Consider the following 57,671-nt stretch of genomic DNA (forward strand, 5'->3'; position numbering starts at 1 on the left):
TCTTGGCAGTGTGACGTCACTAACTTCGCTACTAAACTTCGCTCCCCATTACAGCTCAATGTTATAGATATAAGCATTTGACTCATATCACACCTCACTGCTTAGACAGACACTTCCATTCGTCTGCTTTAGTTAGCCTACTGCGTCCCTCCATCACTACATACTCTAGTACAGGAATATCAACCTGTTGTCCATCGGATACACCTTTCGGTCTCTCCTTAGGTCCCGACTAACCCAGGGCGGACGAGCCTTCCCCTGGAAACCTTAGTCTTACGGTGGACAGGATTCTCACCTGTCTTTCGCTACTCATACCGGCATTCTCACTTCTATGCGTTCCAGCGCTCCTCACGGTACACCTTCTCCACACATAGAACGCTCTCCTACCATACCTATAAAGGTATCCACAGCTTCGGTAAATTGTTTTAGCCCCGGTACATTTTCGGCGCAGGGTCACTCGACTAGTGAGCTATTACGCACTCTTTGAATGAATAGCTGCTTCTAAGCTAACATCCTAGTTGTCTGTGCAACCCCACATCCTTTTCCACTTAACAATTATTTTGGGACCTTAGCTGGTGGTCTGGGCTGTTTCCCTTTCGACTACGGATCTTAGCACTCGCAGTCTGACTGCCGACCATAATTCTTTGGCATTCGGAGTTTATCTGAGATTGGTAATCCGGGATGGACCCCTCACCCAAACAGTGCTCTACCTCCAAGAATCTCTAATGTCGACGCTAGCCCTAAAGCTATTTCGGAGAGAACCAGCTATCTCCAAGTTCGTTTGGAATTTCTCCGCTACCCACAAGTCATCCAAGCACTTTTCAACGTGCCCTGGTTCGGTCCTCCAGTGCGTCTTACCGCACCTTCAACCTGCTCATGGGTAGGTCACATGGTTTCGGGTCTACGACATGATACTAATGCGCCCTATTCAGACTCGGTTTCCCTACGGCTCCGTCTCTTCAACTTAACCTCGCATCATATCGTAACTCGCCGGTTCATTCTACAAAAGGCACGCTCTCACCCATTAACGGGCTCGAACTTGTTGTAGGCACACGGTTTCAGGTTCTATTTCACTCCCCTCCCGGGGTGCTTTTCACCTTTCCCTCACGGTACTGGTTCACTATCGGTCACTAGGGAGTATTTAGGGTTGGGAGATGGTCCTCCCAGATTCCGACGGGATTTCTCGTGTCCCGCCGTACTCAGGATACTGCTAGGTACAAAGACTATTTTAAATACGAGGCTCTTACTCTCTTTGGCTGATCTTCCCAAATCATTCTTCTATAATCTTTGAGTCCACTTTGCAGTCCTACAACCCCGAAGAGTAAACTCTTCGGTTTGCCCTCCTGCCGTTTCGCTCGCCGCTACTAAGGCAATCGCTTTTGCTTTCTCTTCCTGCAGCTACTTAGATGTTTCAGTTCACTGCGTCTTCCTCCTCACATCCTTAACAGATGTGGGTAACAGGTAGTACCTGTTGGTTTCCCCCATTCGGAAATCCCTGGATCATCGCTTACTTACAGCTACCCAAGGCATATCGTCGTTTGTCACGTCCTTCTTCGGCTCCTAGTGCCAAGGCATCCACCGTGCGCCCTTATTAACTTAACCTTATTTTCTGACCTTTCAGTCATAAACTCTTTTAATACTACAGCGTTTCGGTTTATTTTCTTGTTACTATTTGATATAGATATTCAATTTTCAATGTGCATTACTTGGTGATCTCTCACCAATGGAGCCTAGCGGGATCGAACCGCTGACCTCCTGCGTGCAAAGCAGGCGCTCTCCCAGCTGAGCTAAGGCCCCACAAGACCTCTCAAGACTAAACAAGACCAATGTGCAGTTCCTTATCCTTAGAAAGGAGGTGATCCAGCCGCACCTTCCGATACGGCTACCTTGTTACGACTTCACCCCAATCATCTATCCCACCTTAGGCGGCTGGCTCCTAAAAGGTTACCTCACCGACTTCGGGTGTTACAAACTCTCGTGGTGTGACGGGCGGTGTGTACAAGGCCCGGGAACGTATTCACCGCGGCGTGCTGATCCGCGATTACTAGCGATTCCGACTTCATGTAGGCGAGTTGCAGCCTACAATCCGAACTGAGACTGGCTTTAAGAGATTAGCTTGCCGTCACCGGCTTGCGACTCGTTGTACCAGCCATTGTAGCACGTGTGTAGCCCAGGTCATAAGGGGCATGATGATTTGACGTCATCCCCACCTTCCTCCGGTTTATTACCGGCAGTCTCGCTAGAGTGCCCAACTGAATGATGGCAACTAACAATAGGGGTTGCGCTCGTTGCGGGACTTAACCCAACATCTCACGACACGAGCTGACGACAACCATGCACCACCTGTCACCTCTGTCCCGAAGGAAAACTCTATCTCTAGAGCGGTCAGAGGGATGTCAAGACCTGGTAAGGTTCTTCGCGTTGCTTCGAATTAAACCACATGCTCCACCGCTTGTGCGGGCCCCCGTCAATTCCTTTGAGTTTCAACCTTGCGGTCGTACTCCCCAGGCGGAGTGCTTAATGCGTTAGCTGCGGCACTAAACCCCGGAAAGGGTCTAACACCTAGCACTCATCGTTTACGGCGTGGACTACCAGGGTATCTAATCCTGTTTGCTCCCCACGCTTTCGAGCCTCAGCGTCAGTTACAAGCCAGAGAGCCGCTTTCGCCACCGGTGTTCCTCCATATATCTACGCATTTCACCGCTACACATGGAATTCCACTCTCCCCTCTTGCACTCAAGTTAAACAGTTTCCAAAGCGTACTATGGTTAAGCCACAGCCTTTAACTTCAGACTTATCTAACCGCCTGCGCTCGCTTTACGCCCAATAAATCCGGACAACGCTCGGGACCTACGTATTACCGCGGCTGCTGGCACGTAGTTAGCCGTCCCTTTCTGGTAAGATACCGTCACAGTGTGAACTTTCCACTCTCACACTCGTTCTTCTCTTACAACAGAGCTTTACGATCCGAAAACCTTCTTCACTCACGCGGCGTTGCTCGGTCAGACTTCCGTCCATTGCCGAAGATTCCCTACTGCTGCCTCCCGTAGGAGTCTGGGCCGTGTCTCAGTCCCAGTGTGGCCGATCACCCTCTCAGGTCGGCTATGTATCGTCGCCTTGGTGAGCCGTTACCCCACCAACTAGCTAATACAACGCAGGTCCATCTGGTAGTGATGCATTTGCACCTTTCAATCGATTATCATGCGATAATCCATTTTATGCGGTATTAGCTATCGTTTCCAATAGTTATCCCCCGCTACCAGGCAGGTTACCTACGCGTTACTCACCCGTTCGCAACTCATCCGCTCGGTGCAAGCACCAAGCTTCAGCGTTCTACTTGCATGTATTAGGCACGCCGCCAGCGTTCGTCCTGAGCCAGGATCAAACTCTCATTAAAAGTTTGAGTTCTCACTCATTTCTGTCACTGACAGATTTATTGTTTTTTTCATTGTTCAGTACTACAACATTAGTTGTAGTGCCCTGCACATTGGTTCGTCTTGTTCAGTTTTCAAAGGTCTTTGTCACTCAATCTCTCTCAAGCGACAACTATATTAGTATATCACAGCTAACTCTCTCTGTCAACAGTTTTTTGAAACTTTTTTGAACTTTTTTCATCAAGTGTTCCATCCGCAATATACCATAGTCCGTACGGGATTCGAACCCGTGTTACCGCCGTGAAAAGGCGGTGTCTTAACCCCTTGACCAACGGACCTGAGCTTTTCAACTCTTTCTATTATACCTACTTTTTCCCCTTTGTCAAGAACTTTTTTCCTCTTTATCGAAATTCTGAAAAAATAAGGGGAAAAGAGCCAGTAAAACTGACTCCTTCTATTTATCTTGCCAATTAGTCGCACGTTCCTCTCCCCACCAGTATGGGATTAACTCGGCAACTTTGATTGTTTTTCTTGTTTTGTAGTCCATCATGAACTCTGCTTCTTTATTTTCAGCATTCAATTCTAAGAGAAATTCTCTGCATGCGCCACAGGGCATACCTGATCCTTCGCCGTAGGGAGGTTTATCTCGAAAGGCGAGGATTTTCTTAACTTTAGTTTGTCCTGAAAATTGATACATATTGAAGAGAGCCGCTCGTTCTGCACAAAGATGAAAAACGCCACAAGTGCCCTCCATACAGAATCCTGTGAAGATTTGACCATCTTCTGCTTCTACCGCAGCAACAACATGATTAGCATAAACAAAGTCAGAAACTTCATGGGGATTGAATAGGATTCGTGCTTCTTCATACATCTTTTCCCATGTATCCATTGGAAGTCCTTTTTATTTGGAAATCTCTTTCAGCATATTATCGATATGCTGAATTGACTTTTCACGTCCGAGTAAGAAAATGGTGTCTGGTAATTCTGGTCCATGCATTTCACCTGATACAGCAATACGAATCGGCATGAAGAGATTTTTTCCTTTGATACCTGTTTCTTTTTGAACTGCTTTGATTTGTGGGAAGATGTTTTCTGTCACAAATTCATCGTCTGTCATTGCTTCTAGTTTCGCTTTGAAGGCTTCTAGAACAACCGGAACGGTTTCTCCTGCCATGACCTCACGCTCAGCGTCTGTCAACTCTGGGAAATCTGAGAAGAAAAGATCTGTCAATGGAACGATTTCATCCACTGACTTCATTTGTGGTTTGTATAGTTCCACCATTTTTTCAGACTTGTCAGTCAAACGCCCTGCTTCTTCTAAGTAAGGTTTAGCCATTTCAAAGATAGTAGCAAGTTCTGCTTTCTTGATGTAGTCGTTGCTCATCCAGTCTAGTTTCTTCTGATCAAATGCAGCTGGTGACTTGCTGAGACGATTTTCATCAAAGAGTTTAATCAATTCCTCACGAGAGAAAATTTCATCTTCGCCACCTGGATTCCAACCAAGAAGGGCGATAAAGTTAAAGACTGCTTCTGGCAAATAGCCTTTTTTACGGTAGTCTTCTATAAACTGAAGGGTATTGGTGTCACGTTTAGACAATTTTTTACCTGTTTCAGAGTTGATGATCAAAGTCATGTGACCAAACTCTGGTGCTTCCCAACCAAGAGCCTCATAGACCATGAGTTGTTTTGGAGTATTAGCAATATGGTCATCACCGCGGATAACGTGAGAGATTTGCATATCGTGGTCATCGATCACAACGGCAAAATTGTATGTTGGGTAACCATCTTTCTTTTGGATAACCCAGTCACCACCGATGTTGCCACCTTCAAACTCGATATCACCTTTGACCATATCATGCCATTTGTAGATACCAGACTCGTTAACAGCCAAACGAACAGTTGGGATGATACCAGCTGCTTCACGTTCTGCGACGTAAGCTGCTTTTTCTTCTTCGCTCATGCCAAGATATTCATTGATGTAACGTGGTGTTTCGCCAGCTGCTTCTTGGCGTTCGCGCTCAGCTGCCAACTCTTCTTCTGTAACGTAAGATTTGTAGGCTTTTCCTTCGGCTAGCAATTGGTCGATGTATTTTTGATAGAGTTCCAAACGCTCTGATTGGCGATAGTTTTCATGAGTTTCTGGACTTTCATCCCAGTCAATCCCCAACCAGCGAAGATTTTCAAGCTGTGAACGTTCCCCATCTTCGACATGGCGTTTACGGTCAGTATCTTCGATACGAATGATAAAAGTTCCACCATGATGGCGTGCGTAAAGGTAGTTAAACAATGCTGTACGGGCATTTCCGATGTGTAGTAGTCCTGTTGGACTTGGTGCGTAGCGTACGCGGATATCTTTTGACATAGTTTCTCCTATAAAGTCTCTAGGCGTCTGCCTTTTTGCTTTCTATATTATATCACAAGTCTCGCCTGAGTCCAATGTCTACGAATAAAGAGAGTAAAAAAGAGTGGACAAGCCACTCTTTTCTTTTATTATAGACGTGCGTTAAGCTCTTTGCTCAATTCTTCAAATCCTGGTTTTCCAAGAAGGGCAAACATGTTGCGTTTGTAAGCTTCAACACCTGGTTGGTCAAATGGGTTGATGGCATTCAAGTAACCTGAAAGGGCGATAGCCAATTCGAAGAAGTAGATAGTGTATCCAAGAGTGAAGGCATCTTGCTCAGGAAGAGTTACGTACATGTTTGGTACGTCACCGTCAGTGTGGGCAAGAAGAACACCGTCAGTTGCTTTTTTGTTAACGAAGTCAACGTCTTTTCCCTGAAGGTAACCAAGTCCATCAAGATCTTCTTCCAAAGTAGGGATAATCACGTTCTTACGTGGTTTGTCAACACGGACAACTGTTTCAAACATGATACGAGTTCCTTCTTGGATAAATTGACCCAATGAGTGTAGGTCTGTTGAGAAATTAGCTGAAGTTGGGTAAATCCCTTTTTGGTCTTTTCCTTCTGTTCAGGCACCCCTTGTGGATGCATCTGCTGGAAATTCCCTTGCACTGACTGGCTAGTTTGATTGACTTGCCAATCAACCACTGCGTCATCTATTTTTTCTAATTTAGACCCAGAAGCCTGGACTTTTGGTCCAGGCTCTGAATCAATTTTTTAGACTTTTATTTTTCTAAATTGCTTGATTTGAAATTTTATTATGGTTAAGCAGTTTCAAAAATCTGAATGGTAGAATCTTTATCAATTACTACCGCTTGATCTGCTACAACATGGAGTGTACCAGGAAGGCTCCCCTCTTTTGAACCATCAAAAGAAATCGTGATATGTCCCAGTCCAGTTAAATTTTTTTCTACTACATTTCCTACGGAACTAATCGAATATTCCTGATTATCTACCACCAGCTTGCCACCTTCTAGTATTGAACCTAGCAGATTTTTGTTATCAATCTTAAAACAATACTCTGATAAATCTTCTGGTGCTTCTTCTCCAAATAAAATGAGCATATTGGCATCTTGAATCATATTCTGAGCTTCAGACCCTACTTGAATTACTTTAGTTTCAAAAATTTTCTTCATCTGATTTCTATTCATACTTTCTCTAATTTGTCATAAACTTAGGCTTATAGATAAGTTTAACATAATAGTTCTCTGTTTTCAGGCATCTATCAAAGGTCTACTGATAAAGACCAATACTAGCTATCCAAGCAACTAGCACCCGCGGAACACCATTGAGAAAGCGTGAATAAAGTACCGAAGGGACACCAACCTCAACTGTTTCAGCCTTGGCTTCAGATAGGCCGAGTGCTACAGGAATGAAATCACAACCGTTTTGAGTGTTGATAGCAAATAAAGCTGGCAGAGCCATTTGGGGCGGAATAGTCCCTTTTCCGATTTCGACTCCAATTAAAGTTCCAATAATCTGACTAATAACAGCTCCGGGACCTAACAAAGGAGATAGGAATGGTAAGGAACAGATAAAGCCAATTAAAACGAGTCCCCAGATGTTCCCCGCTAGGGGAACCATTAATTTTGCCAGCCAATTTCCAACACCAGATCCTTGAATAACCCCAATCAGCAAGGAAACAAAGGCCATGAAAGGAATTATTGTATTGAGCATTGTTTGGATGGCTTCACGAGCAGCCTGGTTGAAAGTTGCAACGACCTTACCAGCCCCCATCCCAATTCGTGCTACAATACTTGTTTCAGCTTTTTGCTCTGTAATTTTTTTACTAGTATCGTAAGTTGGCTTTTCAGTTACCACAGTTGTCGCTTTTTCGTCTTCATTAGCAGCAGAAATTTGATTAAGGCCAACTGCTGACACATAGATTTCCTCGGTTATATATTGAGCTAGAGGCCCACTTTTCCCTGTAGCAACAATATTTATTGTAGGGATTCCCTTTTTAGGATAAATACCACAGCGAAGAGTACCGCCACAATCCACGATTGCTAAAGCAATTTCCTCATCTGGGATAGAAGTTTTAAACCCATTAACAGCTTCCATACCGGTCAAATCAGCAATTTTATCTACAATATCTGGCTTTTCTCCGCCGCCAGTAATATAGATGAATTTATGCTTAGCTTCACTAGGTGTAATGACCAAAGGTCCTCCGAAACCGCCATTTCCTTTAACAACTTTTATACTCTTATATGACATAATTTCACTCTTTCTATAAATCAAATGTTTTACTCAAGGTAACACCTTGCTGTTTTGCTACATAAGCAGTTGTAAAATCGGTTACCCAACCACCTACAAAGTTCATGACAAGCCCAACAAGCATGTAACGAATGGCTAAGTCCATTTGACTTAAACCTAAAGTTTGAATTCCTGTCGCAATTCCCATCCATACAAATAATTCCCCAGGATTGATATGTGGAAATACACCATTTGAAGTATGGCAAAACTGCATCTGAGCTGCTACAAAACTAGGTTTATAATATTCTGGTAAGAAACGTCCCATACTGATTGCCATCGGATTTCCCAGCATAAAAGCTGAAATGAAAGGTAAAATCATATACCGGCTAACAGGATTTTTGGCAGAAATCTTAGCCAAGGAATTGACCTTCTCTTCTCCCAAGAAAGCGATAAGGGTATTCATTGCAATCAATAGCATCAAGACAAGAGGTACAATATTTGTCATCCAGCTAATAAAGGTTTCTCCACCTAATTGGAAGAGTTTCATAAAACTCTCTGCAAATTTTGTAATGTGATTCATAAGGAACTCCTTTTCTTATTTTTTTTAAATAACTGTTTAATAGATAATTGTAAGTAATTCGCATAAAAGCCGAATCCCAGAAAAGAATCAGATGAACTTGTCTCTTTCTCAATACCTGCCTCATGCCAAAGATAGACTTTTCTAGCATCTTCTATGGCTGATTGCATCAACTTATTTTCTTTTCTCACAAGAGGATTATACTTGTCAAAATAATGGATGTCTTCTCCAACATAATCGTCCATATTTTGAAAACGCGCTAAGATTGTGACTCCTTGCATTTTGCTAGCTTTAAGAACCCGACCGTTTTCATCAACCGCGAACATGACAATCGTACCGGATTTTATTCTTCCGGACTTTCTGCCAATCGCTACGCGCCCCAGTTTTCGGAGCATCGTATAGGTCTTATTGAAGTCTTTGAGTTGCTGCCAGCCGAGGAACATTTGAAATATATAAGCTGCCATGACAAATACAGCGAAAATTATTAGCGAATTCATTAAAATACTCCTTTGCTCTTAGAAAATGATAGAAACTCTGTCTCTGTTTCTACAGCCCTCAATGCTTCTTTTAGAGAAGGCTCTCCTGCAATTCGAAAAATGTCGTCATACAATTCCAGCAATTCACTTTCCATTTTTCTTTCAATTTCTGAGGGTATGGCGACTAGAAAGATAAATTCAATCCATTCATCTCCTTTTTGATAAGGCTCTTCTAGTTTTCCAAACATTAAAATAGTCTTTGCATAACCCTGGTTAATTGTATGGGGGAAGGCAATTCCTCCACCAAAAATGGTTGATTGCTTTTTCTCCCTATCAATTATCCGATTTCTAAAACCTTCATCAATCATCTGAAGTTTCTCTAACTCTGAAATCATATTTAGCAAGTATTGCTGATAGGTTTTTTGGGGGCTCAACCGAAGAAAACGTAAGCTGACTGTTTCTAGATTTTTTTGATGAAAAGCATTGGCCCTCTGCCATTCTTCCTGCAGCCATTGATCATCAAAAAGATGATTAACTTGAATGACTGGAGATTTAGAATCTTTATATTTTAGAGGAACTGTCGTAAAAATCGCGAAATAGTCCTGATTTAAATCCACATTAAAATCCTCTTCAGAATACTGAGTAATGTCTACATCATTTCCAAGGACTCGTCTGAGTTGCTGAATAATCATCGCAGCAGTTCCTCTTCCTGTTGTGCAAACTACAGCTATCTGCTTGCGATAACCCTTAACAGCAGAATTTTGCTTTCTTAAAATCATTTCAAAATACAAAGCCAGATATCCGATTTCAGATAATTCCATTTCAGAACCAAAAATTGCAGATAGTTCTTCTCCAGCTATTTTTGCCATTTCAAAAGCAAAAGGATATTGAGTTTGAACCTCGCCATGAAATATATCATTAGCTTGCACATGGAAAATCAGTCGATTGATTAAGGGGCCTAGATGAGATTTGATTTCTTCAAATAATTCTTCATCATCAAAGTGAACCAACATTGTTTCTTTGACTTTCTTGACAATCCCTTGAAAAATATTTGCAAGCTGTTCAGATTGATAAGATGTCTTGCTTAAAGTGTCAATAAAACGGACATTAAACGGAAAACACAAAAAGTCTATCTCAAACTGACTGAGAGAAATCTTATAAGTCATCTCAATATGATAGATTAATTTCTCAGCTAAAGGTGTCTCTGTTAAATCATTCCTATAGTAAGGAATAGGACAATTCAACACTCTAGATGTATGAATACGCTCCACCATAATTGAAATGGTCTTTCGAAGGAGTTCCTGTGTTTCTTTAGGGATTTTATAGTCCTGGACTAGCGTCTCCAGAAAAGAAGATGTTGCCTCAGTGAGTGTCCTTCCTTCAAAGTAAGGAGCCACTTGGTGAATATAGAGCAAGCGCAAATTCAGCTCGCTCCCCAAGACCTCCAGCCCACGGTTGGGCTTTCCTGAAATAGTGATAGAGTAACTCTCTGCCAAAGATTTTACTTGTTTTAAATCCTTATTAAGGGTACTTCTACTAACACCTACTTCCTCAGCCAAGTCGTCAATAAGAAGAGGGGAGGTTGACTCAATTAAACGTTTTAGCAAATAGGCAATTCTTTTACTGGAAGAATTGAAGTCACTCTCCTGTTTTAAACTACCAGATAAAATCCTTTCCAACTCTGTATAGTCATACACTTCTAACATTAACTGATCATCTTGTGCGATAATCTGGATATTAGGAGCCAAAACATCATTTAATTGTTGGATACTCTTTTGCAAGGTTTGCAAGCTAATATCCAGTTCTGAGCGCATATCTACCAAGGAATAAGTTGGCTGTGAGACCATTTTTTCTAAAATGTTATACCATCGATTTACTAAGGTCAACTCTCTTCCTCACCTTCATTTTTTTAACCGCGAGTTTTCCCTCCAGCAATATTTGTAGTGACTCCAGTTATATAGCTAGAACGATCTGAAATATAGAATGCTACAAGATCAGCTACTTCCCGTAGTTTACCACTTCGTCCCAAAGGAGTTGTTGAAGTTGAAGCATAACCAGCTCGAATATCTTCTACCGTCTTTCCACGGGTATAAGCAAGAGCTTCCTCATAAGAAAGAGTTCGAAGCCCCGTAGCTTCCATAATTCCTGGAGCAATTCCAACCACACGTACACCATGCTTACCCAGCTCTTTCGCCCATGAACGAGTGTAACTATAGACTGCTGCTTTTGTTGCAGCATAGGCACTTTGTCCTTCAGAACCTTCCAAACCTGCTTCTGAAGCCATGTTCACAATTACACCTTTTCTATTTTTCACTAAAATACGTCCTACTGCCTGACTAACCAAATACAAACCTTTTTGATTAATCATTGTTACTTTTTCAAACGTTTCATCGTCTAACTCGTAAGGACCTTTAGGATTTTCTGCATCAATTAATAATCTGGGAACATTAATCCCTGCATTATTGACTACCGCATCAATATTGCCAAATCTTTCAACTATTTTGGCAACACCCTCTTCTACTTCAGAGCGAGAAGTTACATCAACTTTTACAAATAATAGATTCGGGTGACGCAAATCGTTGTCGCTAAGATCAAAATTCGCTACATTGACTCCTAATTCCAGCAATTCTTCAACGATTGCCTTACCGATCCCAGATGACGCGCCAGTCACAAGAACTGTTTTGCCTTTTATGTTTAACCAATCATTCATTTTGATACCTCTCAAATTTTATTTACAAGGCAATTATACAGCGCTTTCATAAAAGAATTAAGACACTCTTTTTTACACTTTTAAAAAAAATAATAAACTAATTAAGAGGCTTGTACTAAAAATCCACAAGAAATGAACTTGTGGATCTTTTTATATTCTAAATGAACTCAAAGCATATGAGAATCAAAGGCGTGCATTCAACTCAGCACCCAGCTCTTCAAAGCCTGGTTTCCCAAGAAGAGCAAACATGTTTTTCTTATAAGCTTCAACTCCAGGCTGGTCAAATGGATTGATACCATTCAGGTAGCCAGAAAGAGCAATAGCCAACTCAAAGAAGTAAATAGTGTAGCCCAAAGTGAACTCATCTTGCTCAGGCAGTGTCACAAACATATTTGGAACTCCACCATCAGTGTGTGCTAACAGCACTCCATCTGTAGCTTTTTTATTGACAAAGTCAACATCTTTTCCTTGCAAGTAGCCAAGACCGTCCAAGTCTTCTGCCAATTCAGGAATCAGCACATTTTTGCGAGGTTTATCTACACGGATAACTGTTTCAAAGAGGATACGGGTACCTTCCTGGATAAATTGTCCCAGAGAGTGCAAGTCTGTTGAGAAGTTAGCTGAAGTTGGATAAATCCCTTTTTGGTCTTTCCCTTCTGACTCACCAGCCAGTTGCTTCCACCACTCAGAGAAGTATTGCAGAGATGGTTCATAGTTAGCTAGAACTTCTGTCAGATAACCTTTACGGTACAAGATATTGCGTACAACTGCATATTGATATGCTTCATTTTCAGCCAACTTATCAGAAGCATAAGCCTTGCGAGCAGCATTTGCTCCTTCCATTAACTTGCTGATATCAGCTCCTGCAGCTGCGATTGGCAAGAGCCCCACTGCTGTCAATACTGTAAAACGACCACCTACACTATCAGGCACTACAAAAGTATCCCAGCCATTAGCATCTGCTTCAACCTTAACTGCACCTTTAGCGCGGTCTGTAGTTGCGTAGATACGTTGGTTAGCTTCTTCTTGACCGTACTTCTTAACCAAGAGTTCTTTGAAGACACGGAAAGCAATAGCCGGTTCAGTTGTTGTACCTGATTTAGAAATCACGTTTACTGAGAAATCTTTGTCTGATACATAGTCTACCAAATCAGCCAAATAGCTTGAAGAGATAGAGTTTCCAGCATAGAGGATCTGAGGTGCCTTGCGTTCTTCCTTTCTTTGCAAGTTTACAAATGAATTATTCAAGAAATCAATAGCTGCACGAGCTCCTAAATAGGAACCACCAATACCGATTACGATCAATACCTCACTATCAGATTGGATTTTAGCAGCAGCCTTTTGAATACGAGCAAATTCATCTTTGTCATATTCTTCAGGTAAGTTCAACCAGCCAGTCATTTCTGCCCCAGGACCTGTACCATTTCGCAGAGCAGAATCTGCTGCAGTCACTTGAGGCTGCATATAATCTAGTTCATGTGGTGCAACAAATTTATCTAATACTTTTGAATAATCAAATTTAATATGTGACATAATATTCCTCCAAAATTTCTTCTCTTCTATCATAACCCTTACCTTAGATTTTTTCAAGTTTTTATACTGAATTTTTCCAAATTTTATCATAATTTAAACATTTGCGTAAAAAATGTTACAATATTAAAATTTGAACGAAATAAGACAAAAAAACGACTAGGTTTCCAGTCGTTATAATTCATTCAATAAATACTCAAATAATTCTAAGTTGCCATCTTCTTCATTGACCAAAAATTCTGGATGCCACTGGAGACCAATAATACGGTGCTCATCAATAGATTCGATTGCTTCAACAGTTTGATCACGTGGATCCACAGCCGTCACGCGGAAATTGGGTGCCAAGTCTTTAATACTCTGACGATGTACTGAGTTAACCTGACTTTCTTTACCAAATAATTTAGACACTACACTGCCATCCACTGTCTCAATAGAATGTGAAGTCCCAAAAGGTAGACCTTGCCAATGACCTTCAATATCCTGATTGAGTGTCCCACCAAAAGCAACGTTGACAAGCTGAACGCCACGGCAAATGGCTAAGATTGGTTTGTTCTGACGCAAGGCTTCTTGTAGAAGAGCTAGCTCAAACTCGTCGCGAGCTAGGTTATAGTCGTCGCTATCAATTGTTTTTTCCTCACCATAAAACTGAGGATGAACATTTTGTCCCCCAGTCAAGATGAGCTTATCAATCATTTCTACATAGTCATGGACAAGTGTCTCATCACCAACCGGAATGACCAAAGGAAGTCCGCCAATCTGACGAATACTTTCAGCAAATTTACAGGATACAGATGAGTGGATGTTTTTTCCTTCTGCGTCTACAGGACATAGGTTTGCCGCTACTCCAACAACTGTTCTTACCATTACTGACTTCCTTTCGTTCTCCATTGATAATCTTATCTTATCACCCTTACCCACTCCTGTCTAATATGTATTTTTTAAGTCCGTGATAAAATTTTTTTATCAGAAAAAGTTGCCCAAAATTAGGACAACTTTTTTGCTTATTCAAAGACAAATTGATTATGGTACAGTTCGGAGTAAAAGCCTCCAAGCTTGAGTAATTCGTGATGATTTCCTTGTTCGATAACCTCACCATCCTTAAGGACAATAATCTGATCGGCATTGAGAATAGTTTTCAAGCGATGGGCAATCACAAAGCTCGTTCTTCCTGCCACAATTGCCTCCATAGCATTTTGAATCTTGCTCTCTGTTACAGTATCCACGTTTGATGTTGCCTCATCCAAGATTAAGACCTGGGGATCCGTCATTAAGGTTCGAGCGATGGAAATCAACTGCTTCTGACCGGTTGAGAAGACGCTCTGGTCATCATTAATCAGAGTATCGTACTTATCTGGTAGACTTTCGATATATTCATGGATATGCGTAGCCTTAGCAGCTGCTTCTACCATCTCCTGACTAGCATCTGGCACACCGAAGCGGATATTATCCCGAATCGTTCCACTAAACAAGACCGAATCCTGCAAGACAATCCCGACCTTGCTCCGCAGGCTGTCCAAGTCGTAGTCACGAATGTCTTTGCCATCAAAAGAAATGCTACCTGCATCCACATCGTAGAAACGATTGATGAGGTTCATGATGGTTGTTTTCCCCGAACCAGTCGGGCCTACAACTGCTATCATCTGCCCCTTAGGAGCTGAAATGCTAACATCTTTTAAAATCGGCTTGTCTGGCACATAAGAGAAATCAATGTGACTGATTTCAACACCTTCTCGCAATTCCGTAAAGGCAGGCGCATTTTGCGGACGAATCTCTTCTTCTGCATCGAACATTTCTTGGATACGATCCGCCCCAGTAAAGGCCAACTGGAGGCTCCCCCAACTCGCAGCCACCTGGATAATCGGCTGGTAGTACTGCTGAGAAAATTGGGTAAACATGACGATCAAACCTAGGGCTGTCGTTGTTTCGATACTTGGATCGTTCAGCAAGACCGCAGAACCTGCAAAAATAACGATGGCCGTATTGACCAAGCTCATCCCATTCATAACAGGAAAGAGGATGCCTGAGAACATTCTCCCTTTAAAGGTTGCCTTGCGCACGCGCTCATTTTGCTCCACAAAGCCTGCTACGATGTCGTCTTGAATTCCTTGTACGATAACAGCTTTCTGTCCAGAAATACTCTCATCCATGTAGGCGTTGAGTTTCCCAACCTCTTTTTGCTGGAGATTGGTGTACTTGCGGGCCATCTTCACGATGAAAACCAACATGAGAAAGGCCACTGGGGTGCTGGCTACTGTTATCAGGGCTAGCGTCACATTTCTTGAAAACATGACAAAAATCAAACCGATGTAAAGAGCAATATTGCTCATGACCTGAACTAGGCTTTCATTGAAGGCTTGAAGGATGTTATCCAAGTCACTCGTGAAGTGAGAAAGGATGTCGCCATCCTGATGGCGGTCAAAGAAAGAAACCGTCAAACGAGAGAGTTTGCCAAAGAGGCCCTTACGCATCTCATTTGTTGACTCAGCAATCACACGGGTCATCAAGGTCATGTAAATCAAACTGGATACCACTAGGGCGAGAACAACCAGAGCTAAATTCAGCATCAGAGCTGACAAACTCTGCCAGGCTAGTTCGGAAGTTCCATTTTGATAAGCCAGAACTAGGTTAGCGAGCTCCGTCACTGCTTGACCTGAAAAAACTGGAAAGAGGGCTTGGGCAATCGTCGCAACTGCAACCATCAGAACCACAATGACAAAGGAGAACTTGTAAACTTTAAAATAATTCCAGAAAAATCGAACGGTTTTCATTTTATTCCTCCTTTCCCTTTTGTGTTTCGTAGATTTCGCGGTAGACGGCATTGTTAGCTACCAAGTCTGCATGCCGTCCTTCTCCAATCAAGCGTCCTTGGTCCAAGACCAAAATCTTGTCTGCATGGACGACTGAACTAATCTTTTGAGCGATGATAATGGTTGTCGTCCCTTTCAGGTCTTTATTCAAAGCTTCCTGCACGAGTCTCTCTGACTTGGCATCCAAGGCCGAAGTCGAATCGTCAAAAATCAGGATACGGGGATTGCTGACAATCCCACGGGCAATCGACATCCGTTGCTTTTGTCCACCAGAAAAGTTGGTGCCACGTTCTTCGACCTGACTCTCAAATTTGTTTTCCATACGCCCAATAAATTCGCTGGCTTGAGCAATTCGTGCTGCACGTTCCATTTCTGACACGCTGGCATTGCCTTTTCCTTGACGAAGATTATCTGCAATGGTCCCGCTAAAGAGAATAGCACGTTGCAAGACGATGGAAACTGTTTTACGTAAGGTTCCCTCGCTGACGTCTCGAATATCCTTGCCACCAATCTTAATAGATCCCTCCTGTGGATCAAACAGTCGTGGAATTAACTGAGCCAAGGTAGACTTCCCTGCTCCAGTAGCCCCAACCACACCGACCATCTGACCGGGCGCAATATCAAAGCTTACATTCTTCAGCATAGGCTCGTCATCATTGGGATAGGTAAAGGTCACATTTTTAAAAGAGAGACTTCCTTCTAACTCTTCATCTGGGAGATCTTTAAAGGTCATCGCTGGCTCGGTATCTAGAATTTCGCGGATACGACGCAAGGAAATCATGGCACGACTGACAGAATTCCCTAAAAATCCAACCATGATGATGGTAAAGATAATCTGGCTGAGATAGTTGATAAAGGAAGCAATCGAGCCCACTACAGACGGATCTGACTGAGCCATTCCAGCCACCAACCAGATAGAGAGGAAGACCGCTCCATAGCCGACTAGCATCATAACGGGTTCTATAACTGAGAAGGCATAACCGATATAAAGATTTTGGCCGAGAAGTTCATCAGAAACATCGGTAAATTTGTCAAATTGTGCTTTTTCTTGTACAAAGGATTTGACCACGCGCACACCACGTAGATTTTCCTTGGCGATAGCATTGATCCGTTCAAGAAGGGTTTGAAACTTAGCAAATCGTGGCCCCATCATTCCCATCATGATAGCAGTTAGTGCAAAGATTAGGAGCACCATGAGGACAATCACCCACCAAAGTGACGGAAGAGTGTGAACCGCCAAGATAAAGGAACCGATAAAGAGAAGAGGGAGACGGAAGAGAATTTGAAAAGCCATCATCACCACGTTCTGAATTTGGTTGATATCATTGGTCATACGGACGACAAGGTTCCCCGCATTGAATTGCTCGATATTGGCATAAGAAAAAGTCTGGATCTTGCGAAAAGCGTCTTCACGAAGGTCCGAAGACACTCCTTGAGCAATGTAGGCTGCAAGTGTTACATTGACCCCACCTGCAACCAGACCGACTAGGGCTACTCCTATCAGCCAAGCGCCAATACTATAAATAGCCTCATTTTGACCGGCCAGCAAAGCCTCTAACACCTCTTGCAAATAGCGCGGTTGCAAGAGCGAACTCGCAACCATCAAGCCTGTCATCATTAAGGATGCCAAGGCCTGCCATTTATAGGTTTTTATTTTTTTAATGAGCATATTTCCTCCTAATAAAATAGATAAAGGGAGCGACATCCTGCGTCAGCTCCTTCTCATTCGTTCATATTGATGCTATTCTAGCAAAAAAGAGGCATCTTGTCAAAGAAGTCTCCTTATTATAAATTAGTGCGCTTTCATCTACAGGTGATGCATGAAAAGGCTTTTTATGGTAAAATGAAAGGAAGAACTCTTACAAGGAGGAAAAGATGAAGAAACAAACCATCGCTGTCTTGGGTCCTGGTTCTTGGGGAACTGCCCTTTCGCAGGTCCTAAACGACAATGGACACGAGGTTCGAATTTGGGGAAATATTTCTGACCAAATTGATGAAATCAATAACCAACATACAAACAAACGCTACTTCAAAGATATCCTACTCGACGAAAAAATCAAAGCCTATCATGACTTGGAAGAAACACTAAAGGATGTGGATGCTGTTTTATTTGTGGTCCCAACAAAAGTAACGAGACTGGTTGCCCAACAAGTAGCAAAGGTGCTTGATCACAAGGTTGTCATCATGCATGCCTCCAAAGGATTGGAACCAGATAGCCACAAACGTCTATCAACTATTCTTGAAGAGGAAATTCCAGTCGATCTCCGTAGTGAAGTCGTCGTTGTTTCAGGACCTAGCCATGCTGAGGAAACTATTGTGCGGGATATTACTTTGATCACTGCAGCCTCTAAAGACCTTGAAACGGCCCAGTACGTCCAAAATCTCTTTAGCAATCACTACTTCCGTCTCTATACTAATACGGATGTTATCGGAGTTGAAACCGCTGGTGCTCTCAAAAACATTATCGCAGTTGGCGCTGGAGCACTACATGGTCTAGGATTTGGCGACAATGCCAAGGCGGCTATCATTGCCCGTGGCTTGGCTGAAATCACCCGTCTAGGGGTCGCTCTGGGAGCTAATCCTCTGACTTATAGCGGTCTTTCTGGAGTTGGAGATTTGATTGTAACGGGGACATCTGTCCACTCTCGTAACTGGAGGGCAGGTGATGCTCTCGGTCGTGGAGAATCCCTCGCAGACATCGAAGCTAATATGGGCATGGTCATCGAAGGAATCTCAACAACTCGAGCAGCTTACGAACTAGCTCAGGAATTGGGTGTCTACATGCCAATCACACAGGCTATTTACCGAGTGATCTACGAAGGTGTCAATATCAAAGAAGCAATCACTGACATCATGAGCAATGAATTTAAAGCAGAAAACGAATGGTCATAGACCCTTATAGAAAGGAACATCATGAAACAAAAAGTCAGAAAAGCAGTCATCCCTGCCGCTGGATTGGGAACTCGTTTCCTCCCAGCAACTAAGGCCTTGGCCAAGGAAATGTTGCCAATCGTAGACAAGCCCACTATCCAGTTTATCGTTGAAGAAGCTCTCAAATCTGGTATCGAAGATATCTTGGTTGTTACGGGTAAGTCAAAACGTTCCATCGAGGACCACTTCGACTCAAACTTCGAATTGGAATACAACCTCAAAGAAAAAGGGAAAACAGATCTTCTGAAGCTAGTTGATGAAACAACTGGCATGCGCCTGCATTTTATCCGTCAAACACATCCACGTGGTCTCGGAGATGCTGTCTTGCAAGCCAAAGCTTTCGTCGGAAATGAACCTTTTGTCGTTATGCTTGGTGATGACTTGATGGATATCACGAACGAAAAGGCTGTTCCACTTACCAAACAACTCATGGATGACTACGAGCGTACCCACGCGTCTACTATCGCTGTTATGCCAGTCCCTCACGACGAAGTCTCTGCTTACGGGGTTATTGCTCCACAAGGCGAAGGAAAAGACGGCCTTTATAGCGTTGAAACCTTCGTTGAAAAACCTGCGCCAGAGGATGCTCCTAGCGACCTTGCTATCATCGGACGCTACCTCCTCACTCCTGAAATTTTCCAAATCCTCGAAAACCAAGCTCCAGGTGCAGGAAATGAAATTCAGCTGACAGATGCAATCGATACCCTCAATAAAACACAACGTGTGTTTGCTCGTGAGTTCAAGGGGGCTCGTTACGATGTCGGGGACAAGTTTGGCTTTATGAAAACATCCATCGACTACGCTCTCAAACACCCACAAGTTAAAGACGACTTGAAAGACTACCTCATCCAACTTGGGAAAGAGTTAGCTGAGGGGGAATAGAAGAAAAACAAAGCTCTTAAATAAGGGCTTTGTTTTTTTGTTGAAGCTTGCAATAAAAAAAGCCATCTTTGCAGATGACTTATTAGCAACCGAATCGGTGCTCGCTTTTAACTATTCCCCCCTACACATAGTTCATTCCTTTATAGAAAAGGAAAACGGCTAGTGCGATAAAAAATAGGGCTGCTCCGATTCGCTGGCTGGTACTATACATCCTTTTTCCCCATTTGACTGGAAAGATGATTGCTAGAAAGGCCCCACCTACTGCGCCGCCAATATGCCCTGCTAGGCTGATTCCTGGGATCAGAACACTTCCAATGATATTTATCACAAAAAGCGTCAGGTAGGATTGCCCTAACTGCTGGATATAGGGGTTGCGAGTTGCGTAGCGCAAAACAATAATCGTAGCAAATAGTCCGTAAAGAGAAGTGGATGCTCCTGCTGCAAGGACTTTCGGTGTAAAAGCAAACACAAAGAGATTGCCCATCATTCCTGATAAGAGATAGAGAAAGAAGAACTGCTTAGAGCCGAAAATCTCCTCCACCTGTCGTCCAAGAAAGTAGAGAGAAAGCATATTGACAATGAAATGCTCCCAGCCTATGTGCACAAATATAGCCGAAAAAAGGCGCCAGATCTGCTCTGGAAACAGACGAATAGTCGGTCCATACATAGCTCCAAACTGAAAAAGAGTTTTTGCCTGATCAAAGTTCACACCCGTAGTAATCAGCATCAGTAGAAATACAAAGCCAGTCACTAGGAGAAAAAAACTAGTCACAGGGTAACGTTTGTCAAAAATTTCCTTCATAGATTAGCACCTCCTGAACGGGAATATCATGGTCTTCCGAGTTGAAATTCTGGATTTGACAAGGATAGATTGTACTCATGGTCTGACCAGCAAAATTCTCCAGATAGCGGTCGTAATAGCCTCCGCCATATCCGATCCGATAACCCTCTGTCGTAAAAGCCAAGCCCGGAACATGAATCAGATCAATCCGGGAGGTATCCACCACTTCCAAGCCCCCTTGGGGCTCCAGTAAACCAAAGGAAGTTTTTTTCAACTGCTGTGGATTGTAGACCACAAACTCCATGAAACCCTTGGGATAGGTTTTAGGTATCAAAACCTTTTTGCCGTCCTTCAATGCCTGGTTGATCAGTCCCTGCGTTTGAAACTCATGCGGAAAAGAGAGGTAGGTTGCGATGACCCTGGCTTCTTGGTAAAAAGGATGATTCAAAAATCGTTCTGTTAAGGCTTGATCCATAGCCATTTTTTGTTTCTGAGGGGTAGACTTCATTTCTTGCAAGACTTGCTTGCGCAATTCCGATTTCATAGACAATCCCTCTACTCTGCCGCCTTCTTTTGAAGAAAGCTAGAGACCGCATCCACCCCAATGGCTAAGGCTTCTTCCTTGGGGCTCATCTGAGGGTGGTGAAGGGCGTAAGGACTATCGATACCTAGCCAGAACATAACACCGTCTACCTTCGAAAGGAGGTAACCAAAATCTTCACCTGTCATAGCAGGCTCGATATCAATCAACTCGATTCCTTCTTTTTCTTCAAAGAATGTCATCAGTTCACGCGCCAAGGCTGGATTATTCTCAACAGGCAGGTAACCTCCTTGTTTGAGTTCCACTTCGACTTCCATATCAAAGGCTGCTGCAACACCTTCTGCGACTGTCTTGACTCTTTTTTGCACCAAGAGGCTCATGTCCTGAGTCAAAGCTCGAATGGTTCCGTGTAAAAAGGCTGTGTCTGTAATGACATTGTTAGTTGTTCCAGCCTGAAAAACGCCAAAGGTGACCACTGCTCCTTCGATTGGATTGACATTGCGGCTGACAACTGACTGTACCTGGGTCACAAAGTAACTAGCGGCCACTAAGGCGTCATTGGCTTCATGTGGAAAGGCTGCGTGTCCTCCTTTTCCTTTGAAACGAATCTTCACCTCACAAGTCCCTGCAAAAAGTGTATGGGTATTGGTCGCAATCTGGCCGACTTTCAAATCTGGACGAACATGGAGTCCATAAAACTGGTCTGGCAACCAGTCCCCAAAAGCACCGTCCTCATACATGAGCATACCACCAGCTTCATTTTCTTCAGCAGGTTGAAACAGAAAAAGCAGATTATTCTTTGGTTGCTCCTCAAGAGCTCGTTCGAGACAGCCCAAGGCAATGGTCATGTGAAAATCATGGCCACAAGCATGCATACGACCGTGATGTTGGGAAGAAAAAGGAAGGCCCGTTTGTTCGACGATAGGTAGGCCATCAATATCTGTCCGCCAACCAATGGTCCGCTCTGGCTGGCTTCCCTGCAGGTAGACCAAAATCCCTGTCCGCCAGGTACGAACTTGAACAAAGTCCTTGCCCGCAGTCAATTTCTCAATCACAGCCAACAAATAAGCCTGAGTCTTGAACTCCTCCAAGCCAATCTCTGGAATTTGGTGTAAATCTCGTCTAGTCTGAATCAAATCTAACATCTATCTGTCCTCCTATATAGCAGAAAGAGGCTGGGAGAAGTATCCGCCTCTTTTTATTTTTACAAGGTACGAAGCGCATCTTCTAGCGCTGTTTTTTGTTGGGTTTGGGCATCAATCTCTTTGATAATACGAGCTGGAACGCCTGCTACCACTACATTTTCTGGAACATCTTGAGTCACGATAGCTCCTGCAGCGACAACTGAACCACTACCGATTTGGACACCTTCGATGACCACTGCATTGGCTCCGATGAGAACATTGTCCCCGACACGGACTGGATCGGCACTAGCTGGTTCAATCACACCTGCCAAAACTGCCCCTGCACCAACGTGGCTGTTCTTCCCAACGATGGCACGACCACCAAGGATAGCACCCATATCAATCATGGTTCCTGCACCGATTTCTGCTCCAATATTGATAACAGCTCCCATCATGATAACAGCATTGTCACCAATTTCCACTTGGTCGCGGATAATAGCACCTGGCTCGATACGAGCATTGATAGCACGTTTATCTAACAAAGGAACGGCAGAATTACGAGCATCTTGTTCGACAACATAATCTTGATTTTCTACCAAGCCTTCGAGAAGCGGAGCGATATCCTTCCAATCTCCAAAAAGAACATTGCCTAATTTGACAACAGAGCTAGGAACAGCAGACGCTAGTTGTCCTTCAAAGGTTACTTTGACACTGGTTTTCTTCTCTGCATTGGCGATAAATTGGATGATTTCTTGGGCATTCATTTTTGTGGCAGTCATAGGCGCCTCCTAGTTCATTATAATGATACCTATTCTACCAAAAAAGGCTTCAAATTTGAAGCCTAAACTATCAAAATAATCGTCTTTACTTCCCTTCTTTGGCTTCTTCGATAGACAAGAAGACCATAGGGACGATGATCAAAATCATGGCCAAAACTAGAAATCCATCTAGGACCAGACCGAGAAAGAGAACGCTCAATAGGGCCGAAGAGAGAGGCTCGCTAGCGCTCACTACAGAGACAACGAGAGGAGAAACGAGAGAGACGGCCTTCATAGACAGGAAGAAGGCAAAAGCTGTTCCAAATACGGCAATCGTCAGACAAATTAGCACACTTACCAGATCCACTTGAAAACTTATCCGATAAATAGGGTAAAGAAAATTACTAAAGAGCCCTGCCAGAATCATCCCCCAACCAACAGTCGGAACAAATCCGTAACGCCGTGCAAAACGCTGAGGCAGGATAACATTAAACATGACCCCTACTGCACTGAGCAAACCTGTTACTAGAGCCAAAGGTGTCATGGACAGCTGGGACAAATCCCCTTTTGTAGCCATCAAAAAAACACCTAGCATGGCAATCAAAACATAGAAAACAGCTGTAATCGAAGCCTTCTTCTGGTAAATGATTCGATTGTAAAACAGGATAAAAATAGGGCTGATAAATTGCAAAATGGTCGCCGTCGTCGCATTGGAATACTCAACGCAGAGATAAAAGAAAAACTGCACAGAAAAAATACCTAGAATAGCATAGGCTAAAAAAGGTAGATAATTTTTCTTATCTTTCCAGATATCCAACAAACGGCTACGCAACTGAAAGGCAGATAACCCTAAAACCAAACTCCCCGCCACAAGCAACCGCATAGAGGTAATCCAACCTGACGATACTGGGTAATGAGTGAAAAAATACTCTCCTAAAATCCCGCAAATCCCCCAGATAAGACCCGAGAACAGTGAATAAAAGGTTCCCTTCAAAATCTTCTTTTGATACTTATTCATTCCCTTATTGTAACACGAAATAGAAAAAGAAAAAAGTAGCTAAGAGAAGAAAAATTGCCTCTTGCTACTTTTTTTATTATCGATTAAATAGACGGGAACGACCTGAAGAGCCACTCTGAGTATTTCCACTCGAACTTGTTGTTCCCGAACCGCTACTTGAGCTTGGAGGAGTTACTGCAGGAATGCTTCCTAGGATATTCTTCCACGCATTCTGATAATCTGCATCGCTTCCTCCAATAGCGAAGCGGTAGGTGGTTACTGGCGCTCCTTCTTTAGTAGCCCAGTAACTTGTTACGGTAGAACCGAAAACGTTAACTTCTTTGCCATTAATTGAAACCTTGCCCGGTTTCTCCCCTGTCGACTTGAGAACTTGTGACTTGGTCACACTTGAGTCGAGATTAAAGCGCTCATTCCCCCAAATGCCAGGTTTTGCTTGTTGAATGGCATTAACCAAGTGGGCCATATAGTTGGCATTGCGGTAGTGGCCCGCCCCTTTGGCTAGCGGGCGGTTGTCATCATGACCTAGCCAGCCACCCAAGGTCAAGCGAGGCGTAGAAAGCATAAGCCACATATTTTCATCTTCATTGGTTGTACCAGTTTTTCCAATCCAGTCGGCGCTAGCAAGGCTTGGATTGATGGTAGCCAAGTCTGTCTGGAAACTTGAGGTAATCCGAGATGAGATAACATCGCGAAGCAAACTTTGCATGATGGTCGCTGTCGCTTTTGAATAAACTTGGACAGGTTTATCCTTGTGCTCGTATACCACTCGACCATCTGTTGACTCGATCTTCGCGATCATATGTTTCTTATGGTAAACTCCGTTGTTGGCCAAAGTCTGATATCCGTTAGTATGCTGAGCAACTGTAACGTCAATTCCTCCGCCCATCGGTAAACTCTCAATACCATATTCTGGGATTTCGTAACCCATTTTTTCCATATAGCCTTTAACATCAACACCCTTCTCTCGGAGTGTACGATAAGTCCAGTAGGCTGGGATATTCCATGAGTAGTTGAGGGCCTCCCCTAACGTCATCATCCCTGTACCAGGACTATTGACATACATGATAGGATTGCCGTTTGAAAAGTTGGTTGGATAGTTTGATAAGATACTTGCACTTCCCATCAGACCTTGGTCAATGGCAATACTGTAAGCCAATATCGGCTTAGTAGTCGAAGCAGGAGAACGTTTTGTGTCGATAGCATGGTTATTCTGATTTTTTTGATAATTGCGACCACCGACAAATCCAAGAATAGCTCCCGTTTGGTTGTCCATGAGGACATTCCCCACCTCAGGCTGGCCTGTCGAATCATCTAGCAGATAGCCGTAGGTTGCCACCGCATTTTGCATCGCAGCATGAACATTTTTATTAATAGTCGTCGTAATCTTATATCCACCATTTTCAATTTCCTTAGTCGCTAAATCACGATAAGCTTTCTGGATGGATTCATTCTTTTGCTCTTTTACAGAAACATTATCTCTCTGAATCAGATAGTCATACATCCGATCAGTAGCTTCTGCCAAGGTTGCGAAGTAGAGATAGTCACGCGAAGTACCACTGACACTACCAGATGGTAAGAAGTCGTTCTTAAAATCATAATCCTTGTACTTGTCGTAATCTTCCTGACTTAGAGCCCCTGTCCGGTACATATTATAGAGAACATCTCTAGCCCGTTTGACCCCCAGAGCCAAATCCTCCTCGCTCTTCATACTACCGTCAGATTCATAAGGAGAGTAACTAATTGGGCTCTGTGGCAATCCTGCGATAAAGGCTGCTTGAGGGACCGTTAAATCCGAAGCCTTAACCCCAAAGATCCCTTCTGCAGCCTGTTGGGCACCTGCAATATTTTGTCCTTTATGATTGCGACCAAAAGGAGCAATGTTAAGGTAGGTTGTTAAAATCTCATCCTTACCCATAGCTCGCTCTAAAGCTAGAGCATCAATGATTTCTTTAGCCTTACGAGCTAGAGTGGGAGCATCTCCCACCACTTGTTGCTTGATAACCTGCTGAGTCAAGGTCGAACCACCACTGGATGACCCCAGACCGACAAAAGTTCCCAAGGTCGCACGAATAACGGCCTTAGGCACGACTCCCTTGTGCTCGTTGAAATTCTCGTCTTCTGTCGCAATGATAGCCTTTTTAAGATTATCCGAAATAGCGCCTGAAGCGACTGAAGTGCGCAACAAATCGCCCTCGATCGAGGCAATGGCACTGCCGTCAGAATAAGTGATTTCTGAGATAGAGGCAATATCCTTCACTTGCTTGACCAACTCTTCTGCTTGAGGAACTTGGGCCTTGTCAAATAGGGCAACTCCATAACCCATAGCCGCCCCAGCACCAAACAGTCCACCGATAAAACCTAGGATAAAGAGAGTGTTAAAGACTATTTTAAACCCACTCAAAATCTTAGCGAAAATAGGCCCTGCCTTTCTAACTTTATCAGAAGAGGTCCCCTTTTTACCGGTTTTCTTATCAGCTAGTTTTTCTGCTAGTCTTTTCTTCCATTTTGCAATTCGTTGCATTAGTTGCTGGAAAAAATGCAGCATTTTTGTTTTTAATTCATCAATTCTTTTTTTCATGAATGTCCTCGCTTTCTCTATTATACCATAAAAGGAAAACTTTCAATAAAATAGCCACTTTCTTCCCTATTCCACTAGGCTATTAATCAAGTTTGTGATACAATAGGTAGAAACAATATTTTATAAAGGAGAAAAGACACATGCACATTTTTGATGAGCTAAAAGAGCGTGGTTTGATTTTTCAAACGACTGATGAAGAAGCTTTGCGTAAAGCCCTAGAAGAAGGTCAAGTTTCTTATTATACTGGCTACGATCCAACTGCTGACAGCCTTCACCTCGGTCACCTTGTCGCAATCTTGACAAGTCGTCGTTTGCAACTAGCAGGTCACAAACCTTATGCGCTCGTTGGCGGTGCTACAGGTCTCATCGGAGATCCGTCCTTCAAAGATGCTGAGCGTAGTCTCCAAACAAAAGACACAGTAGAGGGCTGGGTCAAGTCTATCCAAGGACAACTTTCTCGTTTTCTTGACTTTGAAAATGGGGAAAATAAAGCTGTCATGGTCAACAACTACGACTGGTTTGGCAGCATCAGCTTCATTGACTTCCTCCGTGATGTCGGAAAATACTTCACTGTCAACTACATGATGAGCAAGGAGTCTGTGAAGAAACGGATTGAAACAGGGATTTCTTACACTGAGTTTGCCTACCAAATCATGCAAGGGTATGACTTCTACGTCCTTAACCAAGAGCACAACGTAACGCTACAAATCGGTGGTTCTGACCAGTGGGGAAATATGACCGCAGGTACCGAATTGCTTCGTCGTAAGGCTGACAAGACTGGTCACGTTATTACTGTTCCACTCATCACAGACGCAACTGGTAAGAAATTTGGTAAATCTGAAGGAAACGCTGTTTGGCTCAACCCTGAAAAGACTTCTCCATACGAAATGTACCAATTCTGGATGAACGTCATGGACGCTGACGCTGTTCGCTTCTTGAAGATCTTTACCTTCTTGTCACTGGACGAGATTGAAGACATCCGCAAACAATTTGAAGCAGCACCACACGAACGCTTGGCTCAAAAAGTCTTGGCTCGTGAAGTCGTGACACTTGTTCACGGTGAAGAAGCTTACAAGGAAGCCCTCAATATCACCGAGCAACTCTTTGCAGGAAACATCAAAAACCTTTCTGTCAAAGAACTCAAACAAGGACTTCGTGGTGTGCCAAACTACCAAGTACAAGCAGACGAAAACCACAACATCGTAGAACTCCTCGTATCTTCTGGTGTGGTTAATTCAAAACGTCAAGCCCGCGAGGATGTTCAAAATGGAGCTATCTACGTCAACGGTGATCGTATCCAAGACCTTGACTATGTCTTGAATGACGCAGATAAGTTAGAGAACGAACTCACTGTTATCCGTCGTGGTAAGAAAAAATACTTTGTATTGACTTACTAAACTGTTCAACATTTATCTATAAACAAAGGAGTTAACCTCGAGAAAGGTAACTCCTTTTTGCTGTTAATAACTCTCATCTATCTATTTTTAATAGACAGACTACGCAAGACAATGCGCAAGGTTGTTAGATTATGTAAGATAGAGAGATTTGAAGGACTGAGCCAATTAAACAAGCCAAAGCCAATCAAACTACTATTTACGACAACGGTATCTTGAATATTCTTCTTGATGAGTATTTGCAAAGATGATGATAGCCAATCCAACTCTTGGAAGAAATCCAAGCGATTATCTAACAATAAGATATCACTCATCTGCTTAGAAATATCTGCGCTTTCATTCATCACCACACCGATATCTGATAGGGTTAGAGCCGCTGAGTCATTCAATCCATCTCCAACCATCAAAATCGTGTGACCTGCTTTCTGCAGTTCCTCTACTAACTCAAATTTCCCATCAGGTTTCAAGTCTGTATAGACCTGATCAAAGGGCAAATCTTTGACTAATTCCTCTGTCCTAACCAAGGTGTCCCCTGTTGCCAGAATCAATTTTTTCCCTTGTGCCTTAAGTTTCTCCAAGGCTGCTTTTGCTTCTTTTCTCAAAGGAGTATGAATGCAGAACATTCCAATCAATTCATTCTGATAAGCCAAGAATAAGAGATTGTAGTGACTCTTGTACTCTTCAATTAAAGCATTTTGTTCTGAACTGATATGAATCTGCTCATCCTGCATCAAGACATAATTCCCAATAAGAACTGGTTGGCCATCTATATGAGATTTGATCCCCTTGCTTGCAATATATTGGAGTTTCCCATGCATTTCCTCATGTTCAATTCCCTCTATCTCAGCTTGCTTGACGATGGCATTAGCAATAGGATGATAAATGTGTTCCTCAAGACAGGCACTGATTCTGAGAATATCTTCCTCACTATAGTCCCCAAAAGGTAACACCTTTTCAACTATAGGATAACTAGTTGTGATTGTTCCTGTCTTATCAAACAAGAAAGTATCAACTTCCAGATATTTCTCTAGAACATCCCCATCCTTAATCACCATTTCACGGTTCAACCCCTCTTTGATAGCTGTCAAATAAGCTACAGGAGTAGAGATTTTCAAAGCGCAGGAGAAATCAACCAATAGGAATGAAATAGCCTTAGAAAAAGAACCTGTTAATAAGTAAGTCAGACCAGCCCCCAAGAAATTATATTTGACGACCTTGTCCGCCATCTTGATGAAATAGCGTTGTTTAGTTTTCTTGTTTTCTTCAGATTTCTTCATCAACTCAATCAGCTGTAAAATACGGCTGTTCATCTGATTATCGGTTACACGAATGCGTAGCTCCCCAGTTTCCAAGACTGTGTTTGCACAAACCGAATCAGACTCTCTTTTTTCAACTGGAAAACTCTCTCCCGTCAAGGAACTTTCGTTGACCATACCTAAACCTGAAACTACTTGTCCATCAAACAGAATTTCATTTCCTTGAGATAGGACCAAGACATCTCCTATTTGAACATCGGAACTCTTGATACTAACGACCGTATCGCCCTGTACTAAGAATACATCGCTCTCTTTTGCAAGAAGACTCTGTTCTAAATCTGTTGCAGTTTTTTTCAAGGACCACTGATCTAAATGATTCCCCAAATCAAGCATAAACATGATGTTGCTGGCAGTCTTGGATTGGTTCATAAACAAAGACAATAAAATAGCCGAACAGTCCAAGACTTCCATCGTTAGTTCCTTACGCGCTAGTGTTTGATAGGCTTCTTTAACATATCCAAAAGCCTGATAACAAGTCCATATATAGCGAATAGGAGACGGCACAAGACTACGAAAAAGCACACGCTTAATCGCTGCACCTGAAACGATAGAATAGGCACTCTCTTCTCTACGAACAGGAAGAGTCATCAACTCAGAAACTTTCCCTTTATCAATCCTTTTTAAAAAGGCTTCTGCATTGTCTAATACAGAGAAGCCTTCTTTTATACGTAGGGTAAAGTGCTGTTGATCCATGTAAAACTGGATAGACTCAATTCCCTTCTCATCTCTCGCCAAGGAACGAAGATAGTCTTGAATATCCAAGGTAAGTGAAAAAGAAGATGATAGTCGGATATGTTGATATCCTCTATATAGCACTTTAAAAGACATATTATTCTCCTATAAGGCTATCTAATTGCTCTTCTTTTTTCTCTTGCTCATACAAATATTTAGCATCTTGCAAAACATCGTCTCCATGTTGTTTCACAACAGAAACAGATGCATCTAGCTCGTCTTTCAACTTGTAAGCCTTAGCCAAAGCTTTAGAATAACCTTTTTTAGCTTCCTTACTTGCTAAGATTTTCAAACCAAGGGTACCAAATGCGACACCACCCAAAAATAATGAAGATTTTTTCGCAACTTTTGCAACGGTTAATACTTCTTTTAACATACTTATTTCCTCCTTATCATTATTATATAGCAATTTAGATATAAAAGCAATTTCATTTTATAAATTGGAGAATTAGTTTTATTTCTACTGAATCTCCCATCTACTTGCTCCTAAAGTTGCTTTCACTTGCCTCTTTTGATACACTTAAACTATGAATACAAATCTCAAACCCAAACTTCAGCGCTTCGCTGCTGCGACTGCCTTTGCCTGTCCTATCTGCCAAGAAAATCTAACCTTAGTAGAGAGCAGTCTCAAGTGTAGCAATCGTCATTCTTTTGACTTGGCAAAATTTGGCTATGTCAACTTGGCTCCTCAAATCAAGCAATCTGCCAACTACGACAAGGAAAACTTTCAAAACCGCCAAGAAATCCTAGAGGCTGGCTTTTATCAGGCTATCTTAGAAGGTATCTCCGACTTACTAGCCACTAAACCATCCGCAAAAACAGTCTTGGATATCGGTTGTGGCGAAGGCTTCTACTCTCGCAAGCTCCAAGAAAGTCACTCTGACAAAACCTTTTACGCCTTTGATATTTCAAAAGATTCCGTTCAAATCGCTGCCAAGAGCGAACCAAACTGGGCGGTCAACTGGTTTGTCGGCGACCTGGCTCGTCTTCCTATAAAAGACGCCAGCATGGATATCCTGCTTGATATCTTCTCGCCTGCCAACTATGGGGAATTCCGTCGCGTTTTATCCAAAGACGGTATTTTGATCAAGGTCATCCCAACCGAAAATCACCTCAAAGAAATCCGTCAAATGGTGCAGGACCAGCTGACAAAGAAGGACTATTCTAATCAAGATATCAAAGAACATTTCCAGGAACATTTCAGCACCCAATTTCGTCAGATTGCTTCTTTAACAAAACCTATCACAGCAGAGCAACGCCAAGCTCTGCTTGCCATGACGCCTCTCCTCTTTCACGTTGACCAAAGCAAGATTGACTGGAGTCAGTTGACTGAGATTACCATCGAAGCAGAGATTTTGGTTGGGAAAGCACTGTAAATAAAACTTTCAGATAAGACAAAACCCGCACCTTCAAGGTACGGGTTTAAATTATGTAATTATTAGTTCAAGTGCCAGATATCTTCGTTGTACTGAGCAATTGTACGGTCAGATGAGAAGAATCCTGCTTTGGCAATGTTGACGATGACTTTATCCAACCATGCGTCACGGTTTTCGTAGTCAGCAAGCATTTGCTCTTTCACCTTGATGTAGTCTTCCAAGTCAAGGAGAGTCATGAACCAGTCTTTGTTGATCAATTCCTTGTGAAGACGTTCCAAGCGTTCTTTCTTACCTACTGCAAGAACAGCGTCGCTGACGATGAAGTCAACCAATGGTTTGATGGCTTTGCGTGCGTAGAATTCGCTTGACTTGTAAGCTGCTTTTGCGTAAAGGTCAATAACAGTTTCTGAATCTTCTCCAAAGATGTAGATGTTGTCGTCGCCAACCAACTCAGCAATTTCCACGTTAGCTCCGTCCATAGTACCAAGAGTCAAAGCTCCGTTCAACATGAATTTCATGTTACCAGTACCTGAAGCTTCTTTAGATGCAAGTGAAATTTGTTCAGAAATGTCACATGCTGGAATCAAGAAGCTTGCTGCAGTAACGTTGTAGTTTTCAACCATAACTACTTGCAAGTGTGGTGCTACTTTTGGATCATTTGCAATCACTTCTGACAAGCAAAGGATCAAGTGAATGATGTCTTGGGCAATTGTGTAGGCAGGAGCTGCTTTACCACCAAAGAGCACTGTGATTGGGCGAGCAGGGATGTTGCCAGCCTTGATATCAAGGTATTTGTGAATCACATACAAAGCGTTCATTTGTTGACGTTTGTACTCGTGAAGACGTTTAATTTGGATATCAAAGATAGAGTTTGTATTGATTTCAACACCTTGGTGCTCTTTCAAATGACGAGCCAATTTACGTTTGTTGTGAGCTTTGATATCTTCCAATTTTTCTTTGACAGCAGCTTTGTCTTCATAAAACATTAGATTTTGTAGCTCTTCTGCTTGATGGTGCCAACCACGTCCAATAATATAGTCTAGATAGTGAGACAAGCGTGGGTTAGCATGCATGAGCCAACGACGGAAAGTGATACCGTTTGTTTTATTGTTGAATTTTTCTGGATAAATATCATAGAAGGCTTTCAACTCAGAGTTCTTCAGGATTTCAGTGTGGAGTGCTGCTACCCCGTTAACACTGTATCCGTAGTGGATATCCATGTGAGCCATGTGAACACGTCCGCTCTCGTCGATGATTTGGACAGCTGGATCTTTGTATTCTGCCTTCACACGACGGTCCAATTCTTCAATGATTGGTACCAAGTGTGGAACCACTTCTTGCAAGAATTCAAGTGGCCATTTTTCAAGGGCTTCAGCAAGGATGGTGTGGTTAGTGTAGGCTGTCATGCTGCGAACGATTGAGATGGCTTCGTCAAGTTCGATACCACGAGCAGTCAAAAGACGGATCAACTCAGGGATCACCATTGATGGGTGAGTATCGTTGATTTGGACAACTGCGTAGTCAGCAAGGTCATGCAAGTTGCTTCCTTTTTCAATTGCTTCGTCGATGATCAATTGCGCACCGTTTGAAACCATGAAGTATTGTTGGAAGATACGGAGCAATTCACCTTGACGATCACTATCATCTGGGTAAAGGAAAAGAGTCAAGTTACGAGCGATGTCTGTCTTGTCAAAGTTGATACCATCTTGGATGATTGAAGAATCAACTGAATCCAAGTCAAACAAACGCAAACGGTTTTTAGTTGCTGTTTTGTAACCAGGCACATCGATATCGTAAAGAGTAGATGTCAATGTAAAGTGCGCAAATGGCACTTGGTAGCTACGACTTGAGCGAACCAACCAGTTTTGGTCAGTCAACCAAGCGTTAGGAACCGTTTCTTGTTGGTTGTTTTTAAGAACTTGTTGGAAAAGACCAAAGTGGTAGTTCAAACCAACACCGTCACCGTTCAGACCAAGTGTAGCGATTGAGTCAATAAAGCAGGCTGCCAAACGTCCCAAACCACCATTCCCTAGAGATGGTTCCAATTCGACTTCTTCGATTTCGATCAACTCTTTACCTGCATCAGCAAGTTCTTTCTTAACGTCGTCATAAAGACCAAGGTTAATCAAGTTGTTAGACAAGAGTTTACCGATCAAGAATTCAGCTGAGATATAGTAAACTTTTTTCTTACCAGTATTTAATTTCTTTTGCGCACTAGCTTGCTTGGTGTAGTTGAGCAAGGCAATGTATAATTCTTCGTTTGAACATTCAGCAATTGTTTTTTGATGATGATCAATCACATATTTTTGTAATGATTCCATGTTGAGAGTCTCCTTTTGTTTCAACAATAATTGTAAATAGAGGAAAGCCTACTTGTGTAAGCACGCTTTCAGTATGATTAGGATTCTGCTTTTTGAACTTCTTTTGGCTTCAAGTCTTTATTTTCACGGCGATAGATGGTTGTAAAATCAAGCAATTCTTGCTCGACAGCAGGAGTCAATTGATCTTCAGTCATACGCCAAGACCAGTTTCCGCCAAGAGTAGATGGGTAGTTCATGCGAGCTGACTCATCTAGTTCTAGCAAGTCTTGCATGGTTGCAATAGCCATGAAGCTAACGGATGAAAAGACTGTGCGAAGCATTGCGTGTGGCACTGTTTCGTACTCTTTACGGTTCGTGTAACGAGCCATGTATTCACGAGTTGGATCGTCGATTTCATTACGGTACCAACCAAGAACCGTATTGTTATCGTGTGTTCCTGTGTACATAACAGAGTTGGCAGGTGCCAAGTGTGGACTATCGATACTTTCGTCTTCTGGGTTGAAGGCGAATTGAAGAATCTTCATTCCTGGAAAGCCAGTACGTTCACGTAACTCAATCACTTCATTTGTCATGAAACCAAGGTCTTCCGCGATGATGTTTAGCTCACCAAGCTCTTCCTTAACGGCTGCAAAAAGCTTATAGCCTGGGCCTTTCACCCATTTACCAGGGGCCGCTGTATCGGAACCAGCAGGGATTTCCCAGTAAGATTCAAAGCCACGGAAGTGGTCGATACGAACGATATCGTAGATCTTGAAGCTTTCGCGCAAGCGTTCAATCCACCATTTGTAACCGTCTTTGTCCATTGCTTCCCAGTCGTAGATTGGGTTTCCCCAAAGCTGACCAGTGGCAGAAAACTCATCTGGTGGGCAACCTGCGATGCAGGTTGCTTTACCAGTGGCATCTGTCTTGAAGAGATGTGGATTTGCCCACATGTCGCTTGAATCTTCCGCAACGTAGATAGGCATGTCTCCAACAATTTCGATGTGGTTGTCGTTAGCGTAGGCTTTCAATTTCAACCATTGTTGGAAGAAGAAATATTGAGTCACACGGTGGTAAACCAACTTGTCTGCCAATTTCTCACGGTAGCTTTCAAGTGCTGAAGCTTTACGCGCACGAGCATCTGCATCTGGCCATTCTGTCCAAGCAAGATTGTCAAAATGCTCTTTGATAGCCATATACTCTGCGAAGAGTTCGAGCCATGATTGGTTATCTTGAGCAAACTTCTCAAAATCTTTGACATCACCCACTTCCAAGAAGCGTTTAACTGCTTTTTCTAAAAGCGGACGACGTGCGTAATAAATCTTCGCATAGTCAACTTCAGATGCATCGCTACCAAAGTCAACACCTTCAAGGTCACTAGCTTCGAGCAAGCCTTGCTCTACCAAGATATCAAGGTCGATAAAATGCGTATTTCCAGCAAAGGCTGAGAATGATTGGTATGGAGAATCTCCATAGCTTGTTGTCCCAAGAGGGAGGATTTGCCAGTAACGTTGCTTCGTACGAACCAAGAAATCAACGAAATCATAGGCAGTCTGACCAAATGATCCAATCCCGTATGCTCCTGGCAGAGAAGAGACGTGCATCAACACACCACTTTGACGTTTTTTCATAATAGCACCTCATGTGTTTGTTATAAAACGCTGCGCAATTAAGGCGCAAACGTTTGCGTTGAATTAAGTATAGCGTATTTCAAAGACAAATGCAAGCGTTTTTAAAATTTTTTTTGAATTATTTTTATCTAACTAAAACTTATTTCCACTGATATTTTACGAAATAAGCGAAAAAATTTTTAAAGATTTTCTGATTTAAGATAATTCATTCCGAACATATCCTATATTTTCTGAAAATCGGGCTAAATTAACGCAATCGTTTCCCTTGGTTTTCACAAAATAAGAAAATCAGCGTTTAGGATGTTTTCTTCCTATTAAAGGCAATCATATCCACTTCCAAACCTTAAAAATTTTTTAAAATTTTTTCAAAAAAACCTTGCAACCGTTTTCTATTTGTGCTATACTAAGCTCATGAAGGAAAACGTTTGCGTTTCCCGAATAAATTATAACTGTTATTCTTTAGGAGGAATACACTATGTCATCTAAATTCATGAAGAGCGCTGCTGTGCTCGGAACTGCTACTCTAGCTAGCTTGCTTTTGGTAGCTTGCGGAAGCAAATCTGCTGACAAAGCTGCTGATACTAGCTCTTCAGAAGCAAAAGAACTTACTTTCTACGTTGAAGACCAATATAAAGCCTTCGCTGAATCTGCTGCAAAAGCTTATGAAAAGGAATCTGGCGTAAAAGTTACTATCAAAACAGGGGACCAAATGGGTGGTCTTGACAACCTTTCTCTAGACAACCAATCTGGTAAGGCTGCTGACGTTATGATGGCTCCATACGACCGTGTAGGTAGCCTTGGTACTGACGGACAACTTTCAGAAGTAACTCTTAGTGATGGTGCGAAAACAGACGATAAAACAAAATCACTTGTAACTGTTGGCGGTAAAGTCTACGGTGCTCCAGCTGTCATCGAATCACTCGTTTTGTACTATAACAAAGACTTGCTTAAAGAAGCTCCAAAAACTTTTGCTGAATTAGAAGAACTTGCTAAAGACAGCAAATACGCTTTCGCTGGTGAAGATGGCAAAACTACTGCATTCCTAGCTGACTGGACAAACTTCTACTACGCATACGGACTCCTTGCTGGTAACGGTGGTTACGTATTCGGACAAAACGGTAAAGACGCTAAAGACATCGGTCTTGCAAACGACGGTTCTATCACTGGTGTCAACTACGCTAAATCTTGGTATGAAAAATGGCCTAAAGGTATGCAAGATACTGAAGGTGCTGCAAACTTGATCCAAACTCAATTCCAAGAAGGTAAAACAGCTGCTATCATCGATGGACCTTGGAAAGCTCAAGCATTCAAAGATGCTAAAGTAAACTACGGTGTTGCTACTATTCCAACTCTTCCAAATGGTAAAGAATACACACCATTCGGTGGTGGTAAAGCTTGGATCATCCCATCAAGCACTAAGAACCTTGAAGCTGCACAAAAATTTGTAGACTTCCTTGTTTCAACTGAACAACAAAAAGCATTCTACGATGCAACTAACGAAATCCCAGCTAACACTGAAGCTCGTTCATACGCTGAAGGTAAAAACGATGAGTTGACAACAGCTGTTATCAAACAGTTCAAGAACGCTCAACCAATGCCAAACATTTCTCAAATGTCAGCTGTTTGGGATCCAGCTAAAACAATGCTCTTTGACGCTGTAAGTGGTAAAAAAGATGCTAAGACAGCTGCTAACGATGCTGTAACATTGATCAAAGAAACAATCAAACAAAAATTTGGTGAATAATTGAATTCGTTACAAGGGGGGAGAATACAAATCCCCCTTTGATTTTATAAATTTACGAATGATTGCAGTTGCCTATCTAGTGATTGGAGACAAACTTCAATCTCGTATCCTATGAAAGGAGTATTCATGGAAAACCAACAACCTAGCAAAGCAGCCTTGCTTTCAGTGATTCCTGGGTTAGGACAGATTTACAATAAACAAAAGGCCAAAGGTTTTATCTTCCTTGGTGTAACTATCGTATTTGTTCTTTATTTCCTAGCACTTGCAGCCCCTGAATTGCACAATTTGATCACTCTTGGTGACAAGCCAGGTCGTGATAATTCCCTCTTTATGCTGATTCGTGGTGCCTTCCATTTAATCTTTGTAGTCGTTTATGTGCTCTTTTATTTCTCAAATATTAAAGATGCACATACAATCGCAAAACGTATTAACAATGGAATTCCTGTCCCACGTACTTTTAAAGATATGATCAAAGGTATTTATGAGAATGGTTTCCCTTACCTCTTGATCATCCCATCTTACGTCGCTATGACATTTGCGATTATCTTCCCAGTTATCGTAACCTTGATGATTGCCTTTACCAACTATGACTTCCAACACTTGCCACCAAACAAATTGTTGGACTGGGTTGGTTTGACTAACTTTACAAACATCTGGAGCTTAAGTACCTTCCGTTCAGCCTTCGGTGCGGTTCTTTCTTGGACCATCATCTGGGCCTTGTCTGCTTCTACTTTGCAGATTGTGATTGGTATCTTCACTGCTATCATTGCTAACCAACCATTTATCAAAGGAAAACGTATCTTTGGTGTTATTTTCCTTCTTCCTTGGGCAGTTCCAGCCTTCATCACTATCTTGACATTCTCAAACATGTTTAACGATAGTGTCGGAGCGATCAACACTCAAGTATTGCCTATCTTGGCTAAGGTTCTTCCTTTCCTTGACGGTGCTCTTATCCCTTGGAAAACAGACCCAACTTGGACGAAGATTGCCTTGATTATGATGCAAGGTTGGCTAGGATTCCCATACATCTACGTTTTGACTTTGGGTATCTTGCAGTCAATTCCTAACGACCTCTACGAAGCGGCTTATATCGATGGTGCCAATGCTTGGCAAAAATTCCGCAACATCACTTTCCCTATGATTTTGGCTGTTGCAGCACCAACATTGATCAGCCAATACACCTTCAACTTTAACAACTTCTCTATCATGTACCTCTTCAACGGCGGAGGTCCTGGTAGCGTTGGTGGTGGAGCCGGTTCAACTGATATCTTGATCTCATGGATTTATCGCTTGACAACAGGTACATCTCCTCAATACTCTATGGCGGCAGCTGTTACCTTGATCATCTCTATCATTGTCATCTCTATCTCTATGATCGCATTCAAGAAACTACACGCATTTGATATGGAGGACGTCTAAGATGAATAACTCAATCAAACTCAAACGTAGACTGACTCAAACCCTCACTTACCTCTACTTGATTGGTCTTTCAATCGTGATTATCTATCCACTTTTGATTACTATTATGTCAGCCTTCAAGACTGGTAACGTCGTAGCTTTTAAACTAGATGCTAACGTCGACTTTAGCTTTGCCAACTTCCAAGGGCTCTTCACTGAAACCTTGTACGGCACTTGGTACCTCAACACTTTGATTATCGCCTTGATTACAATGGCTGTTCAAACAAGTATCATCGTACTTGCTGGTTATGCCTACAGCCGTTACAACTTCTTGGCTCGTAAACAAAGTTTGGTCTTCTTCTTGATTATCCAAATGGTGCCAACTATGGCCGCTTTGACAGCCTTCTTCGTTATGGCCCTTATGTTGAATGCCCTTAACCAAAGCTGGTTCCTCATCTTCCTATATGTCGGTGGTGGTATCCCGATGAATGCTTGGTTGATGAAAGGCTACTTCGACACAGTACCGATGTCTCTTGATGAATCAGCAAAACTAGATGGTGCAGGACACTTCCGTCGCTTCTGGCAAATTGTTCTCCCACTCGTTCGCCCAATGGTTGCAGTACAAGCGCTCTGGGCCTTCATGGGACCTTTCGGAGACTATATCCTCTCTAGTTTCTTGCTTCGTGAGAAAGAATACTTTACAGTTGCCGTTGGTCTACAGACCTTTGTCAGCAATGTGAAAAACTTGAAGATCGCCTACTTCTCAGCAGGTGCTATCCTCATCGCGCTTCCAATCTGTATTCTCTTCTTCTTCCTACAAAAGAACTTTGTTTCAGGACTTACAAGTGGTGGCGACAAGGGATAATCTATCCCCGCCACCCTTTTTCATTTTGATCTTGTTTCTAAAGTTGAAAGATTAGACACAAGACCGCAAATAGTAGCAAAATCAGCTTTTCAGTAAGCAATTTATCTACTAGACTTGAAATAAAGCACATTTCTCTATATAATAATACTCATATAGAAAACACCTTTTAGAAAGATACAAATGCTTCCATATCCATTTTCATATTTTTCAAGTATTTGGGGATTTCGTAAGCCCCTGTCAAAACGTTTTGGACTCAACTGGTTTCAACTCCTCTTTACCAGTCTCTTCCTTATCAGCTTGTCTATGGTACCCATTGCCATTCAAAACAGCTCACAGGAAACGTATCCACTGGATACGTTTATCGATAATGTCTATACACCCCTGACAGATGAAGCCATCATGGACTTGTCAGAGAATGCACAAATCGTTGATGGAAAGCTGAACTACTCAGGTACAAAGAATCAGCAGCCTTCTCTTTTGATTGGCCCAAGTCCAAGTAAGGAATTGCCAAAGGATTTGCAACTTCATTTTGATACGAAAGAACTCGTCATCAGTAAGGAAAGTAAGGAACTAACTCGCATTCGCTACCACGCCATTCAAACGGAGAGTTTCCAGAGTAAGGAAACTTTAACCCAGGCTATTTCTAAAGACTGGTACCAACAGAACCGTGTCTATATCAGTCTCTTTCTCGTTCTTGGTGCAAGCTTCCTCTTTGGATTGAATTTCTTTATTGTCTCTCTTGGAGCTAGTCTCCTCCTTTATATCACCAAAAAATCACGCCTCTTTTCATTTAGGAGCTTTAAAGAGTGCTACCATTTTATCTTGAACTGTTTAGGATTACCCACTCTGATTACGCTTATTTTGGGACTTTTTGGCCAAAATATGGCGACCCTTATCACTGTACAAAACATTCTTTTTGTTCTTTATCTGGTCACCATTTTTTACAAGACACACTTCCGTGATCCAGATTATCATAAATAGGAGATTTTTATGCCCGTTACGATTAAAGACGTGGCCAAGGCAGCAGGTGTCTCACCTTCAACTGTTACCCGCGTTATTCAAAACAAATCAACGATTAGTGATGAAACCAAAAAACGAGTTCGCAAGGCGATGAAGGAGCTCAACTACCACCCCAATCTCAATGCTCGTAGCTTGGTAAGTAGCTATACTCAAGTTATCGGCTTGGTGCTCCCTGACGACTCAGATGCCTTTTACCAAAATCCTTTCTTCCCATCTGTCCTTCGTGGTATCGCCCAAGTCGCGTCTGAAAACCACTATGCTATTCAGATTGCAACGGGGAAAGATGCAAAAGAGCGGCTCAAAGCTATTTCCCAGATGGTCTATGGTAAGCGTGTAGATGGTTTGATTTTCCTCTATGCCCAAGAAGAAGATCCTTTGGTTAAGCTAGTAGCAGATGAGCAATTTCCTTTCCTTATCTTAGGTAAATCTCTATCTCCCTTCATTCCGCTCGTCGATAATGACAATGTCCAGGCAGGTTTTGATGCAACAGAATATTTCATCAAAAAAGGATGCAAGCGAATTGCCTTCATCGGAGGAACCAAAAAACTTTTCGTAACACAAGATCGTCTAATGGGTTATGAGTTAGCTCTTAAACAATACCAACTTCCTATTGATCCAAATCTGACCTACTTTGCGACCGAATTTCTTGAAGATAATGGTTATCGCTTTAGTAAACTTCTCTTCGAGCATGATCCAAATATTGATGCTATTATTACTATTGATAGCCTTCTTGCTGCAGGGGTCTGTGATTACATCGCAAAACACCAACTGGATGTCCCTGTCCTCAGCTTTGACTCGGTCAACCCTAAACTGAACTTGGCAGCCTATGTGGATATCAATAGCTTAGAACTCGGGCGCGTTTCCTTTGAAACCATTCTCCAGATTATTAACGATGCCAAAAACAATAAACAGATTTGTTACCGCCAGTTGATTGGACACAAAATTATCGAAAAATAAAGACCAGCCCCAAGGCTGGTCTTTTGAGTATGATTAATTGTCTGTTTCTACGAATCGTCCTAGGATGTGGACATTTTCAGATACAGAGACAAAGGCTGTTGGATCGACCTGTTTCATGATGTGTTTAAAATCATTAAACTCTGCTCGCGTGATAACAGTGATCAAGACTGCTTTTCTCTCATGATTATAGGTTCCTTCTGCATCGTGGATCATGGTTGCTCCACGGTGCAATTTTTTATGGATTTTTGCGATTACCTTGTCAGGATTATTGGTCACAATCATGGCCTGCATTCGTTTTTGCTTTGTAAAGACCGCGTCTGTCACACGGCTCGATACAAAAATGGTAATCATAGAGTAGAGGGCGTATTTCCAACCAAAGGTCAGACCTGCTATCAGCATAATCATCCCATTTACCAAGAAAGAAATACTGCCGACATTCTTACCCGTTTTCTTTCGAATGGTGAGACTGACGATATCTGTACCTCCGCTAGAAATATTGTTACGGAGTGCAAAACCAATCCCCAAGCCCATGACAACACCCCCAAAAAGAGCATTGATGATGGGATCCTCTGTCAAGGTCACAACTGGCACAAGCTGGATAAAGAGGGAACTCATGGATACTGTGATAAAGGTAAAGATTGTAAACTTATGCCCAATCTGATACCAAGCCAAAATCATCAACGGAAAATTGATGGCATAAAAGGTCAGCGATATCGGAATATAAAAACCAAACCAGTGATTACTCAAAGCAGAGATAATCTGTGCCAAACCCGTCGCACCACTGGAGTAAACGTGTCCTGGTTGAAAAAAGAAATTGACTGCTACTGCTGACAGAAAGCCATAAACCAGAGAAGCCGATACTTTCTCATCGTATTTTTCCCGAGAGATACTTTGTAAAACTCGTAAGATTTTTATCTGATAAGCAAAGCGGCGCAGATAATAGCGCCACCGCTTAATTCGTTTTGCTTGTTTCATCTTCTTCTACTTGTAAGCTGAGTTCCTCTAGTTGTTTGAGAGCGACTGTTGATGGAGCTTGTGTCATTGGGTCGGTTGCCTTATTGTTCTTAGGAAAGGCAATGACTTCACGAATGTTTTCTTCTCCTGCTAAGAGCATGACAAAACGGTCAAGACCGATCGCCAAACCACCGTGTGGTGGGAAACCATAGTCCATGGCTTCAAGAAGGAAGCCAAACTGATCATTTGCTTCTTCAGCTGAGAAACCAAGAGCCTTGAACATGCGTTCTTGAAGGTCTTTTTGATTGATACGAAGACTACCACCACCAAGTTCATAACCGTTCAAGACGATATCGTAAGCAATGGCACGAACCTTAGCCAAATCACCTTCTAGTTCGTGGACTGTCTCTTCCTGTGGAAGAGTGAATGGATGGTGGGCGCTCATGTAACGACCTTCTTCTTCAGACCATTCAAACATTGGCCAGTCAACCACCCAAAGGAAATTGAATTGATCGTTATCAATCAAGTCAAGCTCTTTGGCGATACGGCCACGAAGGGCACCTAGTGTTGCATTAGCTACCTCAAGCGTATCCGCCACAAATAGAACTAAATCCTTATCTTCAAGACCAAGTGCTGCAGTCAATTCTGCTTGGATACCAGTCAAGAATTTGGCAACTGGTCCGTTTAATTCTCCATCAACAACCTTGACCCAAGCAAGACCTTTGGCACCGTACTGCTTGGCTACTTCGGTCATCTTGTCGATGTCTTTACGTGAGTAGTTATCTGCTGCGCCTTTGACCACAATGGCTTTAACGGCAGGTGCTTCTGAAAAGACTTTGAAATCAACACCTTTAACCGCTTCTGTCAAGTCCTGAAGCAACATATCAAAACGGGTATCAGGCTTATCAGAACCGTAAAGATCCATCGCATCATCGTATTTCATACGAGGAAATGGAAGCGTTACTTCGATGCCTTTGGTTTCTTTCATCACGCGCGCAATCAAGCCTTCTGTGATATCTTGGATCTCTTGCTCCGTAAGGAAAGACGTTTCCAAGTCGACCTGGGTGAACTCAGGCTGACGGTCACCACGCAAGTCCTCATCACGGAAACATTTGACGATTTGGTAATAGCGGTCGAAACCAGCATTCATCAAGAGCTGTTTCGTGATTTGTGGGCTCTGAGGAAGAGCGTAGAAATGCCCTTTATTGACACGAGATGGCACCAAATAGTCGCGCGCCCCTTCTGGCGTTGATTTAGAAAGGAATGGCGTCTCCACATCGATAAACTCCAACTCATCCAAGTAATTACGGATAGAGTGGGTCACCTTGGCACGAAGTTTGAGATTTTCCAACATCTCTGGACGACGAAGGTCAAGGTAACGGTAACGCAAACGTGTATCGTCATTGGCCTCAATCCCATCTTTAATCTCAAAAGGCGTTGTTTTAGCTGTATTAAGCACTGTCAAAGCTGTCACGTTCAACTCAACCACACCAGTTGGCAACTTATCATTGGCTTGTTCACGCGCTACGACTTGTCCAGTCACCTCAATGACAAATTCGCTACGAAGGCTTTCAGCTGTTGCCATAACCTCTGCAGATACTTTTTCAGGGTTGATAACCAACTGCATAATCCCTTCACGGTCACGAAGGTCGATAAAGATCAAACCACCCAAGTCACGACGACGGCCAACCCATCCTTTCAAAGTAATTTCTTGTCCGATGTGTTCCTCACGAACACGACCAGCATACATACTACGTTTCATGTTTTCTCTCCTCTTTTATTCTGTTACTATTTTACCACAAAAGCGCAGGCTCTTCATGAAAATCAGCAGAAAAGTTTGATTGTCTTTAGAAATCAAAACGAACAGACAAAAAATCCGATGAAAACGTCATCGGATTCTCTGATTATGATTCTTAACCTTTTTTACGCTTTTCAGCAATCTCAGCTGCCTTTTTAGGTAGAACAATCTCCGTAGCATAAGCCGAAGCAAAACGCAAGACACCTGCAATAGACGCAAAGACAACTGCTAGATAGTTGTAAAAGAAGTCGCCTTTAAAGGCATAGGCAAGTGCCCCGATGATAAAGAAGAGAACGACCGCCTGTATCACTGCTAATAAAATTACTCGTTTCATGTGACCTCCTGACTCTATTATAGCATGAGTATCATCAAAAAGCCGATTAAATTATTCAAAGCGTGGAGAGAAATGCTGTAAAGAAGGCCTTTCCTATTGATATAAGCCAACCCTAAACTAAAACCCAGACTAGCATAGACTAAAAACTGTTGTAAAGTCCCTGGAAAATGAATCAAGGCAAAAAGCACACCTGATACGAGGAGAAACAGAGCTGTCTGTTTGCTGTTGTTCTGCTTAGGAAAGAGATAGCGCGCCAGCATCCCTCTAAAGATGAGTTCTTCCGTCAGAGGAGCAAAGACTACCACCATAAAGAAACCAAATACAGGCTGAGCAACTGTCAATTGTGATACGATTTGTTGATTGACCGACGGATCATCTGGCAAAAAGAACTGTGCTGTAATCGCCACTAGCAAAACCAGAGTAGGCAACCAGATATAACGATTAAAAACCGTCGTCTGGATGCTAACCTTTTCTGTCTGATACCATCTGTAAACTCCATAAACATAGGCCCCTGACAGGACGATATAAAGTGGCAAAACTTCAAAGATTGAAGCCCCTAGTCCAAGAGCTGACAGAGCCATACTCTGAACCAGACCATAACCAAAGAAAAAGGATAGAACAGCTAGAAGAAACCAGCCAATATTTTTAAGTATTTTCATAAAGATCTCCTATTTGAAATGAAGACTTAGCATTGTTATTCGCATCATTTTGATAAAAATGTGGAATACAGTAGCAACTAAAAGGGCTAATAAGCGAATTCCTCTTGCAAAAATGGAAACAATAGTAATGGTTTTATAAAGATATTTTTGAGTAAGCAAGAGCAATGTTAATCCTAGAAAAAGTGGGTTAGGAATAAGTTCCTGACCAATTTATCTGTCATTAAAAGCCTAATTTTTCAAAGATTTCTGAGAAGTTTTGGCTAATAGCATCAAGTGACACTTGAACTTCTTCTCGAGTTTGGTTGTTCTTAACCGTCACTTGTCCGCTTTCAACTTCACTCTCGCCTAGAGTAATGAGAGTCTTAGCCGCAAAGACATCGGCGGACTTGAACTGAGCTTTGAGCTTCCGGTTAAGGTAGTCACGCTCTGCTTTGAATCCTTGTTGGCGAAGGGCTTGTACCAATTCCAAGGCCTTAACATTTGCGCCTTCTCCCAAGACTGCGATATAGACATCTAGAGCGTTTTCGATAGGGAGGGCCACACCTTGCTTTTCAAGGATAAGAAGCAGACGCTCTACACCAAGTCCAAAGCCAAAGCCTGCAGTTTCAGGACCACCAAAGTAGGCAACCAAACCATCGTAACGACCACCCGCACAGACTGTCAAATCATTGCCCTCAATCTCAGTGATAAACTCGAAAATGGTGTGGTTGTAGTAGTCCAAACCACGTACCATATTGGTATCGATGAGATAGTCTACACCCAGATTTTCCAACATCTGACGGACGGCATCAAAATGAGCTTGGCTTTCTTCATCAAGGAAATCCAAGATAGACGGTGCATTTTCTACTGCCACCTTGTCTTCTTTTTCCTTAGAGTCCAAGACACGGAGAGGATTTTCCTCCAAACGACGTTGGCTATCCTTAGACAAGGTCTCCTTGAGCGGTGTCAAATAATCAATCAAGGCTTGACGGTAAGCCGCACGACTCTCAGGATTTCCAAGAGTGTTAAGATGCAATTTGACACCTTGGATGCCGATTTCTTTCAAGAAATGAGCTGCCATAGCGATTGTTTCCACATCGGTAGCTGGATTGCTAGAGCCAAAACACTCGACACCAATCTGGTGGAACTGGCGTAAACGACCTGCTTGTGGACGCTCATAACGGAACATAGGGCCCATATAGTAGAACTTACTTGGCTTTTGCACTTCTGGGGCGAAGAGTTTATTTTCCACATAGGAACGGACAACAGGCGCAGTTCCTTCTGGACGGAGGGTAATATGGCGGTCACCCTTGTCATAAAAATCGTACATTTCCTTGGTTACGATATCCGTTGTATCTCCGACAGAGCGGCTGATGACCTCGTAATGCTCAAAAATAGGCGTGCGCACTTCCGCATAGTTATAGCGCTTGAAAATTTCACGGGCAAAGCCCTCAACGTACTGCCACTTAGCAGACTCAGCAGGTAAAATATCCTGCGTTCCTTTTGGTTTTTGTAATTTCATAGGGTATCCTCTTTAAACTTAATAGTCTTATTTTACCATAAATAGAGGGATTAAAACAGTGAGAAAAAATTAGGATTCAAATATCATTTTTGAGATTAAGACTTGTCAAAAGGATAGCCAGCAAAGAAAGACCAACAAATAAGATCCAAGTCAACTGCATATTCCATACGGCTACAAGTGAAAAACAGGCTGTTCCCACAGGTATGGATAAGGTAAACAATAGACCTAAAAAATTACTTGTGCGAGCTAGAACCTCTGAAGCTAGATTTTTCATGAGCATGGCACTAATCTTTGGTTGAACTTTACCAGACACATACAGAGTTAGAAAGAGGAATAGCAAACCAAGCACGACTTGATTGAATACATTCGCCAGACCAACTAAACTAAGTCCTACGGTCGCCCACATCATCAATCTAGGCAGGGACTGCTTCCCAAAATAATCATTGCCTGTAAGGCTACTGACGATAAGTGCTAATAAAATACAGGATTGCTCGATAAATAACGCCTCTGTGTAAGAAAAGTTTAAAAGAGAATGGTTCAAAAAGAAGATATTATAAATGCCTCCCAAAGCACCACCCAAGGCATTGATAAGCAAGACAGCAAAGAGCATAAAACCAAAGTTTTTCTGTCCACTTTTAAGAAAAACGAGGCGTAAATTTCGATAAATCGTTAGAAATTGGTCTTTGATAGAAAGCTTCTCATTTTTTAGGATTTCACCATCAGCAGATGAAATCGACAGGCTTAATTTGCTTTTTCCTAAAAAGAGAATAGCCGCTGATACTAGGAAAAAACAGGCATTGATTCCCGCAACGAGAGAAAAATTATTGATCGATAGCCCTAAGAGCCAGACTCCGAAAGCTTGACCACCAATAGCTGAAATATAGGTGATAAACTGGGAAAAAGAATAAGCCTCCATCAAATCATTTTCAGCTACCTTTTCCTTAATAAGAGGCATGCGCAAACCACCAGCAAAATCACTGATGATATCACTAATGACATTGATTAAACACAGGCTAGAAAAGGCAAATAAACTAGCTTGCTGAACAACTAAAGCTACTAGAAAAAATAAAACTGCCTGAAACAAACCGCTGTAGACCATCCATTTGACCTTGTCCCTCGTGTAATCTGCCCGAATCCCTACAAAAACTGTAAAGAGAGTCGGAAGAATCATCACAATATTTGCTACAGCAACCGCAAAAGATGCTTGTGGCAAGGTCGATGCATAGACGATAAATACCAGGTTAAAAATCGAAGCACCAAAAGCATTGAAGAATCGTGACAAAGTCAACAGTCGATAAGCTTGATTTCTAAACAATAATTTCATAGAAAATCTCCCTTCTTGCTCTAAGTTCTATATGAAGTATGACTACAGTATAGCACTTATGAATTAGCGAAAAAATTTTTTGAATATATGCAACACACAAAATAAGAAAAAAGCGATAGAACTCCTTTAATGACCTGAAAGAGGTCTGGAGTTCTATCGCTTCAAATTTTAAATCATACTTCTTTAGTAATAAAAAATGAATCTTATCTAAATATAGATTACTCTAATCTTAGTATTCTAAAAATTTTAGGTAACATTATAGTTATATATATTAGGAGGGTTACTCCCCCAAATATGAATATCAACCCTCCATTCACTTCTTTTTGAAAAAGATAAGTGAATACTATGGTACCTATCGGCATGATAGATGTATTTAGTGTAAATAAAGTACTCATTACTCTGCCTAAAAATTTTGTTTCGATGGTACTTTGAAGGTAAGTCATCACAATAATATTTAAAACAACAAGAGTAAACGCTATGATTCCCATAAATATACTACCAAGAAAAGAAATAATAATTTGAGAGTTAGTTGATGCAAATGTGATGCCTAAACCAATAATAGCCATAGTTAAGAGAACAAGTGGCATGGTTATCTTACTCGAGAGTAAGATGTTGTTTTCTTTCTTATCTGGCAATAGTGACATTGAAATACTGGCTAAAAGCATTCCTACTGCGGCCATAGTTTCAAGCATCCCTACTGTCGAGTTATCTAACAGAAGTTGCTCTTTTAATACAAAGGGCACCCCAATACTGATAGATGTGTAGAAAAAATTGAGGATAACACTTACAAGAATAATGTATTTTACAATTTGATTTTCTTTAAGAAATTGAATGATTTCTTTGATTCCATGCAGAGGATTTTCACAATTCGTAGCCTTGTTCTCTTGCTCGTTATATTCATAGTAAAATTTCATACTAAGTAGAACTCCTAAAGAGAGGAGGTTTGCAAAGATTTCAATTAGAATAAAACCTGCAAAACCTAACCAACCATAAAAAATGACTCCAATAGCTGGAGAAAGCATGGTTGCAATTGCAATGGCAGTCTGTGTAACAGAACTTAATCTTTGAATTTTTTTATCATTTACTAATTCATGAATTGAGGCTGAATAACAAGTATCACTTATATTTACTGTAATAGAGTGAAGTATTACAAACGGAATTACTAGGTATAAAATACTCGAAGAATCCATAAGAAAATAAAAAGCATAGAACAAAAGAAAGGTAAAAATTCTAAAGATGAAATTATATATCAAAATTTTCTTGTGTGGGTATCTATCTACTAGATTACCAATGGGAACTAAGAAAATCAAACTGACTAAAGGATAAATAATCATATTAATCCCAAAACTCATTGCAGATTTTGTTTGATCCAGTAGCATCAAACCTAAAGCAAAATTGAAAGATTTCCCGCTCAAAGAGCCAATGAAATTGCTAATAAAATCTTTTATAATTTGCTTATTTGAGATACGGTCACTAATTATATTTTTCATTTACATTCTCCCCTCTTCTTAATTTACAGATATTCAACAATCAGTCGTTTTTCTATAGTATTCGGCAGATTTGTTACAGCCAAGCATCTCAAAAATACGGACAGCATCTTCCATCTTTTTTTGTCCTTCCTTGACTCTGCCTTGCTTGCTATCAAGGAGACCTTCCGCCCACAAATAGACAATTCGGAAATAGGTTTCATTTTCCTTGTAGAAATGCTCTTCTATGACATCTTTAAAATAATAGGCATTGGTAAATTCTTCACACTCAATACTAGCTAAAAACCATTCAATAGCATCGTATGAAAAAGGTTTCGGTTCCCCTTCGTCTCCATTAGAAAATCGGATTTGCGTACCATCTCTCTAACATACCTAGTGAAAAGAGAAACAGATAAGAGAGGTGAACTGACTGAGAACAAATTGAGTTCATAGTTTCCCCAAATCTCGGTCGAAAACAGATAATCATGAAGGACTTTTCCTTCCTCTGCTGTTAACTCTACCCTTTCATCCATGCTCTTCATATAAGACTTGATAATAATGGCATTTAGAATATGTTTCTGTTTGTTTTGAGAATGGGTTTGCTTTTGATACTCCTTACGATACAAGTCTTCAAGAGGTGCTATATTCTTTGGATCCAAGACATCTATGATTTCTTTTCTCAACTCAGAATCTGTATCATAGTGAAAACCTCTAGCCAAAAAGAGGATTTCCTCCACACTGGCAGATATATTTTCTAGGGCAAATAGAAACTTTTCTACCGAAAGCTCACTCTGACCTGTTTCAAAGCGAGACAACATAGACGGCGAAAATTGTCCTCCAGTTGCTTGTCTCAGCGAGATATTTCTTGACTCTCGTAATTGTCTAAAGACTTTTCCAATCTGCTCCATAGGCTTCCCCTTGATTCAGTATTTTCTTCATTTTATCATATTTTTCAGAAAATTCATCAAAAACTTGCCAAATTGTCAGAATTATGAGAAAATAGAGGATATTTATCAGGTGGAGGGACTGTTATGAGAGACGATATCAAAATCAATGACCGCGCTTTGGCCTTACAAGACCAAATTATCGAAAAACTAGAGAAGGTTTTTGATACAGATGTGGAATTGGATGTTTACAATCTAGGATTGATTTATGAAATCAATCTGGACGAAACGGGTCTCTGCAAGATTGTCATGACCTTCACTGATACTGCCTGTGATTGCGCCGAAAGCCTGCCTATCGAAATCGTCGCAGGTCTGAAACAAATCGAGGGTATCGAAGATGTCAAGGTTGAAGTTACCTGGTCGCCTGCCTGGAAGATCACACGAATCAGTCGCTACGGCCGTATTGCCCTTGGACTGCCACCTCGTTAATACTCTTCAAAAATCTCTTCAAACCACGTCAGCTTTATCTCCAACCTCAAAGCTGTGCTTTGAGCAACCTGCGCCTAGCTTTTTAGTTTGCTCTTTGATTTTTATTGAGTATAAGTAGGCAAATCACTTTTGAAGATGAAAAAAAGCAAGCCGAAGTTGGCTTGCTTTTCTTGTTTATTTTTTACCTGACTTGTCCATATTCCAGAAATCTGTCACGGCTCCGCGTGAAGCAGATGATACAATGTGGGCATATTTGCCAAGGACACCACGGCTGTAAAGTGGTGGCAAGGTTGTTTCTGTCTTGCGTTTTTCAAGTTCTTCTTCGGATACGGCCATAGAAATTTCTTTGGTATCTTGGTCAACCGTAACGATATCACCTGTACGAAGGTAAGCAATTGGTCCACCATCCTGAGCTTCAGGGGCGATATGTCCAACAACCAGACCATAAGTACCACCAGAGAAACGGCCATCCGTCAAGAGGGCAACCTTGTCTCCTTGACCTTTACCAACGATCATGGATGAAAGTGACAGCATCTCAGGCATACCAGGACCACCCTTAGGTCCAACGAAACGGACAACGACTACATCGCCATCAACGATTTCGTCTGTCAGAACGGCCTGAATCGCATCTTCTTCTGAGTCAAAGACCTTAGCTGGTCCAACGTGGCGACGCACTTTAACACCTGATACTTTAGCAACCGCACCATCAGGGGCAAGGTTCCCGTTCAAGATGATCAGCGGTCCATCTGCACGTTTTGGATTTTCAAGTGGCATGATGACTTTTTGACCTGATGTAAGGTCTGCAAAGTCAGCCAAGTTTTCAGCGACAGTCTTACCAGTACATGTGATACGGTCTCCGTGGAGGAAACCATTCGCCAAGAGATATTTCATAACCGCTGGAACTCCACCGACTTCGTAGAGATCTTGGAAGACATACTGACCAGATGGTTTCAAGTCAGCCAAGTGAGGCACACGTTCTTGGATCGTATTGAAGTCCTCAAGTGACAAGTCAACATTAGCCGCATGGGCAATGGCAAGCAAGTGAAGAGTGGCATTGGTTGACCCACCGAGAGCCATGGTTACTGTAATGGCATCTTCAAAAGCTTCACGAGTCAAGATATCTGATGGTTTGAGGCCAAGCTCCAACATCTTAACAACAGCACGTCCTGCTGCTTCGATATCTTCTTTCTTATCAGCTGATTCAGCTGGGTGAGAGGATGATCCTGGCAAACTCATCCCTAGAACTTCGATAGCAGTCGCCATGGTATTAGCTGTATACATACCACCACAGCCACCAGGGCCAGGGCAGGCATTGCATTCGAGACGCTTCACGTCCTCAGCTGTCATGTCACCGTGGTTCCACTTACCGATTCCTTCAAATACCGAAACCAAGTCGATGTCTTTGCCATCAAGATTTCCAGGCGCAATGGTTCCCCCATAAGCGAAAATAGCCGGGATATCCATATTGGCAATGGCAATCATAGAACCAGGCATGTTCTTGTCACAGCCACCGATAGCCACAAAGGCATCCACATTGTGACCACCCATTGCCGCTTCGATTGAGTCCGCAATGATATCGCGAGATGTTAGAGAGAAACGCATCCCAGGCGTTCCCATAGCGATCCCGTCTGCTACGGTAATGGTTCCAAACTGTACCGGCCAAGCGCCCGCAGATTTGACACCTTCTTTAGCCAATTTCCCAAAATCATGCAAGTGAATGTTACATGGTGTATTTTCCGCCCAAGTTGAAATCACTCCCACAATCGGTGTTTCAAAGTCCTTATCTGTCATACCAGTCGCACGAAGCATAGCACGGTTTGGTGATTTAACCATGCTGTCATAAACGCTACTGCGGTGACGTGTATCTAATTCTGTCATCTTATCCCTCCCGTTTCAGTTTTTACTATTATAGCACAATTTCCGCATGAAGAACAGAATAAAATTCTTGAATTTTCAGAAAATTTCGATTAATTCAATTGAATGACTTCTAATTTTTTCATCTTTTTTTGTCAAGTAACTTTACTTTACAAAAAAAATGTGTTATCCTAGTATGGTTGATGAAAATCACTAGATTGAATCGAATTTAAATACCTAAAGGAGAAATCAAAATGGCAGTACCTGCACGTCGCACTTCAAAAGCGAAGAAAAACAAACGTCGTACACACTACAAAGTAACAGCTCCATCTGTAAACTTTGACGAAACTACTGGAGATTACTCACGTTCTCATCGTGTATCACTTAAAGGATACTACAAAGGACGTAAAATCGCTAAAGCTGCATCAGCTGAATAATAGAAGGGAGATACCATGCGCGTAAATATTACACTTGAACACAAAGAATCTGGTGAACGCTTGTACCTTACTTCTAAAAACAAACGTAACACTCCAGACCGTCTTCAATTGAAGAAATACTCACCAAAACTTCGCAAACACGTCGTGTTTACAGAAGTGAAATAAGCATACCTAACTCAAAACGCCTTACTGGGCGTTTTTTGCTTGATTGGCGAGCGATCTATAGTTTTTCAGGAGAGATTTATGGCATTTTATCTTTGGATGTTTCCTCTACTTTTTATCTTTCACGATATGGAAGAAATTATCGGTCTTGTCCCTTGGATTCATCTCAACGAAACCTTGCTGGCTCAAAAGGCTCCAGCTATTCTCAAAATCCACAAAGAAATGACAACAGAGGGATTTGCCCTTGCTGTTTTTGAGGAGTTTATTCTTGTCTTATCCATCACTTTATTAGCGTATTTTAGTCAATCTAGAGCGCTCGAATTAGTTTGGTTGGGGGGATTTGTAGCCTTTGCACTCCATCTCTTGCTCCATATTGGACAATCAATTCTTCTCCGTAAGTATATCCCTGCTCTCATCACTTCCATCCTTTGTTTTCCTGTCAGTGCTTATTTGATTACAGACATCGTGCATTTGTGGCAGGTTTCGACTAGCGAATTTTTCCTATTTTCACTGGTCGGTTCAGGCATCGTCGTCATCAATCTCCTCTTTGCTCTCTGGCTTGGGGTAAAGTATTCCGCCTGGCTTGCCCATAACCATTAACAAAAGTTCCTTGCAATTTCAATTTGCAGGGAATTTTTTATCCCCCTCACAGTTAAGAAGTGTTCTATAGTTTTTTAGGCTCTATAATATTTGTAGTGGGTAAATCCCCTATGGATATTATGGAGCCTATTTTGTTGCAGAAAAAAAGTTCCACATGACCTATAATGAAAAGCGACAAAACAACTCATTAGAAAGAATCATATGGAACCATTACATTTTATCACAAAACTACTCGATATCAAAGACCCTAATATCCAAATTATGGATGTTGTTAATAGAGATACCCACAAGGAAATCATCGCCAAACTGGACTACGAGGCTCTATCTTGTTCTGATTGCGGAAATCAAATGAAGAAATATGATTTTCAAAAACCGTCTAAGATCCCTTACCTCGAAACGGCCGTATGCCTACTAGAATTTATGAAAAGCGTCGTTTCAAGTGCTATCATTGCTCGAAAATAGCGGTCGCTGAGACTTCTCTCGTCAAGAAGAATCATCAAATTCCTCGTATTATCAACCAAAAAATTGCTCAAAAGTCGATTGAAAAAACTTCTATGACCGACATTGCCCATCAACTTTCCATCTCAACTTCAACTGTTATTCGAAAGCTTAATGACTTTCACTTTAAACATGATTTTTCTCGTCTTCCTGAGATTATGTCTTGGGATGTTGAAACAGTCAGGGGAGTGACTGTTTCAATCGGGAGATGAAGATAAGTTTCATTGCGTAAGATTTTAAAAAGCTCGATATCATCACTGTCCTTGAAGGCAGGACACAAACTATCATCCGAAATTACTTTCTTCGATACGATAGAAGTGTCCGTTGCCAGGTGAAAATCATTACGATGGATCGGTTTAGTCCTTATTATGACTTAGCTAGACAACTTCGCTTTCGAATTTCTAGGCTCAGGCTGAAACAGTCTCCCAGACTGTTTCACTCCCAAATGCTAAAATCGTTCTGGATCGCTTTCACCCTTCGTTATTATACTTCTAAACTCAGGCTAAAACAGTTCACTGGACTGTTTTACTCCAACACTTAAGCCGTGCTATGAATCGTGTGCGTGTCCAAATTATGAATCAATTTGAGCGAAAATCTCATGAATACAAGGCTATCAAGCGCTACTGGAAGATCATCCAGCAGGATAACCGTACATTGAGTGATAAGCGATTTTATCGCCCTACTTTTCATATGCACTTGACGAATAAAGAAATTCTAGACAAGCTTTTGAGCTATTCAGAAGACTTGAAACACCACTATAATGTCTATCAGCTCTTGCTTTTTCACTTTCAGAACAAGGAGCCTGAGAAATTTTTCGGACTTATTGAGGACAATCTAAAGCAGGTTCATCCTCTCTTTCATACTGTCTTTAAAACCTTTCTAAAGAACAAAGAGAAAATCGTCAACGCTCTTCAATTACCCTATTCCGACGCAAAACTAGAAGCTACTAACAACCTCATCAAACTCATCAAGCGCAATGCCTTTGGTTTTCGGGACTTTGAAAATTTTAAAACGAGAATTCTCATCGCTTTGAATATCAAAAAGGAGAGAACCAATTTGGTCCTCTCTAGGTTGTAACTTTTTATCAACCCACTACAGTTGACAAAAAGCCGATTTTCTAGGCCTTTTTAGCATATTTAAAACCACAATTATAATCGCTTATAATTTCTCAACATCCTTCACAAAACTTCTACGAACAGTACCACAATTTTGACAAATTTCATGATAGAGGGCAATACCTCCTGAAACGAATTTAGCCTCTTCACTGACTAATCCTGCATAACCTTTCAGTTGTTTTTTTACGACAAATTGGTCAGCACCACAGTGGGTACAAATTTGATTTTTCATGACTAGACCTCTTCATTTAAGCGGAAAATATCTTCAACGGACATGCCAAAGACACGTGCGATTTTAAGCGCCATTTCAAGTGAAGGGTTATATCGATTATTCTCCAAGTGGAGAATAGTTTCCCGTCGTACACCAATCTTATCCGCCAATTCTTGCTGGGTCATGCGGGCGTCTTCTCGGATGCCTTTTAAGTTTGTTAGAATTTTTCCCATATCTACCCCCTCTTTTCAAATATGAGGAAAAACAGGTCAAAAAACACAATCATGGATGCAGTAAAAATCAAAACCATGCCTGTTCTTAGGGTGAAGGGAAGGAAAAATGTTACTATGCTCAACACTATCAGAGATAGAACTATCAGTACCAGGGTTGTGCAGGCTGCCTTTGCCAAGTTCATATAGAAACGCTCGTCTGCTTGTTCATCAACTTTTTTTAATGCAAAATAGAGAAAGCAAAGAATGAGGACAAACAAGCCAGAACCTAGAAAAAGGTGTTTCAGCCAGATAGGACTAGTAGCTGGTGTGATTATCCAGATACCTTTAGTGTAAATGGCCATAGCGGTAAATAAGGTCATACCATATAACTTCTCTGTCAGTCCAAAATACTTTCCCTCGTCTGCTTGAGATTGTGCCTTGGAAACAAGCCAGAAAATAAGTCCTTGCATGGTAATCGTGACTAGAAAAACAGTGTGTTTTATCCAGGGGGAATTACTTGGCGGAGTTAATAGCCACAGTAGTAGCATAACAGGTAACCAAGTCCAAATTAACCATTTTTTGATGTGTTTCATCTTATTCTTCTTTCCTGTCTTTAAAGTAGAAGGCAGAAAATCCAATGGCACTACCGATAATTGGTGTAAGGCTAATCAATATTTTAGCCAAAAGACTGAGGTTTGTAGCTAGAAAAACGTAGCTAATAATGGAAATATTGGTCATCAGTGTCGAAATGATGAGCCCTATTTTTTGTGATTTAAACATGATGTGTTCCTCCTTTGTTAGAAATAGTTCACATTGAACAGTAAAATTTTTAGGCTTGTGCCTAATGGCAGATTTTCTTGTGAGAAAGGATTGGTGACCGTAGCATTTGTTATAAATATCTCACCTCTACGTTATAATTATATCACATTAAAAAAGAGAATACAAGTATTAAATCAAAAGATATTTTCTAATCTTTTCTCAATCAGACAAAATTTATCCAGAAGAATAGTTTAAGCAGGAAAAAAGCCCAGAAACGTTGGTTTCAGGCTCTATAATTTCTGTAGCGGGTAAAACCACTGTAGGAATTATGGAGTCTATTTTTTGTAGAAAAAAGCCCCATAAGACCTATAATGAAAAAGTGACCAAACCCTCATTAGAAAGAATCTTATGGAACAATTAAATTTTATCACAAACATACTTGGAATTAATGACAAAAATATTATTATCTTAGATTATCTTGATACTGGAACGCATAAAGAAGTCATTGCTAAGCTCGATTATCCTGCCTCTAAATGTCACAACTATCAAGGACAAATGGCTAAATATGACTTTCAAATAGAATCCAAAATCCGCTACCTCGAATGTGCTGGCTACAAGACTCTCATTCGATTGAAAAAACACCGTTTCCGCTGTAAAGACTGTGGAAAAATAGCCGTCTCAGAGACTTCCTTAGTCAAGAAGAATCACCAGATCGCAACCATCGTCAAACAGAAAATCACTCAAAAATTGATTGAGAAAGTCCCTATGACAGCTATCTCCGAAAGTTTATCTGTCTCCACTTCGACAGTCATTCGTCAGTTACATAAATTCAAATTTAAGACTGATCTTAACCACCTTCCAGAACACATGAGTTGGGATGAATATAGCTTCAAGAAAAGAAAGATAATCTTTGTTGCACAGGACTACGATACAAGAAAGATCCTAGCTATCTTAGATGGGCGGACTCAAGCAACGATTCGCAATCACTTCCTGCGCTATTCCAGA

Annotated in this window: 47 protein-coding genes, 2 tRNA genes, 2 rRNA genes and 4 pseudogenes (2 of these 55 only partly in view); 15 read left to right on the forward strand and 40 right to left on the reverse strand. The window is 41.8% G+C overall.

Annotation, left to right across the window (positions count from 1 at the left end; all coding sequences use genetic code 11):
• From STO1_RS08915 to STO1_RS08995, 17 genes and pseudogenes are all read right to left on the reverse strand, one after another.
• Nucleotides 1-1,599, reverse strand: a 23S ribosomal RNA gene (locus STO1_RS08915); it reaches 1,304 nt to the left of the window's first position.
• Between the two features lie 122 nt (nucleotides 1,600-1,721).
• Nucleotides 1,722-1,794 (reverse strand) — tRNA-Ala (locus tag STO1_RS08920).
• A 51-nt stretch (nucleotides 1,795-1,845) separates the two neighbouring features.
• A 16S ribosomal RNA gene (locus STO1_RS08925) occupies nucleotides 1,846-3,394 on the reverse strand.
• The 16S and 23S rRNA genes sit together here with 2 tRNA genes alongside, the layout of an rRNA operon.
• 243 nt (nucleotides 3,395-3,637) lie before the next feature.
• Nucleotides 3,638-3,709: transfer RNA gene (locus tag STO1_RS08930), tRNA-Glu, on the reverse strand.
• A gap of 116 nt (nucleotides 3,710-3,825) precedes the next feature.
• Complete coding sequence (locus tag STO1_RS08935; RefSeq protein ID WP_096422863.1) at nucleotides 3,826-4,260, reverse strand: cytidine deaminase family protein; 435 nt, start codon at nucleotides 4,258-4,260, stop codon at nucleotides 3,826-3,828.
• 12 nt (nucleotides 4,261-4,272) lie between these two features.
• A complete protein-coding gene (gene gltX / locus STO1_RS08940; RefSeq protein ID WP_096422865.1) occupies nucleotides 4,273-5,733 on the reverse strand; it encodes a glutamate--tRNA ligase in 1,461 nt (486 codons plus the stop codon).
• Nucleotides 5,734-5,861: 128 nt separating this feature from the next.
• Nucleotides 5,862-6,338: pseudogene (gene pgi / locus STO1_RS08945) on the reverse strand (glucose-6-phosphate isomerase); the annotation flags it as partial.
• Nucleotides 6,339-6,534: 196 nt separating this feature from the next.
• A complete protein-coding gene (locus STO1_RS08950; protein WP_033585537.1) occupies nucleotides 6,535-6,906 on the reverse strand; it encodes a PTS glucitol/sorbitol transporter subunit IIA in 372 nt (123 codons plus the stop codon).
• Between the two features lie 97 nt (nucleotides 6,907-7,003).
• Nucleotides 7,004-7,984, reverse strand: a complete 981-nt coding sequence (locus tag STO1_RS08955) for a PTS glucitol/sorbitol transporter subunit IIB (RefSeq protein ID WP_000120696.1) — start codon at nucleotides 7,982-7,984, stop codon at nucleotides 7,004-7,006.
• Between the two features lie 13 nt (nucleotides 7,985-7,997).
• On the reverse strand, nucleotides 7,998-8,543 hold the full coding sequence (locus tag STO1_RS08960; RefSeq protein WP_049490108.1) for a PTS glucitol/sorbitol transporter subunit IIC: 546 nt from the start codon (nucleotides 8,541-8,543) through the stop codon (nucleotides 7,998-8,000).
• Nucleotides 8,540-9,037 carry a transcriptional regulator GutM gene (locus tag STO1_RS08965; RefSeq protein ID WP_002893984.1) on the reverse strand — a complete coding sequence of 166 codons (498 nt, stop codon included), beginning with the start codon at nucleotides 9,035-9,037 and terminating at the stop codon, nucleotides 8,540-8,542. The genes STO1_RS08960 and STO1_RS08965 overlap by 4 nt, the downstream gene beginning before the upstream one ends.
• Nucleotides 9,037-10,863: a BglG family transcription antiterminator gene (locus STO1_RS08970; protein ID WP_080976170.1), complete on the reverse strand. Its 1,827-nt coding sequence runs from the start codon at nucleotides 10,861-10,863 to the stop codon at nucleotides 9,037-9,039. The genes STO1_RS08965 and STO1_RS08970 overlap by 1 nt, the downstream gene beginning before the upstream one ends.
• A gap of 62 nt (nucleotides 10,864-10,925) precedes the next feature.
• Complete coding sequence (locus STO1_RS08975) at nucleotides 10,926-11,726, reverse strand: SDR family oxidoreductase (protein WP_001000838.1); 801 nt, start codon at nucleotides 11,724-11,726, stop codon at nucleotides 10,926-10,928.
• 183 nt (nucleotides 11,727-11,909) lie between these two features.
• Nucleotides 11,910-13,259, reverse strand: a complete 1,350-nt coding sequence (locus STO1_RS08980; protein ID WP_000018239.1) for a glucose-6-phosphate isomerase — start codon at nucleotides 13,257-13,259, stop codon at nucleotides 11,910-11,912.
• A gap of 171 nt (nucleotides 13,260-13,430) precedes the next feature.
• Nucleotides 13,431-14,120 carry a gamma-glutamyl-gamma-aminobutyrate hydrolase family protein gene (locus tag STO1_RS08985; RefSeq protein ID WP_096422867.1) on the reverse strand — a complete coding sequence of 230 codons (690 nt, stop codon included), beginning with the start codon at nucleotides 14,118-14,120 and terminating at the stop codon, nucleotides 13,431-13,433.
• Between the two features lie 137 nt (nucleotides 14,121-14,257).
• A complete protein-coding gene (locus STO1_RS08990) occupies nucleotides 14,258-16,024 on the reverse strand; it encodes an ABC transporter ATP-binding protein (RefSeq protein WP_084943961.1) in 1,767 nt (588 codons plus the stop codon).
• Nucleotide 16,025: 1 nt separating this feature from the next.
• Nucleotides 16,026-17,732, reverse strand: a complete 1,707-nt coding sequence (locus STO1_RS08995) for an ABC transporter ATP-binding protein (RefSeq protein WP_095726400.1) — start codon at nucleotides 17,730-17,732, stop codon at nucleotides 16,026-16,028.
• Nucleotides 17,733-17,938: 206 nt separating this feature from the next.
• On the opposite strand from STO1_RS08995, the gene STO1_RS09000 reads away from it, so the two are divergent.
• Together STO1_RS09000 and galU are read left to right on the forward strand one after the other, a co-directional pair.
• Complete coding sequence (locus STO1_RS09000) at nucleotides 17,939-18,955, forward strand: NAD(P)H-dependent glycerol-3-phosphate dehydrogenase (RefSeq protein WP_033585444.1); 1,017 nt, start codon at nucleotides 17,939-17,941, stop codon at nucleotides 18,953-18,955.
• 21 nt (nucleotides 18,956-18,976) lie between these two features.
• Nucleotides 18,977-19,876, forward strand: coding sequence for a UTP--glucose-1-phosphate uridylyltransferase GalU (galU, locus tag STO1_RS09005; RefSeq protein WP_000811028.1), 900 nt, complete (start codon nucleotides 18,977-18,979; stop codon nucleotides 19,874-19,876).
• Between the two features lie 121 nt (nucleotides 19,877-19,997).
• Here the strand turns inward: galU and STO1_RS09010 are convergent, their stop codons facing one another.
• From STO1_RS09010 to pbp1b, 6 genes are all read right to left on the reverse strand, one after another.
• On the reverse strand, nucleotides 19,998-20,678 hold the full coding sequence (locus STO1_RS09010; RefSeq protein ID WP_096422869.1) for a rhomboid family intramembrane serine protease: 681 nt from the start codon (nucleotides 20,676-20,678) through the stop codon (nucleotides 19,998-20,000).
• Nucleotides 20,662-21,201 (reverse strand): 5-formyltetrahydrofolate cyclo-ligase, encoded by a 540-nt coding sequence (locus STO1_RS09015; RefSeq protein ID WP_061588513.1) that lies wholly within the window; start codon nucleotides 21,199-21,201, stop codon nucleotides 20,662-20,664. The genes STO1_RS09010 and STO1_RS09015 overlap by 17 nt, the downstream gene beginning before the upstream one ends.
• 11 nt (nucleotides 21,202-21,212) lie before the next feature.
• Entirely contained in the window at nucleotides 21,213-22,343 is a 1,131-nt protein-coding gene (locus STO1_RS09020) for an N-acetyldiaminopimelate deacetylase (protein WP_061588512.1), read from the reverse strand.
• 59 nt (nucleotides 22,344-22,402) lie between these two features.
• Nucleotides 22,403-23,101: a 2,3,4,5-tetrahydropyridine-2,6-dicarboxylate N-acetyltransferase gene (gene dapD, locus STO1_RS09025; protein ID WP_061588511.1), complete on the reverse strand. Its 699-nt coding sequence runs from the start codon at nucleotides 23,099-23,101 to the stop codon at nucleotides 22,403-22,405.
• 85 nt (nucleotides 23,102-23,186) lie between these two features.
• Nucleotides 23,187-24,098, reverse strand: a complete 912-nt coding sequence (locus STO1_RS09030; RefSeq protein ID WP_096422871.1) for a DMT family transporter — start codon at nucleotides 24,096-24,098, stop codon at nucleotides 23,187-23,189.
• 76 nt (nucleotides 24,099-24,174) lie between these two features.
• A complete protein-coding gene (gene pbp1b, locus STO1_RS09035; protein WP_096422873.1) occupies nucleotides 24,175-26,676 on the reverse strand; it encodes a penicillin-binding protein PBP1B in 2,502 nt (833 codons plus the stop codon).
• Between the two features lie 140 nt (nucleotides 26,677-26,816).
• On the opposite strand from pbp1b, the gene tyrS reads away from it, so the two are divergent.
• The gene (gene tyrS / locus STO1_RS09040; RefSeq protein ID WP_000546906.1) at nucleotides 26,817-28,073 is read left to right on the forward strand and encodes a tyrosine--tRNA ligase; all 1,257 of its coding nucleotides are present in this window, start codon (nucleotides 26,817-26,819) and stop codon (nucleotides 28,071-28,073) included.
• 77 nt (nucleotides 28,074-28,150) lie between these two features.
• Here tyrS and STO1_RS09045 read toward each other — a convergent pair whose 3' ends face one another.
• Nucleotides 28,151-30,214 carry a heavy metal translocating P-type ATPase gene (locus tag STO1_RS09045; protein WP_096422876.1) on the reverse strand — a complete coding sequence of 688 codons (2,064 nt, stop codon included), beginning with the start codon at nucleotides 30,212-30,214 and terminating at the stop codon, nucleotides 28,151-28,153.
• Between the two features lies 1 nt (nucleotide 30,215).
• Nucleotides 30,216-30,494, reverse strand: a complete 279-nt coding sequence (locus STO1_RS09050; protein WP_000910909.1) for a DUF6110 family protein — start codon at nucleotides 30,492-30,494, stop codon at nucleotides 30,216-30,218.
• A 151-nt stretch (nucleotides 30,495-30,645) separates the two neighbouring features.
• On the opposite strand from STO1_RS09050, the gene STO1_RS09055 reads away from it, so the two are divergent.
• Nucleotides 30,646-31,494 (forward strand): putative RNA methyltransferase, encoded by an 849-nt coding sequence (locus STO1_RS09055; RefSeq protein WP_096422878.1) that lies wholly within the window; start codon nucleotides 30,646-30,648, stop codon nucleotides 31,492-31,494.
• 62 nt (nucleotides 31,495-31,556) lie between these two features.
• On the opposite strand, the gene glgP is transcribed toward STO1_RS09055, so the two are convergent.
• Entirely contained in the window at nucleotides 31,557-33,815 is a 2,259-nt protein-coding gene (gene glgP / locus STO1_RS09060; protein WP_096422880.1) for a glycogen/starch/alpha-glucan family phosphorylase, read from the reverse strand.
• Between the two features lie 77 nt (nucleotides 33,816-33,892).
• Nucleotides 33,893-35,425: a 4-alpha-glucanotransferase gene (malQ, locus tag STO1_RS09065; RefSeq protein WP_096422882.1), complete on the reverse strand. Its 1,533-nt coding sequence runs from the start codon at nucleotides 35,423-35,425 to the stop codon at nucleotides 33,893-33,895.
• A gap of 475 nt (nucleotides 35,426-35,900) precedes the next feature.
• Between malQ and STO1_RS09070 the strand changes: the two genes are divergently transcribed.
• The 5 genes from STO1_RS09070 (at nucleotide 35,901) to STO1_RS09090 (ending at nucleotide 41,409) form a co-directional block, all read left to right on the forward strand.
• Complete coding sequence (locus STO1_RS09070; RefSeq protein WP_096422884.1) at nucleotides 35,901-37,169, forward strand: extracellular solute-binding protein; 1,269 nt, start codon at nucleotides 35,901-35,903, stop codon at nucleotides 37,167-37,169.
• A 126-nt stretch (nucleotides 37,170-37,295) separates the two neighbouring features.
• Entirely contained in the window at nucleotides 37,296-38,588 is a 1,293-nt protein-coding gene (locus STO1_RS09075; RefSeq protein WP_000431414.1) for a carbohydrate ABC transporter permease, read from the forward strand.
• A 1-nt stretch (nucleotide 38,589) separates the two neighbouring features.
• Entirely contained in the window at nucleotides 38,590-39,432 is an 843-nt protein-coding gene (locus tag STO1_RS09080) for a sugar ABC transporter permease (RefSeq protein WP_001065656.1), read from the forward strand.
• 180 nt (nucleotides 39,433-39,612) lie between these two features.
• A complete protein-coding gene (locus STO1_RS09085; protein ID WP_065371437.1) occupies nucleotides 39,613-40,413 on the forward strand; it encodes a DUF1189 domain-containing protein in 801 nt (266 codons plus the stop codon).
• A gap of 9 nt (nucleotides 40,414-40,422) precedes the next feature.
• Nucleotides 40,423-41,409, forward strand: a complete 987-nt coding sequence (locus STO1_RS09090; RefSeq protein ID WP_001145418.1) for a LacI family DNA-binding transcriptional regulator — start codon at nucleotides 40,423-40,425, stop codon at nucleotides 41,407-41,409.
• Between the two features lie 33 nt (nucleotides 41,410-41,442).
• Here STO1_RS09090 and STO1_RS09095 read toward each other — a convergent pair whose 3' ends face one another.
• The 8 genes and pseudogenes from STO1_RS09095 to STO1_RS09130 all read right to left on the reverse strand — a co-directional run bounded on the left by STO1_RS09095 (nucleotide 41,443) and on the right by STO1_RS09130 (nucleotide 50,353).
• Nucleotides 41,443-42,384 (reverse strand): YitT family protein, encoded by a 942-nt coding sequence (locus STO1_RS09095; RefSeq protein WP_096422886.1) that lies wholly within the window; start codon nucleotides 42,382-42,384, stop codon nucleotides 41,443-41,445.
• On the reverse strand, nucleotides 42,362-44,125 hold the full coding sequence (gene aspS / locus STO1_RS09100; RefSeq protein WP_096422888.1) for an aspartate--tRNA ligase: 1,764 nt from the start codon (nucleotides 44,123-44,125) through the stop codon (nucleotides 42,362-42,364). The genes STO1_RS09095 and aspS overlap by 23 nt, the downstream gene beginning before the upstream one ends.
• 151 nt (nucleotides 44,126-44,276) lie before the next feature.
• Nucleotides 44,277-44,495 (reverse strand): hypothetical protein, encoded by a 219-nt coding sequence (locus tag STO1_RS09105; protein ID WP_096422890.1) that lies wholly within the window; start codon nucleotides 44,493-44,495, stop codon nucleotides 44,277-44,279.
• A 17-nt stretch (nucleotides 44,496-44,512) separates the two neighbouring features.
• Complete coding sequence (locus STO1_RS09110; RefSeq protein WP_096422892.1) at nucleotides 44,513-45,154, reverse strand: CPBP family intramembrane glutamic endopeptidase; 642 nt, start codon at nucleotides 45,152-45,154, stop codon at nucleotides 44,513-44,515.
• A 220-nt stretch (nucleotides 45,155-45,374) separates the two neighbouring features.
• Nucleotides 45,375-46,655: a histidine--tRNA ligase gene (gene hisS / locus STO1_RS09115; RefSeq protein WP_084938746.1), complete on the reverse strand. Its 1,281-nt coding sequence runs from the start codon at nucleotides 46,653-46,655 to the stop codon at nucleotides 45,375-45,377.
• 76 nt (nucleotides 46,656-46,731) lie between these two features.
• Nucleotides 46,732-47,979 carry an MFS transporter gene (locus tag STO1_RS09120; protein WP_096422894.1) on the reverse strand — a complete coding sequence of 416 codons (1,248 nt, stop codon included), beginning with the start codon at nucleotides 47,977-47,979 and terminating at the stop codon, nucleotides 46,732-46,734.
• Between the two features lie 218 nt (nucleotides 47,980-48,197).
• Complete coding sequence (locus STO1_RS09125) at nucleotides 48,198-49,469, reverse strand: MFS transporter (RefSeq protein ID WP_084938744.1); 1,272 nt, start codon at nucleotides 49,467-49,469, stop codon at nucleotides 48,198-48,200.
• 33 nt (nucleotides 49,470-49,502) lie between these two features.
• Nucleotides 49,503-50,353: pseudogene (locus tag STO1_RS09130) on the reverse strand (Rgg/GadR/MutR family transcriptional regulator).
• Between the two features lie 123 nt (nucleotides 50,354-50,476).
• Here STO1_RS09130 and STO1_RS09140 point away from each other — a divergent pair.
• On the forward strand, nucleotides 50,477-50,818 hold the full coding sequence (locus tag STO1_RS09140; protein WP_001204052.1) for a metal-sulfur cluster assembly factor: 342 nt from the start codon (nucleotides 50,477-50,479) through the stop codon (nucleotides 50,816-50,818).
• 174 nt (nucleotides 50,819-50,992) lie between these two features.
• On the opposite strand, the gene ilvD is transcribed toward STO1_RS09140, so the two are convergent.
• Nucleotides 50,993-52,696, reverse strand: coding sequence for a dihydroxy-acid dehydratase (ilvD, locus tag STO1_RS09145; RefSeq protein ID WP_096422896.1), 1,704 nt, complete (start codon nucleotides 52,694-52,696; stop codon nucleotides 50,993-50,995).
• A 230-nt stretch (nucleotides 52,697-52,926) separates the two neighbouring features.
• Between ilvD and rpmF the strand changes: the two genes are divergently transcribed.
• The 4 genes and pseudogenes from rpmF (at nucleotide 52,927) to STO1_RS09165 (ending at nucleotide 55,446) form a co-directional block, all read left to right on the forward strand.
• Nucleotides 52,927-53,109 (forward strand): 50S ribosomal protein L32, encoded by a 183-nt coding sequence (gene rpmF / locus STO1_RS09150; RefSeq protein ID WP_000290417.1) that lies wholly within the window; start codon nucleotides 52,927-52,929, stop codon nucleotides 53,107-53,109.
• Nucleotides 53,110-53,124: 15 nt separating this feature from the next.
• Nucleotides 53,125-53,274 carry a 50S ribosomal protein L33 gene (gene rpmG / locus STO1_RS09155; RefSeq protein WP_001265622.1) on the forward strand — a complete coding sequence of 50 codons (150 nt, stop codon included), beginning with the start codon at nucleotides 53,125-53,127 and terminating at the stop codon, nucleotides 53,272-53,274.
• A gap of 78 nt (nucleotides 53,275-53,352) precedes the next feature.
• Nucleotides 53,353-53,871 (forward strand): HXXEE domain-containing protein, encoded by a 519-nt coding sequence (locus STO1_RS09160; RefSeq protein ID WP_009729500.1) that lies wholly within the window; start codon nucleotides 53,353-53,355, stop codon nucleotides 53,869-53,871.
• A 201-nt stretch (nucleotides 53,872-54,072) separates the two neighbouring features.
• Nucleotides 54,073-55,446: pseudogene (locus tag STO1_RS09165) on the forward strand (ISL3 family transposase).
• Between the two features lie 81 nt (nucleotides 55,447-55,527).
• On the opposite strand, the gene STO1_RS09170 reads toward STO1_RS09165, so the two are convergent.
• From STO1_RS09170 to STO1_RS09185, 4 genes are read right to left on the reverse strand one after another with little or no spacing between them, the layout of a single operon-like run.
• Nucleotides 55,528-55,716 (reverse strand): hypothetical protein, encoded by a 189-nt coding sequence (locus STO1_RS09170; protein WP_045618078.1) that lies wholly within the window; start codon nucleotides 55,714-55,716, stop codon nucleotides 55,528-55,530.
• Between the two features lie 2 nt (nucleotides 55,717-55,718).
• Entirely contained in the window at nucleotides 55,719-55,928 is a 210-nt protein-coding gene (locus tag STO1_RS09175) for a helix-turn-helix transcriptional regulator (RefSeq protein WP_045618080.1), read from the reverse strand.
• Between the two features lie 2 nt (nucleotides 55,929-55,930).
• Nucleotides 55,931-56,500: a hypothetical protein gene (locus tag STO1_RS09180; protein ID WP_045618082.1), complete on the reverse strand. Its 570-nt coding sequence runs from the start codon at nucleotides 56,498-56,500 to the stop codon at nucleotides 55,931-55,933.
• Nucleotide 56,501: 1 nt separating this feature from the next.
• Entirely contained in the window at nucleotides 56,502-56,687 is a 186-nt protein-coding gene (locus STO1_RS09185; RefSeq protein ID WP_045618084.1) for a hypothetical protein, read from the reverse strand.
• Nucleotides 56,688-57,074: 387 nt separating this feature from the next.
• On the opposite strand from STO1_RS09185, the pseudogene STO1_RS09190 reads away from it, so the two are divergent.
• A pseudogene (locus STO1_RS09190) lies at nucleotides 57,075-57,671 on the forward strand (transposase) (its annotated part continues 691 nt past the right edge of the window); the annotation flags it as partial.

The organism is Streptococcus oralis subsp. tigurinus, assembly GCF_002356415.1.
GTDB lineage: Bacteria > Bacillota > Bacilli > Lactobacillales > Streptococcaceae > Streptococcus > Streptococcus oralis_F.

What these genes read in the sequence shown, in the direction of transcription:
- STO1_RS08935 (WP_096422863.1), bottom strand. Translation starts at nt 4,260, where the DNA reads ATGGATACATGGGAAAAGATGTATGAAGAAGCACGAATCCTATTCAAT.
- gltX (WP_096422865.1), bottom strand. Translation starts at nt 5,733, where the DNA reads ATGTCAAAAGATATCCGCGTACGCTACGCACCAAGTCCAACAGGACTA.
- STO1_RS08950 (WP_033585537.1), bottom strand. Translation starts at nt 6,906, where the DNA reads ATGAAGAAAATTTTTGAAACTAAAGTAATTCAAGTAGGGTCTGAAGCT.
- STO1_RS08955 (WP_000120696.1), bottom strand. Translation starts at nt 7,984, where the DNA reads ATGTCATATAAGAGTATAAAAGTTGTTAAAGGAAATGGCGGTTTCGGA.
- STO1_RS08960 (WP_049490108.1), bottom strand. Translation starts at nt 8,543, where the DNA reads ATGAATCACATTACAAAATTTGCAGAGAGTTTTATGAAACTCTTCCAA.
- STO1_RS08965 (WP_002893984.1), bottom strand. Translation starts at nt 9,037, where the DNA reads ATGAATTCGCTAATAATTTTCGCTGTATTTGTCATGGCAGCTTATATA.
- STO1_RS08970 (WP_080976170.1), bottom strand. Translation starts at nt 10,863, where the DNA reads ATGGTCTCACAGCCAACTTATTCCTTGGTAGATATGCGCTCAGAACTG.
- STO1_RS08975 (WP_001000838.1), bottom strand. Translation starts at nt 11,726, where the DNA reads ATGAATGATTGGTTAAACATAAAAGGCAAAACAGTTCTTGTGACTGGC.
- STO1_RS08980 (WP_000018239.1), bottom strand. Translation starts at nt 13,259, where the DNA reads ATGTCACATATTAAATTTGATTATTCAAAAGTATTAGATAAATTTGTT.
- STO1_RS08985 (WP_096422867.1), bottom strand. Translation starts at nt 14,120, where the DNA reads ATGGTAAGAACAGTTGTTGGAGTAGCGGCAAACCTATGTCCTGTAGAC.
- STO1_RS08990 (WP_084943961.1), bottom strand. Translation starts at nt 16,024, where the DNA reads ATGAAAACCGTTCGATTTTTCTGGAATTATTTTAAAGTTTACAAGTTC.
- STO1_RS08995 (WP_095726400.1), bottom strand. Translation starts at nt 17,732, where the DNA reads ATGCTCATTAAAAAAATAAAAACCTATAAATGGCAGGCCTTGGCATCC.
- STO1_RS09000 (WP_033585444.1), top strand. Translation starts at nt 17,939, where the DNA reads ATGAAGAAACAAACCATCGCTGTCTTGGGTCCTGGTTCTTGGGGAACT.
- galU (WP_000811028.1), top strand. Translation starts at nt 18,977, where the DNA reads ATGAAACAAAAAGTCAGAAAAGCAGTCATCCCTGCCGCTGGATTGGGA.
- STO1_RS09010 (WP_096422869.1), bottom strand. Translation starts at nt 20,678, where the DNA reads ATGAAGGAAATTTTTGACAAACGTTACCCTGTGACTAGTTTTTTTCTC.
- STO1_RS09015 (WP_061588513.1), bottom strand. Translation starts at nt 21,201, where the DNA reads ATGAAATCGGAATTGCGCAAGCAAGTCTTGCAAGAAATGAAGTCTACC.
- STO1_RS09020 (WP_061588512.1), bottom strand. Translation starts at nt 22,343, where the DNA reads ATGTTAGATTTGATTCAGACTAGACGAGATTTACACCAAATTCCAGAG.
- dapD (WP_061588511.1), bottom strand. Translation starts at nt 23,101, where the DNA reads ATGACTGCCACAAAAATGAATGCCCAAGAAATCATCCAATTTATCGCC.
- STO1_RS09030 (WP_096422871.1), bottom strand. Translation starts at nt 24,098, where the DNA reads ATGAATAAGTATCAAAAGAAGATTTTGAAGGGAACCTTTTATTCACTG.
- pbp1b (WP_096422873.1), bottom strand. Translation starts at nt 26,676, where the DNA reads ATGAAAAAAAGAATTGATGAATTAAAAACAAAAATGCTGCATTTTTTC.
- tyrS (WP_000546906.1), top strand. Translation starts at nt 26,817, where the DNA reads ATGCACATTTTTGATGAGCTAAAAGAGCGTGGTTTGATTTTTCAAACG.
- STO1_RS09045 (WP_096422876.1), bottom strand. Translation starts at nt 30,214, where the DNA reads ATGTCTTTTAAAGTGCTATATAGAGGATATCAACATATCCGACTATCA.
- STO1_RS09050 (WP_000910909.1), bottom strand. Translation starts at nt 30,494, where the DNA reads ATGTTAAAAGAAGTATTAACCGTTGCAAAAGTTGCGAAAAAATCTTCA.
- STO1_RS09055 (WP_096422878.1), top strand. Translation starts at nt 30,646, where the DNA reads ATGAATACAAATCTCAAACCCAAACTTCAGCGCTTCGCTGCTGCGACT.
- glgP (WP_096422880.1), bottom strand. Translation starts at nt 33,815, where the DNA reads ATGGAATCATTACAAAAATATGTGATTGATCATCATCAAAAAACAATT.
- malQ (WP_096422882.1), bottom strand. Translation starts at nt 35,425, where the DNA reads ATGAAAAAACGTCAAAGTGGTGTGTTGATGCACGTCTCTTCTCTGCCA.
- STO1_RS09070 (WP_096422884.1), top strand. Translation starts at nt 35,901, where the DNA reads ATGTCATCTAAATTCATGAAGAGCGCTGCTGTGCTCGGAACTGCTACT.
- STO1_RS09075 (WP_000431414.1), top strand. Translation starts at nt 37,296, where the DNA reads ATGGAAAACCAACAACCTAGCAAAGCAGCCTTGCTTTCAGTGATTCCT.
- STO1_RS09080 (WP_001065656.1), top strand. Translation starts at nt 38,590, where the DNA reads ATGAATAACTCAATCAAACTCAAACGTAGACTGACTCAAACCCTCACT.
- STO1_RS09085 (WP_065371437.1), top strand. Translation starts at nt 39,613, where the DNA reads ATGCTTCCATATCCATTTTCATATTTTTCAAGTATTTGGGGATTTCGT.
- STO1_RS09090 (WP_001145418.1), top strand. Translation starts at nt 40,423, where the DNA reads ATGCCCGTTACGATTAAAGACGTGGCCAAGGCAGCAGGTGTCTCACCT.
- STO1_RS09095 (WP_096422886.1), bottom strand. Translation starts at nt 42,384, where the DNA reads ATGAAACAAGCAAAACGAATTAAGCGGTGGCGCTATTATCTGCGCCGC.
- aspS (WP_096422888.1), bottom strand. Translation starts at nt 44,125, where the DNA reads ATGAAACGTAGTATGTATGCTGGTCGTGTTCGTGAGGAACACATCGGA.
- STO1_RS09105 (WP_096422890.1), bottom strand. Translation starts at nt 44,495, where the DNA reads ATGAAACGAGTAATTTTATTAGCAGTGATACAGGCGGTCGTTCTCTTC.
- STO1_RS09110 (WP_096422892.1), bottom strand. Translation starts at nt 45,154, where the DNA reads ATGAAAATACTTAAAAATATTGGCTGGTTTCTTCTAGCTGTTCTATCC.
- hisS (WP_084938746.1), bottom strand. Translation starts at nt 46,655, where the DNA reads ATGAAATTACAAAAACCAAAAGGAACGCAGGATATTTTACCTGCTGAG.
- STO1_RS09120 (WP_096422894.1), bottom strand. Translation starts at nt 47,979, where the DNA reads ATGAAATTATTGTTTAGAAATCAAGCTTATCGACTGTTGACTTTGTCA.
- STO1_RS09125 (WP_084938744.1), bottom strand. Translation starts at nt 49,469, where the DNA reads ATGAAAAATATAATTAGTGACCGTATCTCAAATAAGCAAATTATAAAA.
- STO1_RS09140 (WP_001204052.1), top strand. Translation starts at nt 50,477, where the DNA reads ATGAGAGACGATATCAAAATCAATGACCGCGCTTTGGCCTTACAAGAC.
- ilvD (WP_096422896.1), bottom strand. Translation starts at nt 52,696, where the DNA reads ATGACAGAATTAGATACACGTCACCGCAGTAGCGTTTATGACAGCATG.
- rpmF (WP_000290417.1), top strand. Translation starts at nt 52,927, where the DNA reads ATGGCAGTACCTGCACGTCGCACTTCAAAAGCGAAGAAAAACAAACGT.
- rpmG (WP_001265622.1), top strand. Translation starts at nt 53,125, where the DNA reads ATGCGCGTAAATATTACACTTGAACACAAAGAATCTGGTGAACGCTTG.
- STO1_RS09160 (WP_009729500.1), top strand. Translation starts at nt 53,353, where the DNA reads ATGGCATTTTATCTTTGGATGTTTCCTCTACTTTTTATCTTTCACGAT.
- STO1_RS09170 (WP_045618078.1), bottom strand. Translation starts at nt 55,716, where the DNA reads ATGAAAAATCAAATTTGTACCCACTGTGGTGCTGACCAATTTGTCGTA.
- STO1_RS09175 (WP_045618080.1), bottom strand. Translation starts at nt 55,928, where the DNA reads ATGGGAAAAATTCTAACAAACTTAAAAGGCATCCGAGAAGACGCCCGC.
- STO1_RS09180 (WP_045618082.1), bottom strand. Translation starts at nt 56,500, where the DNA reads ATGAAACACATCAAAAAATGGTTAATTTGGACTTGGTTACCTGTTATG.
- STO1_RS09185 (WP_045618084.1), bottom strand. Translation starts at nt 56,687, where the DNA reads ATGTTTAAATCACAAAAAATAGGGCTCATCATTTCGACACTGATGACC.